This window comes from Collinsella aerofaciens, assembly GCF_015554145.1.
GTDB classification, from domain to species: Bacteria; Actinomycetota; Coriobacteriia; order Coriobacteriales; family Coriobacteriaceae; genus Collinsella; species Collinsella aerofaciens_AA.
In genome coordinates this window covers 64146-109730 of sequence record NZ_JADNHZ010000006.1, presented here as the reverse complement: position 1 = coordinate 109730, position 45585 = coordinate 64146, and the positions used below count along the sequence as shown (strand labels likewise).

34 protein-coding genes and 2 tRNA genes are annotated in these 45585 nt (G+C 58.7%); 32 read left to right on the top strand and 4 right to left on the bottom strand.

The window, feature by feature from the left end:
* Window positions 1-249 precede the first annotated feature (249 nt).
* From coaE to uvrB, 3 genes are read left to right on the top strand one after another with little or no spacing between them, the layout of a single operon-like run.
* Window positions 250-891 (top strand): dephospho-CoA kinase, encoded by a 642-nt coding sequence (coaE, locus tag I2E13_RS03880; RefSeq protein ID WP_195404231.1) that lies wholly within the window; start codon window positions 250-252, stop codon window positions 889-891.
* Entirely contained in the window at window positions 884-1465 is a 582-nt protein-coding gene (locus tag I2E13_RS03875; RefSeq protein WP_117635946.1) for a lytic transglycosylase domain-containing protein, read from the top strand. The genes coaE and I2E13_RS03875 overlap by 8 nt, the downstream gene beginning before the upstream one ends.
* Window positions 1466-1516: 51 nt before the next feature.
* On the top strand, window positions 1517-3757 hold the full coding sequence (gene uvrB / locus I2E13_RS03870; RefSeq protein WP_195246830.1) for an excinuclease ABC subunit UvrB: 2241 nt from the start codon (window positions 1517-1519) through the stop codon (window positions 3755-3757).
* A gap of 65 nt (window positions 3758-3822) precedes the next feature.
* Here the strand turns inward: uvrB and I2E13_RS03865 are convergent, their stop codons facing one another.
* The 4 genes from I2E13_RS03865 to I2E13_RS03850 all read right to left on the bottom strand — a co-directional run bounded on the left by I2E13_RS03865 (window position 3823) and on the right by I2E13_RS03850 (window position 9945).
* On the bottom strand, window positions 3823-5463 hold the full coding sequence (locus tag I2E13_RS03865; protein ID WP_195404230.1) for an NAD(P)/FAD-dependent oxidoreductase: 1641 nt from the start codon (window positions 5461-5463) through the stop codon (window positions 3823-3825).
* Window positions 5464-5543: 80 nt separating this feature from the next.
* Window positions 5544-6815, bottom strand: coding sequence for an NAD(P)/FAD-dependent oxidoreductase (locus I2E13_RS03860; protein ID WP_195404229.1), 1272 nt, complete (start codon window positions 6813-6815; stop codon window positions 5544-5546).
* Window positions 6816-7646 (bottom strand): Mrp/NBP35 family ATP-binding protein, encoded by an 831-nt coding sequence (locus I2E13_RS03855; RefSeq protein ID WP_195404228.1) that lies wholly within the window; start codon window positions 7644-7646, stop codon window positions 6816-6818.
* Window positions 7647-7791: 145 nt separating this feature from the next.
* On the bottom strand, window positions 7792-9945 hold the full coding sequence (locus I2E13_RS03850) for an LTA synthase family protein (RefSeq protein ID WP_195404227.1): 2154 nt from the start codon (window positions 9943-9945) through the stop codon (window positions 7792-7794).
* Window positions 9946-10138: 193 nt separating this feature from the next.
* On the opposite strand from I2E13_RS03850, the gene uvrA reads away from it, so the two are divergent.
* The 29 genes from uvrA (at window position 10139) to I2E13_RS03705 (ending at window position 45585) form a co-directional block, all read left to right on the top strand.
* The gene (gene uvrA, locus I2E13_RS03845) at window positions 10139-13018 is read left to right on the top strand and encodes an excinuclease ABC subunit UvrA (protein ID WP_117635941.1); all 2880 of its coding nucleotides are present in this window, start codon (window positions 10139-10141) and stop codon (window positions 13016-13018) included.
* Window positions 13019-13150: 132 nt separating this feature from the next.
* The gene (ybaK, locus tag I2E13_RS03840; protein WP_089573609.1) at window positions 13151-13651 is read left to right on the top strand and encodes a Cys-tRNA(Pro) deacylase; all 501 of its coding nucleotides are present in this window, start codon (window positions 13151-13153) and stop codon (window positions 13649-13651) included.
* Between the two features lie 105 nt (window positions 13652-13756).
* Window positions 13757-15337: a murein biosynthesis integral membrane protein MurJ gene (gene murJ, locus I2E13_RS03835; protein ID WP_195404226.1), complete on the top strand. Its 1581-nt coding sequence runs from the start codon at window positions 13757-13759 to the stop codon at window positions 15335-15337.
* 6 nt (window positions 15338-15343) lie between these two features.
* Window positions 15344-17284: an excinuclease ABC subunit UvrC gene (uvrC, locus tag I2E13_RS03830; RefSeq protein WP_324249369.1), complete on the top strand. Its 1941-nt coding sequence runs from the start codon at window positions 15344-15346 to the stop codon at window positions 17282-17284.
* Between the two features lie 365 nt (window positions 17285-17649).
* Complete coding sequence (locus I2E13_RS03825; RefSeq protein ID WP_117759559.1) at window positions 17650-19263, top strand: ABC transporter substrate-binding protein; 1614 nt, start codon at window positions 17650-17652, stop codon at window positions 19261-19263.
* Window positions 19264-19420: 157 nt separating this feature from the next.
* The gene (locus I2E13_RS03820) at window positions 19421-20377 is read left to right on the top strand and encodes an ABC transporter permease (protein WP_055251823.1); all 957 of its coding nucleotides are present in this window, start codon (window positions 19421-19423) and stop codon (window positions 20375-20377) included.
* A 3-nt stretch (window positions 20378-20380) separates the two neighbouring features.
* The gene (locus I2E13_RS03815) at window positions 20381-22396 is read left to right on the top strand and encodes a dipeptide/oligopeptide/nickel ABC transporter permease/ATP-binding protein (RefSeq protein ID WP_035138893.1); all 2016 of its coding nucleotides are present in this window, start codon (window positions 20381-20383) and stop codon (window positions 22394-22396) included.
* Window positions 22397-23224 (top strand): ABC transporter ATP-binding protein, encoded by an 828-nt coding sequence (locus tag I2E13_RS03810; RefSeq protein ID WP_089573612.1) that lies wholly within the window; start codon window positions 22397-22399, stop codon window positions 23222-23224.
* 80 nt (window positions 23225-23304) lie between these two features.
* Window positions 23305-24282 (top strand): acetylxylan esterase, encoded by a 978-nt coding sequence (locus I2E13_RS03805; protein ID WP_117647499.1) that lies wholly within the window; start codon window positions 23305-23307, stop codon window positions 24280-24282.
* Window positions 24275-25126, top strand: a complete 852-nt coding sequence (locus I2E13_RS03800; protein WP_195404225.1) for an acetylxylan esterase — start codon at window positions 24275-24277, stop codon at window positions 25124-25126. Before I2E13_RS03805 ends, I2E13_RS03800 begins: the two co-directional genes overlap by 8 nt.
* Before the next feature lie 68 nt (window positions 25127-25194).
* A complete protein-coding gene (locus I2E13_RS03795) occupies window positions 25195-26115 on the top strand; it encodes a dihydrodipicolinate synthase family protein (protein ID WP_089573615.1) in 921 nt (306 codons plus the stop codon).
* A gap of 171 nt (window positions 26116-26286) precedes the next feature.
* Window positions 26287-27252 carry an ROK family protein gene (locus I2E13_RS03790; protein WP_195404224.1) on the top strand — a complete coding sequence of 322 codons (966 nt, stop codon included), beginning with the start codon at window positions 26287-26289 and terminating at the stop codon, window positions 27250-27252.
* Window positions 27253-27322: 70 nt separating this feature from the next.
* On the top strand, window positions 27323-28009 hold the full coding sequence (locus I2E13_RS03785) for an N-acetylmannosamine-6-phosphate 2-epimerase (protein WP_022094877.1): 687 nt from the start codon (window positions 27323-27325) through the stop codon (window positions 28007-28009).
* Between the two features lie 101 nt (window positions 28010-28110).
* Window positions 28111-29031 carry an RNase adapter RapZ gene (gene rapZ, locus I2E13_RS03780; RefSeq protein ID WP_022094878.1) on the top strand — a complete coding sequence of 307 codons (921 nt, stop codon included), beginning with the start codon at window positions 28111-28113 and terminating at the stop codon, window positions 29029-29031.
* A gap of 6 nt (window positions 29032-29037) precedes the next feature.
* Window positions 29038-29967 carry a DNA-binding protein WhiA gene (gene whiA / locus I2E13_RS03775; RefSeq protein WP_099431435.1) on the top strand — a complete coding sequence of 310 codons (930 nt, stop codon included), beginning with the start codon at window positions 29038-29040 and terminating at the stop codon, window positions 29965-29967.
* 193 nt (window positions 29968-30160) lie between these two features.
* Window positions 30161-31186, top strand: coding sequence for a type I glyceraldehyde-3-phosphate dehydrogenase (gene gap, locus I2E13_RS03770; protein ID WP_099431436.1), 1026 nt, complete (start codon window positions 30161-30163; stop codon window positions 31184-31186).
* Between the two features lie 140 nt (window positions 31187-31326).
* The gene (locus tag I2E13_RS03765) at window positions 31327-32517 is read left to right on the top strand and encodes a phosphoglycerate kinase (protein ID WP_117564871.1); all 1191 of its coding nucleotides are present in this window, start codon (window positions 31327-31329) and stop codon (window positions 32515-32517) included.
* Entirely contained in the window at window positions 32510-33277 is a 768-nt protein-coding gene (gene tpiA / locus I2E13_RS03760; protein ID WP_089572945.1) for a triose-phosphate isomerase, read from the top strand. The genes I2E13_RS03765 and tpiA overlap by 8 nt, the downstream gene beginning before the upstream one ends.
* A 5-nt stretch (window positions 33278-33282) precedes the next feature.
* Entirely contained in the window at window positions 33283-34836 is a 1554-nt protein-coding gene (gpmI, locus tag I2E13_RS03755; protein ID WP_117735803.1) for a 2,3-bisphosphoglycerate-independent phosphoglycerate mutase, read from the top strand.
* Between the two features lie 163 nt (window positions 34837-34999).
* Complete coding sequence (secG, locus tag I2E13_RS03750) at window positions 35000-35254, top strand: preprotein translocase subunit SecG (protein WP_006236144.1); 255 nt, start codon at window positions 35000-35002, stop codon at window positions 35252-35254.
* A 293-nt stretch (window positions 35255-35547) separates the two neighbouring features.
* The gene (locus I2E13_RS03745) at window positions 35548-37224 is read left to right on the top strand and encodes a peptide ABC transporter substrate-binding protein (protein ID WP_229057808.1); all 1677 of its coding nucleotides are present in this window, start codon (window positions 35548-35550) and stop codon (window positions 37222-37224) included.
* Window positions 37225-37380: 156 nt separating this feature from the next.
* Complete coding sequence (locus tag I2E13_RS03740; RefSeq protein ID WP_195404223.1) at window positions 37381-38418, top strand: ABC transporter permease; 1038 nt, start codon at window positions 37381-37383, stop codon at window positions 38416-38418.
* 14 nt (window positions 38419-38432) lie between these two features.
* Complete coding sequence (locus I2E13_RS03735; RefSeq protein WP_117770484.1) at window positions 38433-39368, top strand: ABC transporter permease; 936 nt, start codon at window positions 38433-38435, stop codon at window positions 39366-39368.
* 2 nt (window positions 39369-39370) lie between these two features.
* Complete coding sequence (locus I2E13_RS03730) at window positions 39371-40462, top strand: ABC transporter ATP-binding protein (RefSeq protein ID WP_117766059.1); 1092 nt, start codon at window positions 39371-39373, stop codon at window positions 40460-40462.
* Window positions 40463-41491 (top strand): ABC transporter ATP-binding protein, encoded by a 1029-nt coding sequence (locus tag I2E13_RS03725; protein ID WP_195404222.1) that lies wholly within the window; start codon window positions 40463-40465, stop codon window positions 41489-41491. It begins immediately after the preceding gene.
* A 590-nt stretch (window positions 41492-42081) separates the two neighbouring features.
* A tRNA-Leu gene (locus tag I2E13_RS03720) sits at window positions 42082-42171 on the top strand.
* Window positions 42172-42230: 59 nt separating this feature from the next.
* Entirely contained in the window at window positions 42231-44576 is a 2346-nt protein-coding gene (locus I2E13_RS03715) for a GAF domain-containing SpoIIE family protein phosphatase (RefSeq protein WP_117806836.1), read from the top strand.
* 81 nt (window positions 44577-44657) lie between these two features.
* The gene (locus I2E13_RS03710) at window positions 44658-45404 is read left to right on the top strand and encodes an anti-sigma factor antagonist (protein WP_055286928.1); all 747 of its coding nucleotides are present in this window, start codon (window positions 44658-44660) and stop codon (window positions 45402-45404) included.
* A gap of 105 nt (window positions 45405-45509) precedes the next feature.
* A tRNA-Gly gene (locus I2E13_RS03705) sits at window positions 45510-45585 on the top strand.

Sequence of the window (45585 nt, the reverse complement as noted above, 5' to 3'; positions counted from 1 at the left end):
CATCGCGCCGAGAGTACTGCGGGGCCAGCCCGTGGGAGGCCAGGGCGCCGCTGACCGGTGGACGGCACCGAGCCGTCATCGAGATTGAAGAAGGGGGAGGCCTCGCGGCCTGCCCCTTTTTTGCGTTTTATAGAGAGCTGTAATACAAGAACTCGCCTTCTTTTAGCTTGTCTTACTGTTTGGCTGTATTTTGAGTCCTTCTTTTGTATTTGCGCGATAATAACTCCCATTGGCGTTAGGGAGGACTTGATGTTTACCGTTTTTGTCTTGGGCAATATTGCTTCGGGTAAGTCGACTGCCTGCCGCTATCTCGAATCTCATGGCGCCACGCTCATCGATCTGGACGAACTTGCCAAATCGCTGTATGTGCCAGGTTCCGATATCGTCAATGCCCTCGCGGAAGAATTTGGCTGGGATATTTTGGACGAGGAGGGCGGCGTTCGCCGTAACATACTCGCTTCTCGAGCTTTTGTTTCTCCTGATGCGGTCGCGAGGCTCAATAGCATTGTGCACCCCGTTCTCATTGAGCAGCTGTCACTGAGGATTCTTGATCCGGTTTGCTGCACGGTTTCTTCCCCCCGTTATCCCTTTGCGGTGGTCGAGGTTTCTGCTCCGACTGGTTTTGAGGATGCATTTGGCTTGGCTGATGAAATTCTGGTCATCAGCGCCCCTTTGTCAGTTCGTCGCGAGCGTGCTATTCAGCGTGGCATGGAGCCATCTGATTTCGATGCCCGTTCTGCTTGCCAGCCCGATGAGTCTGCGCTGTTCAATCTCGCTACAACGGTGATTGATAATGCCGCAGGTGATAATTCGCTCTTTGAGCAGCTTGACTCATGGCTTGCATGCCATGGGTTTATAGACACTGCGAATAAGGAGGATGCCGATGCCTAAGACACGTTTCTTTGCGTGGTATCGCCTTATTCCGCTGGCTGCCGTTTTTGCCTTCGGCCTTATCTCATTCGTTTACTCGTGTGCTCCCGCGGCTTTCTTTAAGCCGCTGTATCCCATTGACCACGAGGCGTATGTAAAGCAATCGAGTATTTCGCATAATCTGGATCCATATCTGGTGTGCGCTGTCATTAAGTCGGAATCGAATTGGGATCCCGAGGCTGAGTCGAATCAGGGTGCTCAGGGATTGATGCAGCTGATGCCTGTGACTGCTCAGGATATGATCACCAAGGGCCTTGTCGACGGTGACGAGTATTCGGTCGACAACCTTAACGATCCGGCTACCAATATCGAGTTTGGCTGCGCATACCTCTCGTATCTTCTGACCTATTTCAATGGGTCGACGGATAGTGCCATTGCCGCCTATAACGCCGGCATGGGCAATGTCGACGGTTGGGCGCAGCAGAGCACGTCGCTTCATAATGCAATCACCTTTCCCGAGACGCAGGCGTATCTGATTCGTGTCAATAATGCCTGGGTTCGCTATAAGACCCTCTATCCCGATCGGTTCGTATAGGACTATGCCTGCCGCCTGCGTATACTGCAGATATATGAGTTAGGAGTATCCATGGCGGAATTTGAAGTAGAACGCGTCGGCGGTGAACTTAAGCGCTTTGGCGTTGAGGGCGCTGAGGTGCCGTTTGAAGTCGTTTCTCCCTATGAGCCTGCAGGTTCTCAGCCTAAGGCCATTGAGTCGCTTGTGCAGGGTGTGAGGGATGGAGATCGCTATCAGGTTTTGCTGGGCGTGACTGGTTCGGGCAAGACCTTCACGATGGCTAAGACTATTGAGGCCCTGGGGAAGCCGACGCTGGTCATGGCTCCCAATAAAACGCTCGCCGCTCAGCTTGCGAGCGAGCTCAAAGAGTTCTTTCCCAACAACGCTGTGGTCTACTTTGTCTCGTACTACGACTACTATCAGCCCGAGGCGTATGTGCCGCAAAGCGATACATATATCGAGAAAGACTCCTCGATTAACGAAGAGGTCGAGATGCTGCGCCATCAGGCGACCGCATCGCTGCTATCTCGACGCGATGTGATCGTTGTCGCATCGGTCTCGTGTATCTATGGCATTGGCTCTCCTGAGGACTATGCGGGTCTGGCTCCAAACGTCGACAAGAAGGTGCCGCTCGAGCGCGATGACTTTATCCATGCGCTTATCGACATTCAATATGATCGCAATGACTATGACCTGGCGCGCGGCACGTTCCGCGTGCGCGGTGATGTCGTCGACGTGTATCCGCCTTATGCCGAGCATCCGTTGCGGTTTGAGTTCTTTGGTGACGAGGTTGAACTGATAGCCGAGATCGATGAGGTCACCGGAGAGATGCTTCGTGAGTACGAGGCCATCCCCGTATGGCCGGCATCGCACTACGTGACCGAGAAGCCGAAGGTCAAGGCGGCTCTGAAATCGATCAGCGAAGAGTGCGAGAAGCGCGTGGCGGAGCTCAAGGCGACTGATAAGTTGCTCGAGGCGCAGCGTCTGCAGCAGCGCACCGATTATGATCTTGAGATGCTCGAGACGATGGGTTTTTGCAACGGCATCGAGAACTACTCGCGTCATCTGGACGGTCGCAAGCCGGGTGAGCCGCCGTTTACCCTGATCGATTACTTTCCCAAGGACATGCTCTGCATCATCGATGAGAGCCATGTGACGGTGCCGCAGATTCGCGGCATGCACGAAGGTGACCGCTCGCGTAAGGTGACGCTGGTGGAGCATGGTTTTCGCCTTCCTTCGGCACTCGATAACCGCCCGCTTCGTTTCGATGAGTTTGAGGCAAGGATACCCCAGTTTATCTATGTTTCGGCCACACCGGGCGACTACGAGCTGCGGGTGAGCCAAAACGACGTTGAGCAGATTATTCGTCCAACCGGTCTGCTCGACCCCAAGATCGATGTGCGTCCGGTTCGTGGGCAGATTGACGATCTTGAGGACGAGATTCGCGAGCGCGTTGCCCGCAAGGAGCGCGTGCTGGTGACCACGCTCACCAAGCGCATGGCCGAGGACCTGACCGACCATCTGCTTGATGCCGGCATTAAGGTCAATTACATGCACTCCGATACAGCGACGATGGACCGTGTCGAGATCCTGCGAACGCTGCGCGAGGGCAAGATCGATGTTCTCGTTGGCATCAACCTGCTTCGCGAGGGCTTGGATCTCCCCGAGGTCTCACTGGTGGCAATTCTCGATGCCGATAAGGAAGGCTTCTTGCGCAACCGCCGTTCGCTGATTCAGACGATTGGCCGCGCGGCCCGTAACGCCGATGGCGAAGTCATCATGTATGCAGACGTTGTGACCGATTCGATGAAAGAGGCCATCGAGGAGACGCAGCGCCGTCGCGAGATTCAGATGGCATATAACGAAGAGCATGGCATTGTGCCCAAGACGGTGCGCAAGGCCATCAACGACATCTCAAGTTTTATTGCCGAGGCCGAAAAAACCGTGGGTTCCAAGGGGCGCTCGAAGGGCGACTCTCTTGGCCATGGCGCATTCTATACGCCCGATGAGTCGGGCGAGGGCGGCGTGCCGGAAACGGTGGCGCCCGAGCAGACACTTGCGGAGCAGTTGGAAGAACTGCCGCATGACGAGCTTGTGCGGATCGTCGAAACCATGGAAGAGGATATGCGTAACGCTTCTGCCGCCATGGACTTTGAGGAGGCGGCGCGCCTGCGCGATGCCGTCGTTCAGATTCGAGCGATGCTCGAGGGTGCGTCTGAGGACGAGACGATCGAGCGCTTACGTTCGCAGGCCCGCAAGGGTTCCACGTTCGCATCGGGCAGAAAACGCCAGGGTGCACGGTTTAAGAAATAGCGAACAGGCCCCGAGTTCCCTGTGGAGCTTGGGGCCTGTGTCTTTTGCGCGCTGGAATTCGTGCGTTAGAGGTCTGCGATCAGGGCTTCGGCACAACGTATGCCGTCGGTGGCCGCGCTCATGATGCCGCCGGCATATCCAGCTCCCTCACCGCAAGGGTAGAGGCCCGGGGTCGACACGGCATGGCACGTTCGGTCTCGGGTGACAGTGACCGGTGAGCTCGAACGAGTCTCCACGCCGGTAAGAACGGCATCGGGGCGGTCGTAGCCTCGTAGCTTATTTCCGAGTAGGGGAAGTCCCAGGCGGAGCGACTCGACGATATGCTGCGGCAGGGCTTCGTCAATTGCCGTCCAGGTCACACCGAGCGGATAGGTGGGCTTTACCTTTCCGGGCGCCTTGCTGGCGCGTCCTGCGAGGAAATCTCCGACGAGCTGTGCCGGTGCGTTCCAGTTGGAACCGCCCAGGCGATAGGCGGCCGCCTCGCAGGCACGCTGGAGCTCGATGCCGGCGAGCGGGTCATCGTCGGGAAGGTCCTCTGGCGTGACGTTAACGAGCAGGGCGGCATTTGCGTTGTGTCCGTCGCGGGCATTGAGACTGGCGCCGTTGACGCACAGGTGGCCCTGCTCGGAAGAGGCAGCGACAACCTGCCCGCCGGGGCACATACAAAACGAGAACACGCTGCGGCCGTTGGGAAGATGGGCGACAAGCTTGTAGGGGGCTGCTCCGAGTGCCGGGTGCCCCGCCGAAGGCCCATATTGGGCACGGTCGATGTCGCGCTGTGGATGCTCGATGCGCACGCCCATGGCAAAGGTCTTTTGCGCGAGGGCAACGTTATGTTCCTTGAGAAGCTCGAATACGTCGCGGGCGGAATGGCCGCAGGCGAGAATGAGGTGCTTTGTGGCGATTGCCTCGCTTGTGGTTTCTTGGGGCGTTTGGACATCGATGCCGGTGATGGCGCCAGGTCCATCGGTTCGAATATTGACGAGCTTTGTTCGATAGCGGACGGTTCCGCCGAGTTGCTCGATACGCTGGGAAATGTTGGTGACGACGGTGGGGAGGATGTCGGAGCCAATGTGCGGCTTGGCATCCCACAGAATATCGCGGGGCGCACCCGCCTCGACGAAGGTTTCGAGGATAAGGCGATGGGCGGGATTTTTGGTTCCCGTATTGAGCTTGCCGTCCGAGAAGGTCCCCGCGCCGCCTAGGCCAAACTGGATATTGCTCTCGGGGTCGAGGATGCGCTCCTTTAGAAAGAGGTCGATCGCCCGCGAGCGGCGAAATGCCGGGTCGCCGCGCTCGATGAGCAAGGGCTTAAGACCTGCTTCGGCGAGCGTAAGCGCAGCGAAAAGGCCGGCACATCCGGCGCCGACAACGACAGGGCGTTCTTGAGGTGCGTCGGAGGCGGGGGAGGGGAATGAAGGCTCATCGTCTTCTATCGCGCGTACGCGCGAGCGGTCACGCTCGGCAACGCTGTCGATCGCTTCTCGCTCGAGGTGGGGACTAGTCAGCTCAACACGAAAGCTCAGGATAAAATGGACGTCTCGTTTTTTGCGAGCGTCGATTGACTTGCGGTGGAGCTCGATGGACTTGATCTCGGAGTCCTTGCAACGTAGGACGCACTTGGCGACTCGCTTGCCAACAATGAGACAGGCATTTTCATCGCCGGCTTCATCGAGCGACGCGTTGACTTGGGTGATTTCAATCATCGAGGTCTCCTTAGAGGCAAGAAAGAGGCCGTCCGGTATCCCAGACGGCCCGAATGCGTTTTTGATTATAGACTGCGCGGCTACAGGCTGCTTGCAGCGCGAATGCCCGAGATCCAGGCCCACGCAAGGTTAAAGCCTCCGCAATCGGCGTCGATGTCGAGCGCTTCACCGCAGACGTAAAGCGGGGCGTCGACAACGCTGCGCGCGCGTAGGCTGGGTGTTGAGATGCTCTCGACAGATATGCCACCACGCATGACCTGTGCTGAGCGCTCCTCGGCTGTTCCCTCGACGAGCAACTTAAAGTGTTTGAGGATCGAGACCAGGTGGATGACATCGTTGGAGCCTGGATGGCACTGCTCGAACGCTGTGCAGACGACGCGGGAGAGTTGCGGGGCGAGCATGCCGTCGAGCCAACGGGGATCACGGGGCGAAAAGCCGCCGAGCAGCTCAACACGCCGGTTGAGCATATCGAGCAACTCGTCTTTGGAGAGGTCGGGGAAAACGTCGAGCAGGATCGTATCGCCGTGCTGGATACGACGAGAGAGGTTGAAGACAGCGACGCCCGAGATACCGAAGGTTCGAAACAGCACTTCACCGTCTTCGTGCCAGAGCTCATTATGATTGCGGGCGAGCGTCAAGCGGGCGCGGACGCGCAGGCCATCCAACGTCTTGAGCGCTGCCCGATCGCCAACGACCGTTGCCGATACGGGGCAGAGGACGGGGCGTAGCGAAGTGAGGGGGAAGCGAAACATATCGGCGATACCGGTGGGGTTGCCGCCCGTGGCGATAATTACGGCATGTGCCTGCAGGGCCTCGTTCTTGCGAGGGACATCGGCGAGCGCCTTCCGAAGCGAGCGGAGCTCTGATTTTCGGTCGTCGTGCTTTTTTGCCTTGAGCGCCCGCGCTGGACGGTCTATTTGGAGTGCCCAGCCTTCGGAAGCTTTGCGCGCCGAGGCAACGTTGGCTCCGCAGATTAAGGTGATACCTAGGCGGTCGCAAACGTTGAGAAGCGCGTCGCGCACCGATTCGGCGCGAAGGGAGCGCGGGTACAGCCGGCCTTCCTCGGAGGTTGTCATGATACCCAGCGAGGAGAAGAAACCCATAAGCTCTTGTTCGGGCTGGGGGCCCATGACGGATTCGACGAATGCGGGGTGGTTATACCGCTGAGGATCAATCGATTCGTTGGAGAGATTGCAGCGGCCGTTACCGGTCGCAAGGAGCTTGAGGCCGCAGGCGACATCGCACTCAACGATGCAGACGCTTTTGCCGGCGCGTGCGGCCGTAATGGCGGCGGCGAGGCCTGAAGCCCCGCCGCCGATTACCAAGACGTCATAGAGGGCGCTCGTGTTCACTTAGGCCTCGTCGGTCTCGTGCGGGGTAATAGCCTCGACGGCAGAGACTGCCTTGGGCAACATGCCATCGGGCAGCGTGGTCTCGACCTCGCCCTTATCGCAGGCCTCGGCGAGTGCCGGATTAATGGGGAGCTGGCCCAAGATGTCGAGGTTATAGCGCTCTGCGACCTCGGGGAGCTTGCTCTTGCCAAAGACCTCGATCTTCTTGCCGCAGTCGGGGCACTCAATATAGCTCATGTTCTCGACAATGCCCAGAATGGGGACGTTCATCTTCTCGGCCATGTTGACCGCCTTGGCGACGATCATCGAGACCAGATCCTGCGGGCTCGTGACGATGACGATTCCGTCGACCGGCAGCGACTGGAAGACGGTGAGCGCGACGTCGCCTGTTCCCGGAGGCATGTCGACCAGTAGGTAGTCGATGGGGCCCCACGAGGTCTCGCTCCAGAACTGCCTAATGGCGCCTGCGATGACCGGACCGCGCCAAAGGACGGGGTCGGTCTCGTTTTGGAGCAGCAGGTTGGAGCTCATGACCTTGACGCCGTGCTCGGAGATTTCGGGCAGCATAAGGTTGCCAAGCGCATGGACGTGGCGTCCACTCATACCGAACATCTTGGGGATAGAGGGACCGGTGATGTCGGCATCGAGGACGCCGACTTTGTGGCCGTGACGGGCAAGCTCGGTGGCGATGGCACCGGTGACAAATGACTTGCCGACACCGCCCTTGCCGGAAAGCACGGCGATGACGCGCTTGACCTCGGACAGCGTGTTCTCCTCAAATTGCGACGGCGACGTTTGTCCGCCGGCGGCCTGTGCGTGTTCGCAACCCATGTATGACTCCTTTGTATATGCTGGGGCCGGGGCCCCGCGATGTGACACGAGCGTCATTGTACCCTCGTTTGCGAGCGGGAGTCATTTGCGATGCGTTTGGGCCGAGTGTGCTTGCAATACGATGGGCCCAAACGAATGGGCGGGCTTACTGAACTTTGCTGGCGAACTCGAGGTATTGCATGCGCTGCAGCTTGTCGATTGTCGAGGCGTAGGGGCTGTCTTTAGATTCCAAGTCGTAGCGCAGCCCGTCGGCACCGAGATAGCCGGCGACATTGATGGTGGGCACATCTGACCTTGTTGCAAGCAGGGCCTTTTGGTAATTGGTGAGCGGAGCGCCGATCTTATTAAGGGTAATGGCTGCAATCTCGTTTGCCCCGACGGTGTCGTAGACGTTGAGCTCGGTATTGCCGGCGATCTCATAGTTAGCCCAGACGAGATATGTCGACTGATAGATACGGAAAGCGTGGCTTGCCGTATCTTCCTGAGGGTACAGCTCGTCGTTGAGAGTCGTTGCGGCGCTCGGCTGATGGTCGCCAAAAAAGACAAGAACAACCGGTCTGCCGATATTGCGGAGCTCGTTGATAAAGTACTCGAGGTCCCGGTCGGATGCGTTGATGCAGGTGAGATAGGTGTTGAGCGCGTTGTTGGCGCCTTCGCTGGCTCCCTCGACCCAATAGTTTGTCAGCTCTTCGGCGGGAACGGTGCCATAGTCGTAGCCGCCGTGATTTTGCATCGTGACGTCAAAGATGAACTGCGGCGCTTCGTCGGTTCTAAGCAGGTCGAGTATCTTGTCGTAGGTGGCGTAGTCGCATACGCCGGCATGGTAATAGGGCGCACCTTCGAAATCGCCGATTGAAAGAAAGTCTCCAAAGCCCAGCTGCTGATAGATTTTATCTCGATGGTAGTTGACGGGGTTTTGCGGGTGCATAGCGGTAGTGGTATACCCAAGCTCTTTAAGGTCCTTTGCCAGGCTGTTTACGCCATTCATCTGATACAGCTGATAGGGGATCTTGCCTAATCCGACAAAGGCCGTTGTCGCTCCGGTCAAAAATTCGAATTCGGAGTTCGCCGTTCCGCCACCGGCGACCGAAGCGAGCATGGTGCCGCGAACAAGTGTGTCGGGAAGCGAGTTGTAGAATGCGGGGCCGGAGTACCCGGCCGCCTGGAGCTGCTCAAAGCACGAAAGGTCGCTAAAACTCTCGTTCATGACGGCAACAATCGTCGGCTTGATTTCATTGAACTGGGCAACGGCCGCCGCGCGCTGTTCGCTCGAGCCATATGTGCTGTCGTAGACGGCGGCGAGCTCCTGCTCGATGCTCTGCGCCTCATCGGGCGTATAGTCTTCGGGCTTCTCAATGGGCAACTCGTTGACCATTTCGGTGAACGAAGTGATAAAACCCTGAGACGCATACGTGGTGATGGGCTGCCAACGGTCAAATCCAAAATCCAGCGCCTGCTCCAAGTCGATGTTGGAAAAGCCTGAGAGCCCCACAACGGTCACTAGCAGAAAAGCACAGAGGTTAGCGGCGATAGCGGGGAAGACATGGGTGGGCGTACGGAGCTTTCGCGGTCGGATGAGCGAAAGAAGCCCCAGGGAAATCTCCAGCAGGGCGAGAGAGGTTACGATTCCGGCGGTAAAGGTAAACTCGTATCCCTCGCTCACTTCCATTGCGGTGCCAAGGGCCAAGATATCGCTTGGCAGGATGGCTTCGCCTTTAAACGTTATGACGAAGTGCTCGGCAATGCCAAGGACGCAACAGACGACGGGCACGAGGACCATGACGCCTCCATGACGCTGTCCCAGCAAATAAAGGGAGAGCAGAACCGTCGCGAGCAACCCGACGGAAAACCCGAATGAGTTGGCGGGAATGCGATAGAACGTTTCGTTGCAGGCAATTTCGATTGAAACGAACGAGAGCGCTGAAACAGCGGCGATGACAAGGATGTCGCGGCAAATACAGGCAACCGTTCCCGTCGCAAGGTCGGTTTGGTCGATAAGTCCCGAAACCAAGGGCTCGACAAGAAGCATGACGGCGGCAGCACCGAGCGCCGAATAAGAAAGGACCCATAGGGAGCTGCCCTCATTTACGAGCGATTGATTCGTAATCCATGCAGCTACCACGCCGAGCGGGATGAGGAGCGTCGCGCACCAAAAGACGCGGGCAATGGGTGGCTTTTCGTTGCGTTTGATTGAAAAATACACGCGCACGACGACGGCGGCCACGATAAGGACGGCGATGAATATGGGCAGATTGGCCATGTCGCTCGAAGTGATTTCAAGGGGGATATCTTCGGTCATGGACGTTCCTCTGGTACAGCAAATTAAGTTCAGTATTAGATTACTGTAACCTTTCCACGGCATTTCGAGAAACAAAGCGCCCGATACGCAAAGCTAAAGGTCTGCGAATCTTGTATTACGAACATCTGTGCGCGTCGAGTGCGCTAAACTCATCGGCAGTATGATTCGATGCAATAGGAGGCAAGGAGCTTCCATGTCTGATTCCTCTATCGTTATTCGCGGCGCTCGTGAGCACAACCTCCGTGATATCGATGTTTCCATTCCGCGTGACCAACTCGTGGTCATTACCGGTCTTTCTGGCTCGGGCAAGAGTTCGCTGGCATTCGACACTATCTATGCCGAGGGCCAGCGTCGATACGTCGAGAGCCTTTCGAGTTATGCGCGCCAGTTCTTGGGCCAGATGGACAAACCCGACTTGGATTCAATCGACGGCCTTTCGCCGGCGGTGTCGATCGACCAAAAGACGACATCTAAAAACCCTCGCTCGACGGTTGGCACCGTAACCGAGATTTATGACTATCTGCGTCTGCTGTTCGCCCGTGTGGGCACCCCGCACTGTCCCGAATGCGGCCGCGTCATTGAGCGCCAGACGACCGACCAGGTCGCCGATAAGGTCCTGGCGGCGGGGGAGGGCCGCCGCGCGTTTGTGCTGGCACCGGTGGTGCGCGGGCGAAAAGGCGAGTACACCAAGCTGTTTGAGGACCTTCGCGCCGAGGGCTTTAGCCGCGTGCGTGTCGACGGCGAGGTTCGCTCGCTTGATGACCCTATCGATTTGGATAAGAAATTCAAGCACGATATCGAGGTCGTGGTCGACCGCATCGTGATTCGCGAGAACTCGCTGGGCCGTATTGCCGAGTCCGTTGAACAGGCGACTGCGCTGGCGCACGGCAATGTGAACGTATACTTGCTGCCCGACCGCGACGCTCCCGAGGGGACCGAAGGCGAGTTGCTGGAGTATTCGCTGGCGTTAGCGTGCCCGGAGCATGGACACTCCATCGATGACCTGCAGCCGCGTGATTTCTCGTTCAACGCGCCCTATGGCGCGTGCCCCGAGTGCGATGGCCTGGGCTTTAAGAAGACGGTCGATGCCGAGGCCCTAATCGAAGACCCCTCGAAGTCGATCGCCGACGGGGTCTTTGGCAGCCTGTTTGGCAACTCTAACTACTATCCGCAGATTTTCGCTGCGGTCTGCAAACACTTTAAGGTGAGCGTCGATACGCCGTGGGAGGATCTGCCTCCGCGGGTGTGTCGTGCGTTTTTAGACGGCATGGGCGACCAGAAGATTTCGGTCGACTATCAAAAGCTCGATGGGCGCCGCAGCCAGTGGGACACCAAGTTCTCGGGTGTGCGCAATATCCTGTACGAGCGCTATACCGAGACGACGAATGAGAACACCAAGGCGCGCTTGGAGAAGTACATCCGCGAGGAGCCGTGCTCGAGCTGCCACGGCGCTCGTTTGCGCCCCGAGATGCTCGCCGTCACCGTGGGCGGCAAGTCCATTTACGAGGTTTGTTGTCTGTCGTGCCGTGAGTCGCTCGAGTTTTTTGAGGGCCTGGAACTCACCGAGCGCCAACAGTTTATCGGCGGACGCATCGTCAAGGAAATCCTGGAGCGCCTGCGTTTTCTGGTCGATGTCGGACTCGACTATCTGACCCTCGATCGTGCCTCGGCGACGCTTTCCGGAGGCGAGGCCCAGCGCATTCGCCTGGCAACGCAGATCGGCGCCGGCCTCATGGGTGTCCTGTACATTTTGGACGAGCCATCGATTGGCCTCCATCAGCGCGATAACGAGCGCCTGATCAAGACGCTTGAGCGCCTACGCGATATCGGCAATACCGTCATCGTCGTCGAGCATGATGAGGATACGATTCGTGCTGCCGACTATGTGATCGACATGGGCCCCGGCGCGGGCGTGAACGGCGGACACGTAGTCGCGGCGGGAACGCCTGCCGATATCATGGCGTGTCCCGAGTCGATGACGGGCGCTTATCTGACCGGCAAACGAATGATCCGGGTTCCCGATGAGCGCCGCAAGCCCGGTCGCGGCTGCCTTAAGATCACGGGCGCCCGCGCCAACAACCTCAAAAACGTTACCGCCAAGATCGAGTTTGGTACGCTTACGGTCGTTACCGGCGTGTCGGGATCGGGTAAGAGCTCCCTGGTTACCGACACTATCGCACCTGCCCTTACGAATGCCATTCACCGTTCGACGCGCCCTGTGGGTCCGTATAAGAAAATCGAGGGCATCGAGTGTATCGATAAGGTTATCGATATCGACCAGTCGCCGATTGGCCGCACGCCGCGTTCCAACCCTGCTACGTACATTGGCCTGTGGGATGATCTTCGCGCGCTGTTTGCGAGTACGCCGGAGTCGAAGGCGCGCGGCTACTCGCCGGGACGTTTCTCCTTTAACGTGAGCGGCGGTCGCTGCGAAGCATGCAAGGGCGACGGACAAATTAAGATCGAGATGCACTTCCTTCCCGATATCTATGTCCCCTGTGAGGTCTGCGGCGGCAAACGCTATAACCGCGAGACGCTTGAGGTCACCTACCGTGGTAAGACCATCTCGGACGTGCTCGACATGAGCGTCACCGAGGCACTGGCCTTCTTTGGGAATATCCCGCAGATTAAGCGCAAGCTCCAGACGCTGTACGATGTAGGCTTGGGCTACGTGAGCCTGGGCCAGCCCGCTACGACGCTCTCGGGCGGCGAGGCGCAGCGTGTGAAGCTCGCCAAGGAGCTTCATCGACGCCAGACGGGCAAGACGTTCTATATTTTGGATGAGCCGACGACCGGCCTTCATTTTGAGGACGTCCGCCAGCTGCTCGATGTGCTGCAGCGCTTGGTCGATGCGGGCAACACGGTGCTGGTGATTGAACACAACCTTGATGTCATCAAGGTTGCCGACCGCCTGATCGATATGGGCCCCGAGGGCGGCAACGGCGGCGGAACCGTCGTGGTTTCGGGCACACCGGAGCAGGTTGCGGACTGTCCGCAGAGTTATACGGGCAAGTTTTTGGCGCCGTTGCTCAGGCGTGACCGGGAGCGTCAGGCTCAACTTGATGCTCAATAAATAGGCGATTCAGTTTATGGGCGCCATCGACTCCTTGTGATTCGATGGCGCTTGCTGTGTCGAAGTGACGTATGCAGCCGAATTGGACATATACTTAATCCTTGCGTCCGAATGCGAGGGAAAGGATATGCCATGGCAAAGGCTGTAAAGACGCCAAAAACCAATGCGATGCGCGAGCTGGAAAGCGCCGGCATTTCCTATGTTCTACATACGTACGAAGACGATGGTGATGAGTCGGCGGGCCTGGGGGTCGCGATTTCGGAGCAGCTTGGCGAGGAGCCCGGACAAGGATTTAAGACCTTGGTCTGCGTGACGCCGTCCAACGACCACGTCGTGTGCTGCATCCCTGTTGCCGACGAGCTCGATCTAAAGTCCGCCGCGCGTGCCGCGGGGGAGAAGTCCTTGGCCATGATGCATGTGAAGGATTTGCTTGCGGCGACTGGCTACGTTCGCGGCGGCTGCAGTCCGGTCGGTATGAAAAAACGCTACCGGACGCTCATTGATGAGACATGTGTCCTTTGGGATACCATTTTTATTTCGGGAGGCAAGCGTGGTTATCAGCTTGAGCTTGCACCTGATGATTTAATTGCATTTTGCGGGGCGACGGTCGCCCCGATTACGAGAGAGGACTGAGCGATGCCGCAGGAAGAATTGAAGTGCGGAGCTCATTTTGCAAAAGAATCTGCGCCTCAGACACCCTCATCCGAAGCTTCTTCGTCGCGAGACGACACTGACGACATGGGCTCGTCGGACTACTCCACGGTTGGTCGTTCCGCCGGGCTTATGACCATCCTGACCATCGTGTCTCGCGTCACCGGTTTTATCCGCACGTGGGCAATGGCGGCCGCTATCGGCATGTCGCTGCTCTCGTCTTCCTATCAGGTCGCCAACAACCTGCCCAATATGCTCTACGAACTCGTGATGGGCGGCATGCTCGTGACGGCGTTTTTGCCCGTGTACATGGGCGTGAGGCGTGAGCAGGGTCGCGAGGCCTCTAACGAGTACGTGGGCAACCTGCTCGGTATTCTGCTATTGGTGCTGGGTGGCATTTCGTTGCTGGGGACCGTGTTCGCCCCGGGCTTTATCTGGACGCAATCGTTCCTTTCGGGTGACGGCGGCAGCATGGATACCGCTGCGTTCATGTTCCGTTTCTTTGCCATCCAGATTCTGTTTTATGGTTTGGGCTCGGTGTTTTCGGGCGTCCTCAACGCACATCGCGACTACTTCTGGTCGACGTTTGCCCCGGTCCTCAACAATATGATCGTCATTGCGAGCTTTATGGGCTTTGCGCCCGTGTCCGCACAGTTTGGCGAACGTGCCGGCATCATCTTGATTGCGGCCGGTACGACCCTCGGTGTCTTTGTTCAGATGGCATGTCAGATCCCCGCGCTTGGCAAGCACGGCGTGCATCCCCATATCCATATCGACTTTAAGGACCCCGCACTGCGCCAGACGATTGCGCTCGGTATCCCGACGCTGCTCGCCACGGTGTGCATGTTTGTCTCGACTTCTATCACCAACGCTGCTGCGCTGGTGGTCCAGCCCGAGACTGGTCCTTCCGTCATCGCCTATGCGCGCCTGTGGTACACGCTGCCCTACGCGCTGATTGCCGCCTCGCTTTCGACGGCGCTCTATACCGAGCTCTCTCACGACGCACAGGAGAAGGATTACGACAGCGTCCGCACGGGCATTTCGCGTGGCGTCGCCCAGATGCTGTTCTTCCTGATTCCATTCGCGCTGTACCTGATTGTCTTCGCGCGTCCGCTCAACATGATCTACTGCGCTGGCAAGTTCGATGAGTCCGGTGTGGCGCTGGTGTCGGAGTTCCTTATCTACCTGGCACTTTCCCTGCCGCTCTACGGTGTGGTCGTGCTGATGCAGAAGAGCTTCTCTGCCTTGCTCGACATGAAGCCCTATAGCCGCTATTGTCTGTATTCCGCCATCGGCCAGGCCGGCTCGGTTCTGCTGTTTGGCGTTGTGCTGGGCTTCGGTATGCCGGCAATCGCGCTTTCGTATGTCGTCGACTACGTGATCTTGGTCGGTTGCTCGCTGTGGTGGCTGCGTCGTCGTCTGCGTGGTCTTCAGGTTAAATCTATCCTGCATGGCGGTTTCTTTGGCCTTTTGCTCGGTGGCCTGGGTGCTGCCGCAGGCGCCGGCGTCATGTGGGCGCTTGAGCACTTTGTCGTGGCACTTGGCGGCTCGATTCTGATTACTCTTGGCTACGTTTGCGTTGCGGGTGTCGTCTCGCTTGCTGTTACCTTTGGCCTTGCCGTCGTCCTTAAGATGCCCGAGGTCTCGGCGCTGATTCGTCGCAAGTAGGTGCGCGTGGCCGGTCACGACAACATTCCAACGCTTGCCGAGCAGGTTTCGCGCGTTCCCACGCAGCCCGGCTGCTACCTTTGGAAAGACGCCAAGGGCGATGTCATCTACGTGGGCAAGGCGAAAAACCTGCGCGCCCGTATGCGTCAGTACGTGACGCTGCAGGACGAGCGCCAGAAGATCCCGCTGATGATGCAGCTGGTGGCGAGCTTTGACTATATCGTGGTGGAGACCGAGCACGAGGCGTTGGTGCTCGAGCGCAATTTGATTGGTCAGTACCATCCGTACTTTAACGTCGACCTCAAGGATGACAAGAGCTACCCCTTTATCGCCATTACAAAGGGCGACCTGTATCCCGCTATCAAATACACGCGTGAGCGTCATAAGCCGGGAACGCGCTATTTTGGACCTTATACCGATAGCCGCGCGGCACGTGAGACGATAGATACGCTGCGCAAGGTTATCCCCATCTGCTCCGCATCCTGTGCGGAGTGGCGTCGTTGTCGCCGTATCGTCGAGTCCCACAAGGGCGAGGAAGACATCGTCAATATGATTTGCGCGCAAAACGGGCGCCCCTGCTTTGACTACCATGTCGGGCGTGGCCCGGGTGCGTGTGTCGGCGCGATTTCCCCGGCAGACTATGCCAAGAACGTCAAGCGTGTCGAGCGCTTTTTGTCGGGCCATCGCAAGGATGTCGTCGATGAGCTGACCTCCGAGATGACGGATGCCGCTGAGGCGCTCGACTTTGAGCGCGCGGCACGCGTCAAACGTCGTTTGGAGGTCATCAGGGGTCTGGACGATCGTCAGCAAGTCGTTTTTCCCTCCAGTGTCGATATAGATGTCATCGGTTTCTATCGCGAGGAGACCATCTCCGCCGCTTGCGTCTTCGTCGTTCGCGAGGGCCGAACAGTTCGCACCTGCGAGTTCATTCTCGACAAGGGTCTTGATGTTGACGAGGAAGAGCTCCAGTCGGGCTTTCTTAAGCGCTATTACGACGAGACGGCTGATATTCCAGCTGAGGTCAACCTTTCCGTCGAGCTTGAGGATGCGGAAGCGCTGGGGGAGTGGCTTGCGGGCAAGCGTGAGCGTTCCTGCCATCTCCATAGGCCGCAGCGTGGCGAAAAGCACCGTCTGCTCGATATGGCATCCAAAAATGCGCGCCATGCCCTCATGCGCTACATGATGCGAACGGGGTACGCTGACGACCGCACCAATCAAGCGCTCCTGGAGCTCGAAAGTGCGTTGGCGCTGCCATCGCCGCCGTTGCGTATCGAGTGCTTCGATATCTCTACACTGCATGGCACCTTTACGGTCGCCTCGATGGTGGTGTTTACCAACGGGCGCGCCGACAAGAGTCAGTATCGTCGTTTTAAAATTCAGGCCGAATTGGACGAGGCAAACGACTTCGTGTCGATGTCCGAGGTTTTGGGACGACGTTATGCTCCCGAGCGCATGGCCGACGAGCGCTTTGGCTCGCGCCCCGATTTGCTCGTTGTCGATGGCGGTAAGCCGCAATTGACCGCTGCGATCAAGCAACTTGAGGCTCTTGGGCTCGATATACCAGTTTGTGGCTTGGCAAAGGCCGATGAGGAGGTTTTCGTGCCTTGGGACGAGACTCCAGTCGTGCTGCCGACCGGGTCCGCGTCGCTCTATCTAATTAAACAGGTGCGCGATGAATCGCACCGTTTTGCCATCACGTTCCATCGCGAATTGCGCGATAAAGCCATGACGGTTTCGGTACTCGATGACGTTCCAGGCGTGGGACCCACCAGAAAACGTGCCCTTATGCGCCATTTTGGCTCGATGAAGCGTTTGCGCGCGGCGAGCGAGCAAGAGATCGCGGAAGTTCGAGGCATTCCTGCCGATGTCGCCAAAGCGGTTCACGAGGCGCTCGTTGCATGGAATGCCGAGCGCGCCGAGGCGGCGGCAAAGCAATCCGAAAACTAAACACGCCTCTAAACAACTGATATACATGATTGCGTGATTTTCAATCATTTATTTCACGGCGATTACCAGCCGATTTCGGGTTTAATTAACGCTAAAACGTTTGACTAGCCATGGTGAACAACCCTGCTATCCTGCGGGTTGACGAAGACTGATATCTCACCTCGTCGATACATACTGTCTGGCGAATCGTTTGTCAATGAATTCGGTGAACGGTAGCAAATACCGTTCAAGCGTATGTATGTATCGGTCGCCGAGCGCGGCACCTCAGTTGGGTTCGTCGGTAGGTAAGGTATATATCGTCCGCAAGTTGCGCGGGGGCACGTCTAGGCGCTCCCGGGTAAGATTCTCTATTGATAGGAGAAGACATGGCCATCATCAACAAGGGTATGTCCAGGCGTTCGTTCCTCGGCCTCACCGGCAGCGTCGCTGCTGTCGCAGGGCTTGGTCTCACCGGCTGCGGTGGCAGCTCTAGCGACGAGGGTTCCGCTTCCGGTTCCACCGATTCCGCCAACCGTGGCGGCGGCGTGATCACCGCTGGTTCCGCTTACGCTCCGTCCAGCTTCGATCCCGCCAGCACCGGCTCCGCTGTGGGCCTGGGTGCTAACTGGCACGTCGTCGAGGGCCTCTACGGCATCGATTACCACGACTACAGCACCTTCAAAGAGCTCGCCACCGACGATCCCAAGTCTGTGGACGACACCACTTTCGAGGTCACCATCCGCAAGGGCGCCAAGTTCTCCGATGGCACCGAGGTCACCGCTGACGATGTCGTTGCCTCCTACACCGCTTGCGCCGCTTCCGCTACCTATGCTCCGTTCTTCCAGCCCTTCGAGTCCATCGAGGCCAAGGACGCCAGCACCGTGACGGTCAAGACCAAGGTCCCCAACTTCTCCCTGCTCAAGGATCGTCTGGCCATCGTCCGCGTTACCCCGGCCACCCAGACCGAGGAGGATCGCGCCAAGCAGCCGATCGGCTCCGGCCCCTGGATGTACGACTCTATCTCCGATACCGAGATCACCCTGGTTCCCAACCCCGAGTACAACGGTGAGTATGCTGCCGAGGATAAGAAGATCCAGTACAGCATCCTGACCGACCCCACCGCTCGCGTTACCGCTCAGCAGGAGGGCTCTACGCTCGTTATGGAGCTCGTTACCGCTGACGCCGTCGACCAGCTCGAGAGCGCCGGCTGCAAGATCGATAACGTTCAGGGTTTCGGCACCCGCTTCATCATGTTCAACGTCGCCAAGGAGCCTTGGAACAACGTCAAGGTCCGTCAGGCTGTCATGTATGCGCTCGACACCGAGAAGATGGTCAGCAACACCTTCGCCGGCCTTGCCACCGCTGCCAGCTGCTACCTGCCCAAGAGCTTCACCAACTATCATGAGGCTTCCACGGTGTACAAGACCGACGCCAAGAAGGCCAAGAAGCTCATCGAGGAGTCCGGCATCACCCCGGGTGCCATCACCCTGCGCACCACCGACAACGAGCAGATTAAGGGCATGGCCGCCCAGGTCAAGAATGACCTCGACGCTCTCGGCTTCGATGTGACCATCCAGACCGATACCTCGCCGGCCACCTACGCTGCCATCGACGGCGGCGAGGCCTACGATATCCTCCTTGCCCCTGGCGATCCTTCCTGCTTCGGCGCCGACCCCGACCTGCTGCTCAACTGGTGGTACGGCGACAACGTCTGGATGCAGACCCGTTGCCCGTGGAAGGAGTCCGCTGAGTGGCAGAAGCTCCACAGTCTCATGGACGAGGCTCTTGCTGCCGAGGGCGACGAGCAGCAGAAGAAGTGGAACGAGTGCTTCGACATCATTGCCGACAACGCCGTTCTGTACCCCGTTGTCCACGTCAAGACCGTCTCCGCTTCCTGGGACGATCCGTCCACTGCGCCCAACGGCGAGGCCCTCGATGGCTTCAAGGGCATCGGCACGACGAGCATGTCCTTCAGGGGCGTTGCGACCGTCAAGGCGTAAGACTCGCTTGAGTCTGTATGCAGGATGTCGGTCGTTGGGACCGTATCCTCATAGTTGAAACAAAGACCCGGGCGACCTCGATGTCGCTCGGGTCTTGTAATGAGTATCCGTACTCATATACCAGTTGGTCCTACCGACAAAAGAAAGGGGAGAGAACGTGAACAACTTGCTACGTTTGATTGGAAGGCGTCTTGTGGCGCTGCCGATCATGGCATTGGGCGTCACCGTCCTGGTGTTCTTCCTTATGTCGTTCTCCAAGACCGACCCCGCCTACACGGCGTTGGGTGACGGTGCCTCGCCCGAGGCGGTTGCCGAGTACCATGAGAAGTATGGTCTGGACGACCCCTGGCCCGTGCGCTACGTGCGCTATATGGGCGATTTGATCCATGGCGACATGGGCACCTATGGTGCTGCTCGCAACTCCGTTGCCAAGCGCATCTCCACGGCCCTGCCCGTCACGATGCAGCTGACCTTCATCGGCCTTGCCATCGGTGCGGTCGTTTCGTTTTTGCTCGGCGTCATCGCGGCACTGTATCGCGACAAATGGCCGGACCAAGTGATCCGCGTCTTTTCCATCGCCGGCTTGGCAACCCCGTCGTTCTGGCTTGCCGTTCTGTTGATCCTGCTGTTCTCTTCCTACCTTAAGGTGCTCCCGGCATCGGGTGCTCTGCCTCACTTCACCACGAATCCGGCTGGTTATCTGGGCCGCATGATTATGCCCGCCATCGCCTTGGCATTTCCGCTGACGGGCCAGATGACTCGTATCGTGCGTACCGCCATGGTCGAGGAGCTCGACAAGGACTATGTCCGTATGGCTCGCGGTGCCGGCGTTCCCGAGAAGGTCGTCGTCGGTATCAACGTTCTTCGCAATGCGCTGATCACCCCGGTCACCACCCTCGGTCTTAAGATCGGTTACCTCATGGGCGGCGCCGTCGTCATCGAGGTTATCTTCAACCTCCCCGGCATGGGCACCGCGATTCTGCAGGGCGTTCAGGGCAACGAGGCGAACCTGGTTCAGGGCGTCGTTATCGTCGTTGCTCTTGCCTTCATCATCATCAACATCGTGGTTGACATGCTCTACCTGCTCATCAACCCGCGCATCAGGACGGTGTAGATTATGGTAAAGATTCGAGAGAAGCAAACCGAGCAGCTCGAGAAGGCTGCCTCCAAGGGGCTCAAGCTCGGTGGCTGGAAGAAGATGACGCTGTCTTCTAAGATTGCCGCCGTCGTGCTGGTGCTGGTCGCCTTGACTGCGATTCTGGCGCCCCTTCTTGCCCCCTATAGCCCGGTCGAGATCTTTACGGCTCGCCAGGCTCCCGGCAACGGATTTATCTTCGGTACCGACGATAAGGGTCGCGATATTCTGTCGCGTATGCTCTACGGTGGTCGTTACTCGCTGATTATCGGCTTTGGCGCCACTGCCATGGCTCTGGTCTGCGGCTCGGTCGTGGGCGCCCTTGCAGCGGTTTCGCGCAAGGCCGTCTCCGAGACGATCATGCGTATCTTGGACATCATCATGTCCATCCCGGGCATCGCCCTCGCGGCCGTCTTCGTCTCCATCCTGGGCAACTCCGTGCCGTCGATCATCTTCGCCATCGGCTTTATGTACACTCCGCAGATTGCCCGTATCGTGCGCGCCAACATCGTGTCCGAGTACGGCGAGGACTATGTCCGCGCGGTCATCGTTTCCGGCGCCAAGGCTCCGTGGATTTTAATCAAGCATGTTCTGCGTAACTGCATCGCCCCGATCATGGTCTTCACCGTTACCCTAGTCGCCGACGCCATCATCTTCGAGGCTTCGCTGACCTTCATCGGCGCTGGTATCCAGGAGCCCACCGCTACCTGGGGCAACATCCTCGCCGACGCCCGCGGCGGCGTGCTCGCCGGCCGTTGGTGGCAGGCGTTGTTCCCGGGCCTGGCCATCATGATCACCTGCCTGGCGCTCAACATCCTCTCCGAGGGCATTACCGACGCCATGGCCGCTGCTCCCTCCGCCGCCCTGGATCCGACCGATTCCTCCAAGCGTCGCGAGGCCGACCTGCTGGTCTCCGACCCCGTTCGCGCCTACAAGGAGCAGGCCCAGTCCCTCTCCGCTCGCCTTGGCGCCCTGCGCGATGTCGAGCTCAAGCGTGACGATCGCCATGTGCCCGACGAGTCTGTCGAACCGATTCTCTCGGTCCGTGACTTCTGCATTCAGTTTGAGCATCACGGTGATATCAACGTCGTCGACCATGTCAACTTTGACGTCCGTCCTGGTCAGACCATGGGCCTGGTGGGCGAGTCCGGTTGCGGTAAGTCCATCACCACGCTGGCCATCATGGGCCTGACCGACGACGATGAGCACCTTTCCGGCGAGGTCCTCTGGGAGGGCCGTGACCTGCTCAAGATGAGCAAGAAGGAGTGGTTCGGCCTGCGCGGTACCGATATCGCTATGGTCTATCAGGACGCCCTGTCCTCGCTCAACCCCTCCATGCTCATCTCTGCCCAGATGAAGCAGCTCACCAAGCGCGGCGGCACCCGCAGCGCCGAGGAACTCCTGGAGCTCGTGGGCCTCGACCCCAAGCGTACGCTCGAGAGCTACCCGCATGAGCTTTCCGGTGGCCAGCGTCAGCGTGTCCTGATCGCTATGGCCCTTACCCGCGACCCCAAGCTGGTCATCTGCGACGAGCCCACGACCGCTCTGGACGTTACCGTCCAGAAGCAGGTCATCAAGCTGCTCAACGACCTTCAGGCCAAGCTCGGCTTTGCCATGATCTTCGTCTCGCATGACCTGGCGCTGGTCGCCGAGGTCGCCCATAACATCACGGTTATGTACGCCGGTCAGGTTATCGAGCAGGCGCCCACCAAGGAGCTGCTCACCAACCCGATTCACGAGTACACCCGCGGTCTTCTGGGTTCCGTTCTGTCCATCGAGAGCGGTTCGGGCCGCCTGCACCAGGTGCCCGGCGCCGTTCCGAGCCCGCGCGATTTCCCCAAGGGCGATCGCTTCGCGCCCCGCTCGAGCCATCCGCGTATTGGCCTGGACACCCGTCCGGTCTTCAAGCGCGTGCCCGGCACCGAGCACTTCTATTCCGAGCTCCCCGACGAGGTGCTCAAGGCAAATGGTTTGACCCCTCACGCGGAGGTGATGTAGATGAGCGAGACCGCAGTCAACGGCGTCGAGCCGATCATCTTCCTTGATGACGTCCACGTCACCTTTAGGACCCGTACCGGCTCGATTCTGCACCCCAACCTGGTTCACGCCGTCCAGGGTGTAACGATTAGGCTCATGCCCGGTCAGACGATCGGCATCGTCGGCGAGTCTGGTTGCGGTAAGTCCACCACCGCCAACGTCATGTGCGGCCTGCAGGCCCCCACGAGCGGCAAGGTCTACTTTAAGGGCAAGGACGTAACCAAGCGTACCGCCGAGGACCGTCGCCACATGGGCCGTGTCATCTCGGTCGTGTTCCAGAATCCGGCTACGGCGCTCAATCCCCGCATGGTCGTTCGCGAGCAGCTGCTCGACCCCATGCGCGTCCACAACCTGGGTACCGAGGCCGAGCAGGAGAAGCGCGTCAAGGAGCTCCTGGAGCTCACCGGTCTGCCCAGCTCCGCCGCCGAGGTTCTTCCCGGCCAGCTTTCGGGCGGCCAGCGCCAGCGCGTCGCAATTGCCCGTGCCCTGTCGTTGAACCCCGATGCCATCATCGCCGACGAGCCCACCTCGGCTCTGGACGTTTCGGTCCGCGCGCAGATTCTGAACCTGCTGACCGACCTTAAGAAGGAGCTCGGCCTGGCCATGGTGTTCATCAGCCATGACATCCAGACGGTCCGCTATATCTCTGACGACATCATCGTTATGAATGGCGGCAAGATCGTCGAGCAGGGCGAGGCCAAGCAGGTCTTCCAGCACCCTCAGGACCCCTACACCAAGATGCTGCTCGGTGCTGCGCCGTCGCTGCTGCATCCCAAGCTCGGCGAGTAGCCTCGCTTTCCCTCCCGTGCGCCCGGTTCCCTTGCCGGGCGCACCTCCGTTGCGATTTCGAAAGGTTGGGTTCACGAGCCATGCCAAGTGCTCAGGAGCTACAACAGCAATTTGGTGGGTATCGGGGCGCCATGCCCCGTCCATCAGATTTCGATCTCTTTTGGAAGGACCGCATGGCCGAGGCCGACGCCGTCGGGCTTGACTATGCGATCGAGACGGCATCGGTCACCGATGCCGTGACCTGCCAGCTTTTCGACCTCTGGTATACCGGCATGTGTGGCGCTCGCCTGCATGCCAAGTACCTTAAACCCGTCTCGGACGAGCCCGTGCCATTGGTACTTCAGTTCCATGGGTATCCGGGTGCAAGCCGCAGCTGGTTTGAGCAGGCGTCGTTTGCGGGCATGGGCATGGCACTCATCGCCCTCGACTGCCCCGGCCAAGGAGGTCCCTCCGAGGACATTGGTGGATTTGAGGGCACAACGGTCGCGGGCCATATCGTCGCCGGTATCGACGGCGATCCGGCCAACCTCTACTATGTCCGCTTGCACCAAGATATTCGCATCCTGTGCCGCATCGTTCGCGAGCTCGAGGGCATCGATCTTGCCCGTGTGTTTGTGAACGGCGCGTCGCAGGGCGGCGGTTTGGGCATTGCGACCTGTGCACTTAACAGCGAGCTTATCAATCGCGCCGCCATCCTCTATCCCTTTCTGTCGGATTTCCGCCTGGTCTGGGATTTGGATGCCGACGACATTGCCTACGAGGGCCTGCGCTATTGGTCTCGCTGGTTTGACGAGGACTCGACTCGTATCGACGAAGCCTATGCCAAGCTGGCGTACTTCGATTCCAAGAACTTTGCCCCTATGGTCAAATGCCCCGTGCTGTTTGGCACCGGCACAGCCGATACCGTCTGTCCGCCAGCGACGCAGTTTGCGGTCTATAACAACCTGACCTGTGAAAAGCGTCATGAGTTCTTTGAAGGCTTTGGCCACGAGGAGATTCAGGATTTTGACGATCTGATCATTCCGTTTTTCTGCAAGGGAGGGGAGGCTCATGTCTAAGTGCGAGAGCAATGTCAATGAGCTGATTGTCTCCGAACTTGTGGGGATTCCCGGAACGGTCTCGTCAAGGCTCGCTGATTTCCGGGATTGGCGCGGTGATGCTTCTGCGGATGTTTCCGAATTAGAGATAGCCGCTTCGGACCTTGAGATTTGCGGGCCGAGTATTACGGCGATCGATTTCGCCAATCCGTATGCCCGCTACTCCGAGGTTTCCTTTGAGCTTGGTGGCGATGTGGTCCACGCACGTTTGATCGAGCCTGCCGGTCGCGCCCGAGCATCCGAGCTTGTGCCGCTCTGTCTGATGTTTCACGACATCGACCGACCCGTGCGGGGATGGCATCACATGACGAGGTTTGCGGCCATGGGATATGCCGTGCTTGCGCTGGACGATGAGGCGATTGGATCCAGCGAGCTGCAGCAGGGGATTGCCTCTCCTGCTTTTGTCAAGCGCGTCCGTTGGGGTTGCGCGATGGCGAAGGTGGCGCGCAATCTTGATGGCGTGGACCCCGACCGCATCTTTGCATGGGGCGAGGGCCTTGGCGGCAGAGTCGCGCTGGCGGTTTCTGCTCTGGACGAGCGGGGCCTCGCCTGCACGGCGGTTGCCAATCCAATTCCCGGTGGCCTCGAGGCGTTGTCGTCTCGGGTGCGTGGATCGGTGCTCATGGGCACATCGCTCATGGATGCCGTGTGCGATCCCAAGGGCCAGTTTGCCGTATTCAACGGTCTTGAGTGTGACCGGAGGCATATCATCTATGCCAAATACGCTCATGAGCGCATCAATGCGTTCGAAAACGAAGTCATCGACTTTTTTAACCAAACGTTCTACCCGTGTTCTTTGGCCTAGACGGCCTGGACACTGCCAACAAGAGTGGGTGGCATAGGGCCGCCCGCCAGACAACTAAGGAGATTCTTGTGGCAACTCAGAAATTCACCGGCGTTATCCCTCCCGTCGTTGTTCCCGATACCGAAGACCACCAGCTCGACGTTGCCTCCTTTGAGCGCAGCATCAACCGCATGATCGATGCCGGCGTCGATGGCCTGTTCTTCCTGGGCTCTTCGGGCGAGGTCGTTTTCTCCACCGATGAGCGTCGTCGCCAGATCATTGCCGAGGCCGTTCGTATCGTCGACCACCGCGTGCCCGTCCTGGTCGGCATCATCGATACCGAGACCGAGCGCATGATCGAGCACGGTAAGGTCGCTCAGGAGCTGGGCGCCGATGCGCTTGTCGCCACCTGCCCGTTCTATGCCCTGCAGGGCATGACCGAGGTCGAGGAGCACTTCCGCATCCTGCACGAGGAGCTCGACCTGCCCATCTTTGCCTATGACATTCCCGTCTGCGTTCACACCAAGCTCCCCTGGAAGCTCCTTGCCAAGCTCGGCGCCGAGGGCGTCCTTGCTGGCGTCAAGGATTCCTCGGGTGATGACATCTCGTTCCGCTACCTCGTTCAGGAGAACGAGAAGAACGGCCATCCGATGAGCATCCTCACCGGTCACGAGGTTGTTGTCGACGGCGCTTACCTCGGTGGCGCCGACGGTTCTGTCCCGGGCCTTGCCAACGTTGAGCCCGAGGGCTACGTGCGCCAGTGGAAGGCCGCTCAGGCCGGCGACTGGGCTACCGTCAAGGCCGAGCAGGATCGCCTCAATGAGATTTCGCACATCTGGGACGTCACCTCGGGCGTCCAGGGCTATGCCGGTGGCGTCGGCGCCTTCAAGACCGCTATGAACCTCATGGGCATCTTCGACAGCCCGACCATGCCGCGCCCGGTGAAGGCCATGACCGGCGAGAACGTCGAGGCGATTAGGAAGGTCCTTCAGGACAACGGTCTCCTGTAAAGCTTCCCAGGCACCCGACCTCGCCGTTCAACCGTGTGGCCATGACCCATTAGGTCAATGGCCACACGGTTTCTCGGCGATCTCGGACACCTGGAAAACCTTTACTGCGCTGTGACGGCTAGCCTGACGGCGCATTTCCTGTAGTTGTTTTTATCTCCGAAGGAGAGCGACATGGAGAACAAGTACGTCTGCTCTGTCGATATCGGCGGAACTAAAATTGCGACTGCCATCATGGAGTACCCGGCTGACGGTAGTGTGCCCCATCCCGTTTTTGAGGCCGAGATTCCTACCGAGGCCCAGGAGGGCGGCGAGGCCGTCTTCCAGCGTATCGAGGCGTCTATCAAGGCCGCTCTTGAGGCGAATCCCGATGTCGAGGTTCTCGGTGTCGGTATCGGTGCCGCAGGCGTCGTCGATCCCAAGACGGGCGCCATTGCTTATGCCAATGAGATCATGCCCGGCTGGTCCGGCGTTCAGTTGGGGCCGCGTCTGCGCGAGGACCTTGGTCTTCCCGTTGCCGTTGTGGGCGACGTGCAGGCTCATGCTCTGGGCGAGGCCCACTGGGGCGTCGGCAAGGGCAAGTTCTCCGTCTTGTGCCTGGGAATCGGTACGGGCATCGGTGGCGCATATGTCGAGAACGGCCGCGTGATGCAGGGCTTCCATGGTGCTGCCGGTCATATGGGCCACATCGAGTGCTCGGCTGCCGCCGGCATTCCCTGCGCCTGCGGGCGTTCCGGCCATCTTGAGTCTGTTGCTTCGGGCACCTCGATTGGCCGTATGTACGACGAACGCTTCGGTCGAGTTGACCCCAGCCGTCCTTCGGTCGGTCGCGACGTGAACGACCTGTGTCGTGCTGGCGACGCAAAGGCGACCGAGGTCATCCATGACGCCGGCTTTGCGCTGGGCGCCAGCTTGGGCTCGCTTGCCAATATTCTGGATCCAGAGGTTATCGTGCTTTCGGGCGGCGTAATTCATCAGGGTCCCGATTGGCGTTCGCAGAAGTGGAAGGATTCGGTGCACGAGGGCTATGCCAGCCAGGCGCTCGATCCGCTCCAGGACACGCCGATTCTCATCGGGTCTCTGGAGGGCGATGCTCCGCTCATCGGTGCCGCCGAGCATCTTCTCGCTTCGTTAAAGTAAACGTATCTGCTGTAGGAGCCTCCCGAGACAACACGCCTCGGGAGGCTGTTCTGAGAAAGGTTGCAGCCTTATGACCGTCGATCCTTTGATTCAATCCCTGAAGGGTAAGCTCGTCGTGAGCGTTCAGGCGTATATGGGCGAGCCGCTTCGTACGCCCGAGACCATGGCTCAAATGTCTCGCGCTTGCGAACTCGGCGGCGCCGCCGCCATTCGCTGCCAGGGCCTTGCCGACATTGCCGCCATTAAGGGTCGCTGTGAGGTTCCTGTTATCGGCCTATGGAAGGATGGACACGAGGGCGTTTACATCACGCCGACGCTGCGTCACGCCCGCGCCTGCGTTGCTGCTGGTGCCGATATCGTGGCGATCGACGCCACCGATCGTCCGCGCCCCGATGGCAAGACGGTCGAGGATACCTTCCGTCCGCTGCACGAGGAGGGTGTGCTCCTGATGGCGGATTGTGCCACCATCGAGGACATTCGCCGTGCGGTTGATATGGGCTTCGACCTGGTATCTACCACGCTCTCTCACGGTGTCGCCGCCATCGACTGCACCATGGCCGATGGCCCCGACCTGCCGCTCCTGCGTCAGGCGACCGAGGAATTCCCCGGCCTTCCCATCATTTGCGAGGGTCGCGTGCATACGCCCGAGGAGGCTCGCGCCGCGATCGATGCTGGCGCCTGGGCCGTTGTCGTCGGCACCGCCATCACGCACCCCACGAGTATTACAAGTTGGTTCAAGGCTGCGCTTGAGGCGTAAGACAGGCCTCGTATCCGCTCGGGGCGGTATACTCAATAAAGGCAATTGACCGCGCGGGATCCGGGTTGCTGGGTCCCGCGCTTGTTTTCGGGAGGCAGCACATGCAAAAGGGAGATGCCATGGATGCGGCGGAGCGCTCGGAGCGCATCCCCGATATCGTCATCATCACCGGAATGTCCGGATCGGGCCGCACGCAGGCCATGCACGTGTTCGAGGACATGGGCTATTTTTGCATCGATAACCTGCCTCCGCGTCTGATCGCCCAGCTTGCCGAGCTCGTCGGCATTAATACGGGCGTGGGCAGGCATCTCGCCGTCACCTGCGATTTGCGTAGCCAGGGCTTGTTCGATGAGCTGCTCGATGCGGTCGCCGCGCTCGAAGAGCGCGAGATGAGCTGCGACATCGTGTTCCTGGAGGCTTCTGACGAGGTACTGATTCGTCGCTACAGCGAAAATCGCCGCCGTCATCCCATTGCCAAGCCGGGGGAGACTACGGCCGATGCGATTCAGCGCGAGCGCCTGCAGCTGCAGGGTGTGCGCGATCGAGCCGATATGATTATCGACACGAGCCGCCTACGCACCTCTGCGCTGCGCAACAAATTGCGCATGGCGTTCTCCGAGTTGTCCGACCAGCAGCTCATGGACGTTCACGTGTTCTCGTTTGGCTTTAAGCACGGTATGCCCGTCGAGGCGGACATTATGATTGACGTTCGCTTCCTGCCCAATCCGTTCTACGATCCCGAGATGCGCACCATGACCGGTCTCGATAAGAAAGTCTCCGACTTTGTTCTGGACCATCCCAAGACGCAGGAGTTTTGGAAGGCCTGGACGCAGCTGCTCGATACGGTCATGCCCGGTTATATCGCAGAGGGCAAGCCGCAGCTTTCTATTGCCATCGGTTGCACGGGCGGTCAGCACCGCAGCGTTGCCATCGCCGAGGCCACGGCACGTTATTTGGAAGGCGCCCAGTATCACGTGAGCATTTCCCATCGCGACTTGTCGCGCGCCAACACGAAAGCATAGGCCTGCATGTCGTTTACCGCCGAGGTGCGTGACGAGCTTGCGCGCTGCGAACCCGAATGTGAATACTGCGATTTGTCGACGCTTGCCGCCCTGACGCGTGTGAGCGGTACGCTTTCGTTGGCCGGCTCCGGGCGGTATCGTTTGACGGTCGCGACCGAGACGGGAGCCGTCGCGCGCACGATGATCACGCTGACGCATCGCATTCTTAAGCTCAAAACGGAATTCACCGTTCGTAAATCGGTCTTGCATAAGGTCCGTAACTATCTCATTACCCTGCCCGATCAACCCGACCTGGACAAGGCTCTGGTGCTGCTGGGCATTCTAGACCGCAGGGGAGGGCTCGTTGCTGGTGTTCCCCGACACATCGTTGCCCGTCCCTGCTGCAGGCTTGCCTACATCCGCGGCGCGCTCATCGCGGGCGGCTTCGTGGCCGATCCACGCGGCGATTTCCATTTGGAGATCGCGGTGCAGGGTGAGCAATATGCCAAGGGGCTTTGCGACCTGTTGGGGCAGATTGGGGTCCATGCTCGTGTTAATGCGCGGCGGGGGTCATATGCCGTGTACATTAAGAGCGCCGAGGAAATCGAGCATCTATTAAAGCTGATTGGTGCCAAGCGCAGCGTTGCCGAGATTGAGGAGGCGCGCGCGGTCAAGTTGGTTAAGAACGATGTGAACCGTCGCGTGAACGCCGAGCTCGCCAACCAGACCAGAAGCGCCGGTGCTGCCCAGCATCAGCTTGCGCTTATCGATGAGCTCGAGCAGCGCGGCCTTCGCGATGCGCTTCCGGATGCCTTGGCGGTCTTTTGCGACCTGCGCGAGCGCTATCCCGATCTGTCGCTGCGTGATTTAGGGGAGATGGCTGACCCTCCCTTGTCGAAGTCGGCCCTCTACCATCGAGTTTTGAGGCTTGAAAAGCTCATTGAAGCAAACAGGTAGTTTATAGTATCGACTTATATACGGATTTAGCTGCTATTTTATTCTTTAAAACGTTTTAACGTAAATTTGATTTTCAATTTCGACTATTCTCGTGAAATTCAAGTCAAAAAAAAGGTATATTAGGCGAGTGGTTAGTTTGTGGGCCTCAACGGCGGGCGCTGTAGCTTGCGGGGGCCTTACGAAAGGAGACACAATGGCAGTAAAGGTTGCTATTAACGGCTTCGGTCGCATCGGTCGTCTGGCTTTCCGTCAGATGTTCGGTCATGAGGGCTCCGAGATCGTCGCTATCAACGACCTCACCTCTCCCGATATGCTCGCTTACCTGCTGAAGTACGACTCCACGCAGGGCAACTACGCTCGCGATCACGAGGTCGTTGCTGGCGAGGATTCCATCACCGTTGACGGCAAGGAGATCAAGATCTACAAGGAGGCCGACGCCAACAACCTGCCTTGGGGCGACCTCGACGTCGACGTCGTTCTCGAGTGCACCGGCTTCTACACCAGCAAGGCTAAGGCTCAGGCCCACATCAACGCTGGCGCCAAGAAGGTCGTCATCTCCGCTCCGGCCGGCAGCGATCTGCCCACCATCGTGTACAACGTCAACCACGAGACGCTGACCGCTGAGGACAACATCATCTCCGCTGCTTCCTGCACCACCAACTGCCTCGCCCCGATGGCCAAGGGTCTGAACGACTTCGCTCCCATCGTGTCCGGCATCATGACCACCATTCACGCCTGGACCGGCGACCAGATGCCGCTCGACGGCCCGCAGCGCAAGGGCAACAAGCGTCGTAGCCGCGCCTGCGCCGTCAACATCGTCCCCAACACCACCGGTGCTGCCAAGGCTATCGGCCTGGTTCTCCCCGAGCTCAACGGTAAGCTCATCGGTGCCGCCCAGCGCGTCCCGACGCCGACCGGCTCCATCACCAACCTCTACGCTGTCGTTGACAAGAAGGTCACCGTCGACGAGGTCAACGCCGCTATGAAGGCCTACGCTTCCACCATCTCCGAGACCTTCGGTTACAACGAGGACGATATCGTCTCCACCGACATCATCGGCGAGACCCACGGCTCCATCTTCGACGCCACTCAGACCATGTGCTCTGACCTCGGCAACGGCCAGACCCTCGTTCAGGTCACCTCTTGGTACGACAACGAGAACTCCTACACCTCTCAGATGGTCCGCACCATCAAGTACTTCGAGAAGTTCGTTGCTTAATTTAGCTTTTAGCGAATAGCTCGTTGAGCGTCTAAAGAAGGGCGCGGCCTCATAGGGCTTACACCCTAGGGTCGCGCCCTTTTTATAGGAAATCGTCTGCCGTAATGGGAGGCAGACACGTACGAAAGGTAGAAGCAAACATGGCCTTTACCAAGAAGACCGTCCGCGACATCGATGTCGACGGCAAGCGCGTTCTCGTCCGCGTTGACTTCAACGTGCCTATCAAGGATGGCGTCGTTGGCGACACCACCCGCATCAAGGCTGCCCTGCCCACCATCAACTACCTCGTTGAGCACAACGCTCGCGTCATCCTCATGAGCCACCTCGGCCGTCCCGATGGCACCGGCTTCCAGCCCGAGCTCTCCCTTGAGCCTGTCGCCAAGAAGCTCGCTGAGCTCTCTGGTCTCGATGTTGCCTTTGTCGCCGACACCTACGGCGAGAAGGCTGCTGAGGCTGTCGCGGCCGTCGAGCCGGGCAAGGTCCTCGTTCTCGAGAACGTCCGTTTTGACAAGCGTGAGAAGAAGAACGATCCCGAGATCGCCAAGAAGCTCGCTTCCTATGGTGACGTCTTCGTTCTCGATGCTTTCGGTACCGCTCACCGCGCCCAGGGTTCCGTCGTGGGTCCCGCCGCTTACCTGCCTGCCGTCGCCGGCTTCCTGCTCGAGAAGGAGGTCGACACGCTGACCGGCATCTTCGCCGAGCCCGAGCGCCCCTTCGTCGCTATCGTCGGCGGTTCCAAGGTTTCCTCCAAGATCGGCGTTCTCGATCACCTCATCGACTCCGCTGATACCCTGATCATCGGTGGCGGCATGGCCTACACCTTCTTCCTGGCTCAGGGCCTGACCGTCGGTCAGTCCCTCAAGGAAGAGGACTGGGTCGAGCGCGCTGGCGAGATGCTCAAGAAGGCCGAGGAGAAGGGCGTCAAGATCCTGCTCCCCATCGACAACCGCGTTGCCGATCACTTTGGCGAGGACGCTGTCCCCGAGGTTGTCGCTTCCGACGCTATCCCCGACGATCGTGAGGGCATGGACATCGGCCCCAAGACCGAGGAACTTTACGCCGAGGCCGTCAAGGGTGCCAAGACCGTGTTCTGGAACGGCCCCATGGGTGTCTTCGAGTTCGACAACTTCGCTCACGGCACCCAGGCTATCGCCGAGGCCGTCGCCGAGGCCGACTGCACCTCGATCATCGGCGGTGGCGACTCTGTCGCGGCTGTCAACAAGTTCAACCTGGCCGACAAGATGAGCTGGATCTCCACCGGTGGTGGCGCTTCCATGGAGCTCGTCGAGGGTAAGGCCCTGCCCGGAGTGGAGGCGCTTCTCGATGCCTAATCGCACCCTTCTTATCGCTGGTAACTGGAAGATGAACAACGACGTCGCTGAGGCCGCCAAGCTTGCCGACGAGCTGGCTCAGGCTCTGCCCGAGGTTCCGGCTGGCGTCGAGGTGCTCGTCTGCCCTCCGACCATTGACATCACCACGGTTCATGACCGCATTCAGGCTGCCCCCATCGCCCTCGGTGCACAGAACGTGTACTGGGAGGCCAAGGGTGCCTTCACCGGTGAGTCCTCTTGCGACATGCTCAAGTCCGCTGGCTGCACCTACTGCATCATCGGCCACTCCGAGCGTCGCGACTACTTCCACGAGACCGACGAGGACCAGAACAAGAAGGCCAAGGCCCTCGTTGCCGCCGGTCTTGTTCCCGTCTTCTGCTGCGGCGAGTCCCTCGAGGTCCGCGAGGCTGGTACCTATGTCGAGCACGTCGTGAACCAGGTCAAGGCTGGCCTTGCTGGTCTTGAGATCACCTGCCCCAAGCAGGTCGTCGTCGCCTACGAGCCCATCTGGGCCATCGGCACCGGAAAGACCGCTACCGCTGAGGACGCCCAGGAGGTCTGCGGCGCTATCCGTGAGACCCTCAAGGAGATGTTTGGCGAGGAGCTCGCCGACGGTATCCGCGTCCTGTACGGTGGTTCCGCTAAGCCCGGCAACATTGCCGAGCTCGTCGCCAAGCCCGACGTTGACGGCGCCCTCGTGGGCGGCGCTTCGCTCAAGGCTGCCGACTTCGCCTCTATGGTCGTCAAGGCAGGCGAGTAGGACATATGGCACAGCGTCATCTTCCTGCACTCCTGATCATCATGGACGGCTGTGGCCTGGCTCCGGCCGATGGCGAGAACGCCGTCGCCGCTGCCAAAACACCCTTCCTTGATAGCCTGTACGAGAAGTACCCTCACACCACGCTCGGCGCTTCGGGCGAGGACGTGGGCCTTCCCGACGGTCAGATGGGTAACTCCGAGGTGGGTCACCTCAACATCGGTGCCGGCCGCATCGTGTTCCAGGAGCTTTCGCGCATCAACAATGCCATCAAGGACGGCTCCATCGCCAAGAACGAGGTCTTCGTCAAGGCTATGGACGATGTCAAGGCCGAAGGCAAGACTCTCCACCTCATGGGCCTTATGAGCCCTGGCGGCGTTCATTCTCACATGAACCACGTCGAGGCTCTGGTCAAGATGGCTGCCCAGCATGGCGTCAAGACCGTTCGCGTCCACGCTTTCATGGATGGCCGCGACGTCGACCCGCAGTCCGGTGCCGGCTACATGAGTGAGTTCTGCGCCTTCCTGGCTAAGATCTCCGAGGAGACCGGTTGCGACGCTCGCGTTGCCACCGTCTCGGGCCGATATTGGGCCATGGACCGCGATAACCGTTGGGAGCGCATCCAGCGTGCCTACGATGTCATGGTCAACGCGTCTGATGCCGATACCGACCCCGTGGCCGGTATCAAGGCCTACTACGAGAAGGATCCGCGCGGCGATGAGTTCGTCGAGCCCTTCGCTGCCCACAACGAGGGCATCCACGAGGGCGACGCGGCCATCTTCTTCAACTTCCGTCCCGACCGCGCTCGTCAGATGACCCGCGTGTTCACGGACAAGGAGTTCGACGGCTTTGAGCGCGAGCAGATCAAGCTTTCGCACTTTGTGACGATGACCGAGTACGATCCGACGTTTGACGTCGAGGTCGCCTTCCCCAAGACGTTCCCTGAGAACGTTCTGGCCGACGTTATCGCCGCCAATGGCCTGAAGCAGCTGCACACCGCCGAGACCGAGAAGTACGCCCACGTGACGTTCTTCCTCAACGGCGGCATCGAGGAGCCCAAGGAGGGCGAGGAGCGCGTGCTCGTCGCTTCCCCCAAGGTTGCTACCTACGATCTGCAGCCCGAGATGAGCGCTCCCGAGGTTACCGAGAAGCTCGTCGCCGCCATCAACGAGGATCGCGCTGATTTCTACATCGTGAACTTCGCGAACTGCGACATGGTTGGTCACACCGGCGTCTTCGACGCTGCCGTTAAGGCTGTCGAGGCTGTTGACGATGCCCTGTCCAAGGTTGTCCCGGCGATTCTCGCCAAGGGCGGCTTTGCGCTGATTACCGCCGACCACGGCAACGCCGATCACATGTTTGACGTTGCTTCCGACGGTTCCAAGCATCCGTTTACGGCTCACACCACCAACCGTGTGCCGTTCATCATCGTTGATGAGAAGGCGCAGCTCACCGGTATCGAGGACGGCCGTCTTTCCGATATCGCTCCGACCATGCTCACCATGGCTGGCATTGAGCCTTCCGCCGAGATGACGGGCCGCGTGCTCGCCACCGAGGCCTAAGAGAAAACAAATACCGTTTTCTAGTAAGGGGGTTGTCCACAATCGGACAACCCCCTTTTGGTGTTTCTGCCATTTCTGCCCCGTCCCCAAATGGCGGGTAGGGGAGCGTTGGGGGTTGTGGTACAGTACTGGAGTTTGAATTGTTCTATTAAGGAGCTTATCTATGGGTCCGTTCCAGATTCTTCTGTTTGTCGTTTGGGCTGTCTCCGCCGTGGCGCTGACGATTCTCGTCCTGATGCATTCCGGTAAGGGTACCGGCGTTTCGGATATGATCGCTAGCTCGCTGTATAACTCCAGCTCTGCCACAGGCGTTATGGAGCAGAATCTTGACCGCCTGACCGTCATCATGGCCGTCGTTTTTGCCGTGTGCGTCGTTCTGTGCATGTTCTTCTTCCCGCAGGGCATCGTCGGCTACTAAGCATCGGCGTATATACGTTTGTAAAGGGTCCCGCATGTGCGGGGCCCTTTTTGTTTACAGACTTGTAACAGAGTCAAAATATCCCCACATACTTCGCCCAACTAAAGAAATTCTCGACCGTTAACCGGAATTAGCCCCAAATCGTGCATAAAATGCGCTACTGTATTGCAAAACGTTGGCCTGTTGTGCATAACCAGCCATAGCAGCGGGCGGCGTTTTGATGGTTCGGATCGGATTGTCTCGACATATGTCCGACTGAACATTTCTTTGTCCTATCTCATAAGGAGGATGGCATGGCTGATTCTATGTTCCACCAGCCCGTTATGGGTCGTCGCGCCTTTGTCGGCGGTACCCTTGCTGCGAGCTCCATGGCTTTTCTTGCCGCATGCGGCAAGAAGGGCGGCGACGCTTCCGGTTCTGAGTCCGGTTCGACGCTGAACTTCTACATCAACAACCCGGTCTGCATCGACCCCTACAACGTCCAGGAGGATCAGGGCACTCAGGTCGAGTACCAGCTGTTCGATGCTCTGACCTCTTACGACGCCGAGAAGGGCAAGATCGTCCCGCTGGCTTGCGAGTCCTTCGAGGCCAACGACGACGCCACCGAGTTCACCTTCAAGATCAAGAAGGCCAAGTTCCACAACGGTGACGACGTTACCTCCAAGTCCTTCAAGCTCGCTTGGGAGCGTCTGGTCAACACCAAGTCGGCCATCGCTACCGAGTACGGTCCTTCCGAGGTCTCCTATCACCTTTCCATGGTCGAGGGCTATGATGACCTGCTTGCCGGTAACGCTACCGAGCTCAGCGGTGTTACTTGCCCCGACGATGAGACCCTCGTCGTTAAGCTGTCTTCCGCTTACGCCGACTTCCCCTTCGTCGCCTCTCACCCGGCTCTGTCCCCGGTTCCCGAGTGCGCCGAGTCCGATGTTAAGAGCTTCTACCTTGCCCCGATCGGTAACGGCCCGTTCATGATGGACGGCAAGTGGGAGGATGGTCAGGAGATCAACCTCAAGAAGTTCGACGATTACTATGGCGACAAGGCCAAGATCGATGGCATCCACTTCCAGGTCATCAAGGACATGGAGACCGCCTACAAGGAGTTCCAGGCCGGTAACCTCGATATCTGCGACGTTCCCGTTGCTCAGATCGACGCTGCCAAGAAGGATCGCGGCGTGTCCAAGGACGGCTACACCATGGGCGACGGCGAGCGCATGCTGCTCGGCGCCGAGCCTTCCACCTACTACCTGACCTGCAACACCACGGCTGAGCCGTTCAACAACGCCGACCTGCGCAGGGGTATCTCCCTGGCCATTAACCGTGAGGCCATCTGCAAGACCATCTTCAAGGGTACCCGTACCCCCGCCGACGGCATTGTTCCTCCGGGTATCGATGGCTACAAGGAGGGTGCATGGGAGTTCTGCGCCTACGACGTCGACAAGGCTAACGAGTACCTCGACAAGGTTGCTCCCGCTGGCGCTAACGGCGATCGTGGCATTAACGTGACCCTTTCCTACAACCAGGACGGTGGCCACAAGGAGATCATGGAGTCCATCATCGGCGACCTCGCCAAGGTGGGCGTTACCGCTACTTCCGATACCCCCGAGTGGTCTGCCCTGCTCGAGCAGTATCAGAACTTTAACTATCAGTTCGGTCGTCTGGGTTGGATTGCCGACTACCCGATCATGGACAACTTCTTGTATCCGCTGTTCCACTCCGACTCCCTCGGCGGCGACAACCGCTCTGGTTACAACAACCCCGAGTTCGACGCTAAGGTCAACGAGGCTCGTACCACGGTTGACGACGAAGAGCGCGTCGCTAAGATGCAGGAGGCCGACGCAATGGTCGCTGCCGACTGCCCGGTCATCCCGGTGATGTTCTACACGCACACCATCGCCGGCTCCGATCGCATCAAGCACCTCTATGTCGATCCGCAGAAGCACGCCGAGCTGGGTACCGCTGAGCTCGCCTAAGAGTTTGCAGCTTCCGTGAGGGTCAAGTATTTACGTAGACCTCATGGGAAACATACAGTTCCCCCTAACCTGGGGTAAACTGGCTGATGGTAATTTTGGGATGCCGGTCTGGCGATCGGCATCCCATTTAGGTTAATCCCTAGATAGGGGAGTGGTATGGGTAAGTACATCGTTAAACGTGTGCTTCAGTTCATCCCGGTGTTTTTGGGCGTTACGCTGATTCTGTTCGCCCTCCAGAATATCGTGCCGGGAGATCCGATCAAGCTGATCGGTGGAGACAAGGCTCTGTCCCCCGAGGTAGAGCTTCAGCTTCGCGTGCGCTATCACCTGGTCCAGACGGACGAGGACGGCAACGCGATCCTTGACGAGAACGGCGACCCCGTTCAAACGTCGCTCGTGGACCGTTACTTGTATTACATGAACGGCCTGCTTCATGGCGATCTGGGCAATTCGTATCAGCGCAAGCTGCCGGTTACGGAGATCTTTGCTCAGAAGTATCCGTATACGGTCAAACTTGCCGCGTGCGCCATCGTGCTCGAGGCAATCATGGGTATCGGTGCGGGTATCATTTCGGCGGTAAAGCGTTATTCCTTCTGGGATATTTTGGTAACGCTCACCACCTCGATCCTCGTTGCCGTCCCGGCCTTCTGGCTCGGTATGTTGCTGCAGCTGTTCTTTGGCGTCATCCTCAAGGACGCCACAGGCGGTGCATTCTCCATGCCGATCTCGGGTGCCGGCGGTGCCAGCTCTCAGTATCAGGATTGGATGCACTATGTGCTTCCGACCATTACGCTGGCTTCGGTTTCGACCGCTTATGCTGCCCGCATTATGCGTTCGCAGCTGCTTGACGTCATGAACCAGGATTACATCCGCACGGCCAAGGCCAAGGGTCTCTCCAATCGCGCGATCATCATCAAGCATGCGCTTAAGAATGCACTCATCCCCGTCGTTACCTATATTGGTGTCGACTTTGGCGGCATGCTTTCGGGCGCCATCCTGACCGAGACGGTCTTTAACTGGCCCGGTATCGGCTATGAGGTCTATCGCGCTATTAGCATGCGTGACTGGCCCATCGTTATGGGCGGCGTTACGCTCATCGTTGTCGTCGTCATGGTGATCAACCTGCTCGTCGACATTAGCTATGCATTCCTCGACCCGCGCATCCGCCTTGGCGGTCCGTCGGATAAGGCCTAAGGGAGGTACGTCTCATGCAGGAAACTGATTCTCAGTCTCAGGAGCAGGCTACCGCCACCAAGGCCGCATCTGCTCCCGCCAAGTCCCGCACGCTGTGGGGCGACGCTTTTAAGCGTCTTCGTAAAAACAAGCTCGCCGTTATCGGTGTCTGCTGGATTATCATCGTCGTTTTGGTTGCCCTGACCGCCGATCTGTGGGCTAAGCCTTGGCTCGGTTCGCCGACGGCTTCCGATTCGACCACCATGGCCGAGACGTCGCTGCTGGCTCCGTGTGCAGAGCATCCGTTTGGCACTGACGCCCTTGGCCGTGACATTCTCGTCCGCGTTATCTACGGTGCACGTGTTTCGCTTTCCGTCGGTATTATGGCCACCGCGATCTCAACGTTGATCGGTCTGGTCATGGGCGCCCTGGCCGGTTTCTACGGCGGCATCTGGGATACGATCATCATGCGCTGTGCGGATATCTTCCTGGCGTTCCCGTACGTGCTGTTCGTTGTCGCCATGATCGCCGTTATCGGCCGTGGTCTTCAGAACGTCTTTATCGCCATCGGTATTCTCGGCTGGCCTTCGATTGCGCGTGTCTTCCGCTCCGCAATCTTGACGGTCAAGGAAAACGACTATGTTGACGCTGCGCGTGCGATGGGTGCATCTGATGCTCGTATCGTCGTGCGTCACATCTTCCCGAACTCCGTCGCCTCCATCGTGGTCTACGCGACCATGAACATTGGTGGTGCCATTTTGACCGAGTCCGCTCTGTCCTTCCTCGGCATGGGCGTTATTCCGCCTACGCCTTCGTGGGGCTCCATGATTCAGGACGGTCAGCAGTATCTTCTGACTGCTCCCTGGATGATGATCATGCCCGGTCTGGCAATTCTCTCGACGGTGCTCGCCTTCACCCTGCTGGGTGACGGTCTGCGCGACGCCCTCGACGTCAAGATGAAGGACGCATAAGGATGAAGAAGAACAAGAACTATGTGGACCTGAAGGACCAGCCGGTTCCCGAGGGCCAGCATCTGCTCGAGGTCGATGACCTTAAGATGTATTTCCACACCGAGGATGGCGTGGTTCGCGCTGTCGACGGTGTGTCCTACACGCTCGATCGCGGCGAGACCCTGGGCGTCGTCGGCGAGTCCGGCTCGGGTAAGTCCGTGACCGCCATGACCATCATGGGCCTTATCTCGATGCCTCCGGGAAAGATTGAGGGCGGTGACGTTCGCTATCGCGGTCGTTCTATCCTTGAGATGACCGAGGAAGAGATGCAGCACATTCGCGGTAACGATATCGCGATGATCTTCCAGGATCCTATGACCTCCCTGAACCCGGTCTATAAGATCGGTAAGCAGGTGGGCGAGGGCCTTCGTCTGCATCGTGGCTACTCCAAGCAGGAGGCGCTCAAGCGCGCCACCGAGCTCTTGGACCTCGTGGGTATTCCCGAGCCCGAGAAGCGCGTCAACGAGTATCCGCACCAGTTCTCCGGCGGTATGCGTCAGCGTGTCATGATTGCCATGGCTCTTGCCTGCGATCCCGATATCCTGATTGCCGACGAGCCCACGACGGCTCTGGACGTTACCATTCAGGCTCAGATTATCGAGCTCATGCAGGAGATGCAGCAGAAGAACGGCAACGCCATTATCATGATTACCCATGACTTGGGCGTCGTCGCCGATATGGCCGATAAGATCATGGTTATGTACGCCGGCCGTCCCGTCGAGTTCGGTACTGCTGAGGAAATCTTCTACGAGAGCCGCCATCCCTACACCTGGGGTCTTATTCGTTCCATTCCGGAGCAGGCCATCGAGGAGAAGAAGCCTCTTACGCCGATTCACGGCAACCCGCCTTCGCTCATGAACTTGCCTGAGGGCTGCGTCTTCTCTCCTCGTTGCCCCTATGCGACGGACAAGTGCCGCAAGCAGCGCCCCGAGCGCGTTGTTACCGAGTCTGGCCATTACTCTGCGTGCCACTACTCCGGTGACCCCGAGTTCCTCAAGAACGCTCCTGAGACGTCCCGTACGCGCAAGGATTCCAAGAAGGGAGGCGAGGCGTAAATGGCAGACAATAATGAGCGTAATCCGCTGCTGAAGGTTGAGCACCTCTCTAAGGAGTTCCCTGCAGAGTCCGGCATGTTCGCCAAGCGTTTTTCCAAGCGTGTCGTCTCTGCTGTGAATGACATTTCGTTCGAGATTTATCCGGGCGAGACCTTTGGCCTGGTCGGCGAGTCTGGTTGCGGTAAGTCCACCACGGGTCGCACCATCATGCGTCTGACCAAGCCGACTGCCGGTAAGGTGTTCTTCCAGGGCAAAGATGTTGCCGAGATGAGCAAGCACGAGATCAAGGATATGCGTCGTGAGATGCAGTTTATCTTCCAGGATCCTTATGCATCGCTGAACCCTCGTATGACCATCGGCGAGATCGTCTCCGAGCCCATGACCATTCACGGCGTGGGTACCAAGGAAGAGCGTATCGAGCGTGTCCGCGAGCTTCTCGACGTCGTCGGACTGAACCCCGAGCACATCAACCGCTATCCGCACGAGTTCTCGGGCGGCCAGCGCCAGCGTGTCGGCATTGCCCGCGCCTTTGCGCTCAAGCCCAAGCTGATTATCTGCGATGAGCCCGTCTCTGCGCTTGACGTATCCATTCAGGCCCAGGTTCTGAACCTTCTTAAGGAGCTCCAGGACAAGTTCGGTACGGCTTATCTCTTCATTGCTCACGACCTCTCTGTCGTGCAGCACATTTCTGATCGCGTTGCCGTTATGTATCTGGGCAAGATGGTCGAGGTTTCGGACTGGAAGACGCTCTACAGTGAGCCGCACCACCCGTACACGCAGTCGCTGCTGTCTGCCGTGCCGGTGCCCGATCCGGATATCCAGAAGACCCGCAAGCGCATCATTCTCGCTGGCGATCCGCCGTCGCCGCTGGATCCGCCGACCGGTTGCCGTTTCCACACGCGCTGCCCGATCGCGCAGGGCATCTGCTCCGAGAAGCTTCCCGAGTTTAAGGAAGTCGCACCGGGTCACTGCTGCGCCTGCCACTTCGCCGAGCCGTTCCCGATCAAGGAATCGCACATCGACCTGTAGTCGGTGTTCTCGTTCGGGCCCGCCCTGGTGTTGCTTTTCAGAACGTCCTCGGACATGTCGGAAGCCCCGCTGCGCGCTACGCGCTGCGGGGCTTCCTCCGTCCTGCGGGACGTTCTGAAAAGCAACACCAGGGCGGGCCCTGCGGTAACGCGGCAGGGAGGGGTGCGATTCCTTGATCGCTCACTTAATCTAATAGGAAATTGAGCGAGGCCGGAGCTTTGGCTCCGGCCTCCTTATATAAGGGCTCGGCAAAGCCGAGCCACTAAATTTATATCAGCCCCAGAACATATTTGAGAACTGTGCCCGGAGTACATACTCCTAGGGCCGGAATGAGGTTGCTTTCCAACGCATTCCGCAGGGGGCGGCATTATTTTGTAGCGCGAAGCGCGAATCAAAATAATGCCGCATGCCCGAGGACGCGTTGGAAAGCAACCTCATTCCGACCCGAACAGGTCCGTCTACCAGCGCATTTACAAATTCGTAAACTTTTTTGAAAAAAGTGCTTGCACAGTTCTCGAATCATAGGTTATTATCTTCCTCGTTGAACGCGCGGGTCGAACAAAACGAACTGCGAATCAACAACATAGCATGTCGGAGTGGCGGAATTGGCAGACGCGCTAGCTTGAGGTGCTAGTGACCGCTTTTTGGTCATGCGGGTTCAAGTCCCGCCTCCGACACCATCGCATTTGAGAAGCCTCTTCGGAGGCTTTTTTGTTACCGATAGACGGTGGGGTCCACGATGGAAACGCTTGAACGCAACGAGTGGGCAGACGTTGCCCAACTAGTCGAGATCACGAGCGATGCTGTCATCATCTGCGAGCTCGACGGAACCATTCTGCATGTGAATAATCGCTTACTTGGTTTGATGTGCGAGGAACGCGCCGACGTCATCGGTGGAGATGTTAAAGACGTCCTGTACTCGTCCGCTTTTGAACGTGCAACGGAACATCGTTTGCCATTTGAAACTGATGGCTCCGAGAGCGAACTGATGCTCAAGCTGAGCGATGGCTCCTTTATTCCCGTATTGGTTCGCGCAGGCTCCGTAACGCCTCCACGTATCTTTGGGCGCCGCGCGCCACGTGTCCTGGTGGCGCTTCACAGTATTGAGGAACAGTATTCTCACGACCGGCAACTCAAGCGTGCGTTATCGGAGCTTAGAGTGGCGAACAAGCGTCTCTCTGGCACGCTCTCGGTCATTATGAGCACTGTGGGCTCCGATGAGTTACCCAGCCTGCTTGATACCGTTTTGAACCAGCTTGTAGGAACGCTCGATGCTTCGGGTGCTGCTATCTATTTTTCTGAGAGCGGCGGCTTTAAGCTCCGCGGTGTTTCCAAGGAGCTGCTCGACAGCTACCTGCCCGAGTTTTTGCCGTATGGCGCTGGCATTCCGACGTATGTTCTTCGCGAGTCGCGTGCCTGTCGCTTGTCGATTCAACAGGACCTTGAGGGCGATAAGGCCGCCTCCGGTATGTTCATGGACCTGGATAATCGTTCTAAGCACCTGTTGCGCATGCAGGATATGCCTCCGTACCGCAGTGAAATCTGTCTTCCCGTTTTTTACGGTACGCAGATCCTCGGCGTGCTGGAAGTTGGTTGGAAACGCCCCCAGGCACCGCTCGCTTATGATGTTAATGTACTTGAGGTCATTTGCGATTACCTGTCTATCCAGCTGGTCGGCATGGCATCGAGCCTTCGCTCCCGTCGCACGGCCGAGCTTGGCCGCTCGCTCAATGTCTTGCGGGATGAGTTGTTTACCTTTCTAGACGATTCCGCCGCGGCTACCCAGGCGGTATCGTCCGAGATCTGCAATATGCTCAACTGCCATTTTTGCCCTATTGAGTATGATGCCAGTCTGGATTCCTACGTCATAGATTTTGAAGGCGGCAGTCGCGTTGCTTTGCCGGACGATCCCGAGAAGCTTTTCTTTTCCACGACGGCGCCAGCGGCACGTTTGGGGGCTGCCCCTGATGGCTTTGAGGCATCTGTTTTGGGCGGCACGAGTGCCGAGGACCTTAAACACGTCCGTATAACTCGCGTTGACGAATCGATGCCTATGGGAGGCTGGCTTAGAGCGCATGGCCTGCCTTGCCAGGGTCTCTACGTCGACGCCGGCATCGAGGCGGGGCGCCCACGCCCTGAGGGCGATGGCAAGCACAGTAACGACGCAATCGTTCCTGCTTCTGTTGCGAAGGGGCCGACGACGCGTGCGCTGCTGCTTCGTGATGGTAGCCAAGAGCCGATTGATGATCTTGAATATGACTACTTGGTGCACTTGGCGCATGACTTTGAACTGATCTACGAAGGCGAATCTCAAAAGCGCGAGGAGCGCCATATCGCTCAGACCCTCCAGATTGGCATGAGAAATTCCCTGGGGGATGTTCCGGGAATCGCCGCCGATTCGGTGTACCTGTCGGCCACGAACTCGGCGTTGGTCGGCGGCGATTTCTATACGCTCATCCGTCTTCCCGACGACTGCGCCGTCATGATTCTGGGCGATGTGTCTGGCAAAGGCATTGAGGCTGCATCGATGTCCGCGCTCGTCAAGACGGCCCTGACGGCATATGCCTGGGAGGGCGCTGGACCGGCCCGCATGGCACGCTCCCTTAACAGCATGCTCATGGGCTTCTCGAGGGTCGAGACGTTCGTGACGGCCTTTATCGCCAAGATTGACCTTAAAACCGGACGCGCAACGTATTGTTCGGCGGGCCATCCTCCGACCATGGTCATCAGGCCAGAGTCGATGCCGCTGGGTGGCGGCGAGGCCCGTGGGGGAGAGGTCGAGCTGCTTGGATGCCAATCGGGCGTAATCGGTGCATTTGAGAGCATGGTTTACGAGACGGGCGTGTTTACGTTCGCTCCTGGCGACATGCTCTTCATGTATACGGATGGAACGATTGAGGCCCGCGACCGCACCGGAGCGTTCTTTGGCGAGCAGCGCCTTCGTGATCTTCTGCTCTCTGTCTCGGGTGAGGGCGTATCGGGAATCTGCGGCAAGGTCTTGGGCGAGCTCGACCGATTTACCGAATCGGCGCTGGACGATGACATCGCATTAGTGTCCCTTGAGTTTTTGCGGGGCCGGTCCTAAACAGCGACGCTGGGCGCGCCGAATCCGCACGGTTGCGGAAAGGCATGCATCGAACAAGCTCTTTTGGGGAACCATGGTCGTATGAATGAGTGGAATGACATAGCGGTTTTGACGCCACCAGGCGATATCGACATCGCCACGGTGCCTGCGCTGCGTCGGCGGTTGGATGCTTTGATTGGCCGCGGCGTGCGTCGTGTCGTCATCAACTGTCAGGCTGTTAGCTTTATCGATTCGACGGGCTTGGCATTCCTGCTTACGCGCGCTCGTGAGCTCATGAGGCGAGAAGGCCTGCTTTCGCTCGTCAATGCATCAGGTGAAGTTGTTCGCTTTTTGGAGATTGCTCGTCTTGTCGATATCCTTCATGTCGCGGGGCCGGCACGGGAGTCTATTCCCGCCATTCCGGTGGGGGAGCTGCCTCGCTGGAGTAAGAGCGTCGAGGTCCGTCAGGGTATCGAGAATCTTCCATACTACCGACATCGCATCGCCGAACTCCTTGAATCGCTTCCGTTGCGCCGTGACGAGCGCTACGATGTCGCATTGGCGTCGGGGGAGGCACTGGGTAATGCCTATGACCATGCGGGCGGTATCGGGTGCGTCCTGACGGTTCAGGCCTATGGCGATCGCGTTGTGGTTGAGGTGCTTGATCGAGGTGCTGGCTATTCTATCGATGAAACGAGCGAGCCGGTCGCATCCGAGGAACGCGGCCGCGGTATCAAGCTTATGCGTATGCTCGTCGATAACGTGGAGGTTGCTCGTCGTACGGACGGCGCCGGCACGCGCGTGCAGATGGTGAAGCTGTTTAGCGGAGCGCTGGAATCGTGTGCCTAGCCAATCGCTTTAGCGCGTTTAGCTACTAAGAACATGCGGCAGACAAGTTTTTTGAAAAAAGTACTTGCGTCTTTTGGACAACTCGCGTAAATTAATAACCCGCAAGCGGACATGGCTCAGTTGGTAGAGCACAACCTTGCCAAGGTTGGGGTCGCGGGTTCGAGCCCCGTTGTCCGCTCCA

Coding starts and splice junctions, on each gene's coding strand:
- uvrA (WP_117635941.1), top strand. CDS start 10,139: ATGTCTGATTCCTCTATCGTTATTCGCGGCGCTCGTGAGCACAACCTC.
- I2E13_RS03730 (WP_117766059.1), top strand. CDS start 39,371: ATGAAGAAGAACAAGAACTATGTGGACCTGAAGGACCAGCCGGTTCCC.
- whiA (WP_099431435.1), top strand. CDS start 29,038: ATGTCGTTTACCGCCGAGGTGCGTGACGAGCTTGCGCGCTGCGAACCC.
- ybaK (WP_089573609.1), top strand. CDS start 13,151: ATGGCAAAGGCTGTAAAGACGCCAAAAACCAATGCGATGCGCGAGCTG.
- I2E13_RS03855 (WP_195404228.1), bottom strand. CDS start 7,646: ATGGGTTGCGAACACGCACAGGCCGCCGGCGGACAAACGTCGCCGTCG.
- I2E13_RS03800 (WP_195404225.1), top strand. CDS start 24,275: ATGTCTAAGTGCGAGAGCAATGTCAATGAGCTGATTGTCTCCGAACTT.
- I2E13_RS03735 (WP_117770484.1), top strand. CDS start 38,433: ATGCAGGAAACTGATTCTCAGTCTCAGGAGCAGGCTACCGCCACCAAG.
- I2E13_RS03790 (WP_195404224.1), top strand. CDS start 26,287: ATGGAGAACAAGTACGTCTGCTCTGTCGATATCGGCGGAACTAAAATT.
- I2E13_RS03725 (WP_195404222.1), top strand. CDS start 40,463: ATGGCAGACAATAATGAGCGTAATCCGCTGCTGAAGGTTGAGCACCTC.
- I2E13_RS03825 (WP_117759559.1), top strand. CDS start 17,650: ATGGCCATCATCAACAAGGGTATGTCCAGGCGTTCGTTCCTCGGCCTC.
- I2E13_RS03740 (WP_195404223.1), top strand. CDS start 37,381: ATGGGTAAGTACATCGTTAAACGTGTGCTTCAGTTCATCCCGGTGTTT.
- I2E13_RS03815 (WP_035138893.1), top strand. CDS start 20,381: ATGGTAAAGATTCGAGAGAAGCAAACCGAGCAGCTCGAGAAGGCTGCC.
- I2E13_RS03765 (WP_117564871.1), top strand. CDS start 31,327: ATGGCCTTTACCAAGAAGACCGTCCGCGACATCGATGTCGACGGCAAG.
- I2E13_RS03805 (WP_117647499.1), top strand. CDS start 23,305: ATGCCAAGTGCTCAGGAGCTACAACAGCAATTTGGTGGGTATCGGGGC.
- secG (WP_006236144.1), top strand. CDS start 35,000: ATGGGTCCGTTCCAGATTCTTCTGTTTGTCGTTTGGGCTGTCTCCGCC.
- I2E13_RS03850 (WP_195404227.1), bottom strand. CDS start 9,945: ATGACCGAAGATATCCCCCTTGAAATCACTTCGAGCGACATGGCCAAT.
- uvrB (WP_195246830.1), top strand. CDS start 1,517: ATGGCGGAATTTGAAGTAGAACGCGTCGGCGGTGAACTTAAGCGCTTT.
- murJ (WP_195404226.1), top strand. CDS start 13,757: ATGGGCTCGTCGGACTACTCCACGGTTGGTCGTTCCGCCGGGCTTATG.
- rapZ (WP_022094878.1), top strand. CDS start 28,111: ATGCAAAAGGGAGATGCCATGGATGCGGCGGAGCGCTCGGAGCGCATC.
- coaE (WP_195404231.1), top strand. CDS start 250: ATGTTTACCGTTTTTGTCTTGGGCAATATTGCTTCGGGTAAGTCGACT.
- I2E13_RS03810 (WP_089573612.1), top strand. CDS start 22,397: ATGAGCGAGACCGCAGTCAACGGCGTCGAGCCGATCATCTTCCTTGAT.
- I2E13_RS03745 (WP_229057808.1), top strand. CDS start 35,548: ATGGCTGATTCTATGTTCCACCAGCCCGTTATGGGTCGTCGCGCCTTT.
- I2E13_RS03785 (WP_022094877.1), top strand. CDS start 27,323: ATGACCGTCGATCCTTTGATTCAATCCCTGAAGGGTAAGCTCGTCGTG.
- I2E13_RS03865 (WP_195404230.1), bottom strand. CDS start 5,463: ATGATTGAAATCACCCAAGTCAACGCGTCGCTCGATGAAGCCGGCGAT.
- I2E13_RS03715 (WP_117806836.1), top strand. CDS start 42,231: ATGGAAACGCTTGAACGCAACGAGTGGGCAGACGTTGCCCAACTAGTC.
- I2E13_RS03710 (WP_055286928.1), top strand. CDS start 44,658: ATGAATGAGTGGAATGACATAGCGGTTTTGACGCCACCAGGCGATATC.
- tpiA (WP_089572945.1), top strand. CDS start 32,510: ATGCCTAATCGCACCCTTCTTATCGCTGGTAACTGGAAGATGAACAAC.
- gpmI (WP_117735803.1), top strand. CDS start 33,283: ATGGCACAGCGTCATCTTCCTGCACTCCTGATCATCATGGACGGCTGT.
- I2E13_RS03875 (WP_117635946.1), top strand. CDS start 884: ATGCCTAAGACACGTTTCTTTGCGTGGTATCGCCTTATTCCGCTGGCT.
- gap (WP_099431436.1), top strand. CDS start 30,161: ATGGCAGTAAAGGTTGCTATTAACGGCTTCGGTCGCATCGGTCGTCTG.